Origin of the sequence: Streptomyces sp. NPDC051907 (assembly GCF_040681075.1) — a bacterium.
Taxonomy (GTDB): Bacteria; Actinomycetota; Actinomycetes; order Streptomycetales; family Streptomycetaceae; genus Streptomyces.
Map to the genome: position 1 here is coordinate 1 of NZ_JBFAYB010000063.1, position 51775 is coordinate 51775.

Genomic DNA, 51775 nt, shown 5'->3' on the forward strand with positions numbered 1-51775 from the left:
CGCCGCCGCCGCGAGCGACGCGCGGGCGTGGGGGCCCGGGCGGCGGGGCCCCGGGGGGGGGGGGGGGGGGGCCCCGCGCGGGCGGCCCGGGGCCCCCGGGGGGGCCCCCCCCGGGGCGCCCCACCTCGTGAACTGCTCCGCCGGATCGCCGGTGTACGACCACGGCGTCAGCGCCGCCCGCGTCCCCAGCACCTCGAACAGGTGCCGCGCCTCCTCGGCGAGGCCCGCGTAGCAGGCCGCATGGGTCAGATAGTTGAGCTCGCCGACCTCCTGCGGCGCCGCGGGACCCGGCGGGCGGCCGACGATCCAGCGGTCCCAGGTCCGCCGTACCTCCGTCACCGCCAGCTCGTGGTGCCAGTGCCGGCCGAAGTCCCGCACCGGCGCCCGCCCCAGCGGGCCCTCGGTGGAGTACCGGTACTCCTCCACCCGCGCGATCTGCACCAGCACCGGCATCGGCGACCCGGGCGGCGCCGCGCCCGCCGCGTCGCGCGCGAAGTCGTACATCGTGCCGTGCGTGCCGTGCCAGCGCGCCGAGTAGTAGCGCAGCAGCTGCACATGGCCCTCGATGTTGTACGGGTCGCGCCGGCGCAGCTCGTCCCACCAGCGGCGCAGCTCGCGCCGTGAGATCCCGTCCTCGTACAGCCGGGCCAGCGTCAGCAGCGACACCCACGGCATCGGGTCGCGGGGGCCCGCGTCGGCCGCGCCGAGGCAGAGCAGCACGGTCGCGTCCAGGCGCGCGCGGTCCACGGCCGTGCCGCGGCCTGCCTCGATCGCCTGGTGGAAGACGCGTACGACCTCCGTCGCCGCGCGCAGCGCCGCCGCGTCCGGGCTGGCCGGCTCCGCCGCCCGCCAGTTCTCGGCCGTCGACGAGCCGGCCGCCGCGTGCGAGAGCAGCCGCAGCCGGTGGGTGCGCAGCGCCCAGTCGTCGCCGGTGGCGTGGAGCAGGTCCCGTACGCCCTGCCAGCGGCCGATGACGATGTCGTTCAGCGCGTCGGCGAGCGGCTGGTCCCCGAAGGCGGGGTCGAAGTCGGGGGCGAACCGGCGAGGCGGGCGGGGCACTCGGGGAAGGCGGGGGACGCGGGGAGTGCGGGAGGGGCGTTCGGCGGCCATCCTCTTCTCTCCCGTCCTCAGAAGTCCGTGGCCAGCGCCCGGTCGGCGTAGTCCGGTTTCTCGGAGGCAGAGTTGACGTACCCGCCCTGCGCCTCCATGACGCGCCGGGCGTCCAGCCGGGAGGGACGGTAGTACGAACTGCCCTGCCGCCAGTAGCGGATCATGGGAACGAGTCCCGCGGCGAGCCCGCCGAGTCCGAGCGCGATCGAGGCGCCGCTCAGCTCGCCCAGCGCCTCGATGAAGATCCAGAGCATGAACAGCGCGCCGAGCAGCGGCCAGGCCCCGCCGAGGACGAAGTCGCGCACCGAGGTCAGCAGCGTCTTGCGGTACGCGACGACGGCGGCGATGCCCGCGAGCCCGTAGTACAGCGAGATCTGCAGGCCCATCGCGGCGACGGCGGCGCTCAGGACGGCGCCGACCGAGCCGAGCGCGTGGGAGGCGACGAACATGGCCAGCGCCACCGCGCCGACGACGGCGATGGCGACCCAGGGGGTGTTCCAGCGCCGGTGCACCGTGCCGAGCGCGGCCGGCATCGTGTGGTCGCGGCCCATCGCGAACAGCGAGCGGGTGACCTGGATCAGCGTGGTCTCCAAGGTCGCGACGGTGGACAGCATCACGGCCAGGACCAGCAGCTTCCCGCCCACGCCGGGCCAGACGGCGTCGCCGAGCGCGCTCAGGACGTTCGAGCCGCCCGCCTGGATCTGCTCGGAGCTCAGGACGACGTTGACGGCGATGGTGAAGGCCTCGAAGAGGAGGAAGGCGACCCCGAGCCCGACGAGCGCGGCGAGCCCGGCGGTGCGGCGGCTGTCGCGGGTCTCCTCGCTGAGGTTGCTGGTGACGTCCCAGCCCCAGTAGTAGAAGGTGGCGATCAGCGCGCCGGAGGCGAAGCCGGCCGCTCCGTCGAAGTGGGAGAAGCCCAGCCAGGACCAGTCGAAGGCGGTCCCGGCGCCCGTGTGCGTCAGCGCGGCGATCACGAACGCGACGAGGATCGCCACCTCGACCCCGGTCATCAGCAGCTGCGCGCGCACGGTCAGCCGGGCGCCGCCCGCCACGACCAGCAGCATCGCCAGGAACCAGGCCGCGCCCACGGCGGTGGCCAGGGCGGTGTTCTCGGCGAGCGCCGGGTCGAGGACGGCGAGGGTCATCGCGCCCGCCGGCAGCGAGCCGGCCACCATGAAGATCGTCGCGGAGACGACCAGCGCCCAGCCGGAGAGGAAGCCGAGGAAGGGGTGGAGGGTGCGGCCCACCCAGGAGTAGCTAGCTCCGGCGTTGACGTCGATCCGGCCGAGCCTGCCGAAGGCGAGGACGATGCCGAGCATGGGGATCGCGCTGTAGAGCAGCGCGGCCGGTCCGGCGAGGCCGACGGTCGCGGCGAGTACGGCGGTGGTGGCGGCGATCGAGTACGCGGGGGCGCTGCCCGCGACGGCCATCACGATCGTGTCGAACGTCCCGAGGACATTGGGCCGGAGCCCTCTGCCGGAGCTGCTGCGCATGGAATTTCTCCGAGCCCTGTGCTGACTGCGCTTGTGCTGACTGTCCTGGTGCCGAAGGTCCTTGTGCCGTACGGCATGTGACGAAGTGTCAGATATGACGCGCCCGCCCCGGAGGGAGAGCCTCCGTAATGGGAGAACGTGCGCATCGTAGTCGGATGTGTGCGTGCAGGTGAGGGGGGTGGGGGCGGCCGAGACCGGGGCGATACCCGCGCGATATCCCGAGCGCGCCGGACCCGCGTCGGCATAGAGTCGGTGCATGGCTGCAGAGACGACGGACGCCGGAACGGTACGGGTCGACGCCTGGATCTGGTCCGTACGGCTCACCAAGACCCGCTCCCAGGCCGCGTCGGCCTGCCGGGCAGGTCATGTCCGGGTCAACGGCGAACGCGTCAAGCCGGCCCACGCCCTGCGCACGGGCGACGAGGTGCGCGTCTTCACCTCGGGCCGCGAGCGCCTCGTTGTCGTCTCGAAGATCGTCCGCAAGAGGGTCGGCCCGCCGGTCGCCGTCCAGTGCTACGTGGACAACAGCCCGCCGCCCCCGCCGCGGGAGTTCGTCGCCCCGGCGGCGATCAGGGACCGCGGCGCGGGCCGTCCGACCAAGCGCGACCGCAGGGAGCTGGACCGCCTGCACAGCAGCGGGTACGGCGGGAGCGCGGAGCAAGGGCGCTGACGCCGCGCTGAGCCCTGCCATGAACTCGTTGCAGGCGGGCGCGCCCCTCTCGGCGCTGCCCGTGCCGGCGACCGTCAGGAAGTTCGTCGGGCTCGGCGGAGCGGTCGTGTCGCAGGGCTCTCGTCAGGCCCGCGTCAGCCGTCCGTAGGGCGCCCCGGGGAGGCGATGGCCCGCGCTCCCGTCACCTCCCGGCGCAGCGGGCCCAGCACCCCCTGCTCGTCCCCCTCCAACTCCGCCCGCACCTCCACCAGGACCTCGCTGGAGCGCAGGCCCTCGGCCAGCTCCCTCAGCTGCCGCTCGATCGCGGCCGCCTCGGCCCGCGTCGGAGGCTCCGCGCCGTGGTCGACGCGCACCCGCGCCGCCGTCGTCGCGTCCACGATGCGCTCCACCGCCACGACCAGCGGCCACCAGGCCGCGGCCCGCGCGCCGGTCGGCGGCGGCTCGGTCAGGGCGCGCTGGAACTCCGAGCGCACGGACGACAGGTCCCGGTAGAGGCGGCGCCGGGTGCGCAGCCGTTCCGCGTGGTCGGTCCGGCCTGGCTGCCCCTCCTGGCCTGCCTGCCCCTCCTGGCTCGCCTGGCCGGGCAGGTCGCCGAAGGCGCTCGCCACGTACCGCGCGGCGTCCTCCACCGCGTCCGCCAGCCGGTCGCCGATCCGGGTGTGCCAGCTCTCCGGCCAGAGCAGATAGCCCGCCACCAGCGCGATGGCGCAGCCGACGAGACTGTCCACGAGCCGCGGCAGGACGAGGTCGAAGCCCTGGTGGTTCAGCACGTCGGACAGCAGCAGGATCACGGGCGTGATCGCCGCCGTCTGGAACGCGTACCCCTTCGCCGTGAACGCGGGGATCAGCGCGGCGAGTACCGCCATCACCGGCACGTCCCACCAGCCGCGCGGCACCTGCGAGAGCACCGCGGCGGCGACCAGCAGCCCCGCGGCCGTGCCGAGCGCGCGCAGCACGGCGCGGGAGAAGACCGAGCCGAAGTCTGGCTTCATGACGAAGGTGACGGTCAGCGCGACCCAGTACGAACGCGGCACCACCACCAGCGACACCAGCGCCTGCGCGAGGCCGATGCAGAGCGCGAGCCGCAGTCCGTACCGCCAGGACGGCTCGGAGAGCAGCACATTGCGCGTCGCCCGGCGGACCCGGATGCCCAGGGCGGCGGGCCGGCCCAGCCGGTCGTCCACGTTGTACGGATCGGGGTCGGTCTCGTGCACCACGGCCGCCGCGTTCCGCAGCGCGGCGTTGACGGCCCGGTCGGCGGGGCCCTCCGGCTCGGGCAGCGCGAGCTCGGGCGGCTGGGTGCGGCCCTCGGCGACGGCGTCCGCCAGGTCCCGTACGGCGGCGGCGATCTCGGGCCGCCGGGAGGCCCGGCCGTGCCGGTGGGCCGCGGGGGCGGCCTCGACCAGCGGGATGAGGACGTTGAGCTGGGCGAGCAGCCGCACCATCGGGCCGCGCCGCCCCTGGTCGCGGGCCCTTCGGGCCAGGATCAGGTCGTACGAGGTGTTGAGCGCGTCGGTGACCGTCTGGCGCCGGTCGTCGTACGCGGACGTGCCCGCCGCCGCCAGCAGGTCGGCGACGCTGCGGTACGCCCCGGCGACGGCGGCCCGCTCGGGCTCCCGGCGCCGGAACGGCCAGGCCAGCAGCGACAGCACGAGGACGAACAGCCCGCCCAGCGACAGCAGCAGCGGGGCCTTCCACCACGGCCCGGGCATCTCAAGCCCCGCGCCCACCACGGCGTTGAGCAGGAGCAGCAGCCCGGCCACGGACGCCACCGCGCCGATCGAGGAGATCATCCCGGAGACCAGCGCGACGAGGGTCAGCACGCCGACGGCGGCCCAGCCCTCGCCGTACACCAGGGTGCCGAGCGTGACCCCGATCGCACCGAAGAGCTGCGGGACGGCGATGGTGAAGACCCGCATCCGGTAGGCGTCGGCGGTGTCGCTGATGACGCCCGACAGCGCGCCCATCGACACCAGCGCGCCGTACGCGGGCTGCCCGACGGCCATTCCGACCGCGAGCGGCGCGGCGAGGCCCACGGAGGCCCGGACACAGGCCGCCCACGGCACGGGCGCGGCCTGCGGCCGCAGGCTCTTGAGCAGCCACTCGGGTGGGGACAGGCGTCCTGCTCGGGTCTCCATGCCCCCACACATGCCTTACGGGGGGCGGCCGGGGCAAATCGCGGCGGGTGGCGGGTGGAGGGTGGTTGGTGGTCGGTGGCGGGTAGCGGGTGCCCGGCGGTCGGCGGTCGGCGGCCAGCGGTCGGCGCTTGGCGCCCGGCGGTCACCGGTCGGCGGTCAGGTGCCAGGACCAGCGTCAGTCGCCAGGGCCAGCGGTCGGCGGTCAGCGTTGGCGGTCGGCGCCCGGCACCCGGTGGTCAGCGTCAGCTGCCAGGGCCAGCAGCAGGGGCCAGCTGCCAGGGCCAGCAGTCGACGGTCAGAGGCCAGGGCTAGCAGTCAGGGCCAGCGGTCAGCGGCCAGCGTCAAGCTGCCAGGGCCAGCGGTCGGCGCTTGGCGTCCGGCGGTCAGGGGCCGGCGGGCAGGGCCAGCGTTTGGCGGTCCGCGGTCAGCGTCGGCGGTCGGCGCTTGGCGCCCGGCGGTCAGCGGAAGCAGTCAGGCCCAGCGGCCAGGGCCCGCACCAGGGCCAACGGCCAGCGGTCTGCGCTCGGTACCCGGCGGTCAGCGTCAGCCGCCAGCGCCAGCGTCAGCGGTCGTCGTGCAGTTCCAGCTCGACCAGGAGCGAGCGGTGGTCGGTGTTCTCCAAGTCGAGGAAGCGCGCCTCGACGACCGAGAAGTCCTTGCTGATCAGCACATGGTCGATCTGCGTGCCCAGCGGCCGCGGCATCGACGTCGGCCAGGACGGGGTGCGGGACGCCCCCGCGAGCGCCGCGCTGTCGTGCAGGGACCCCGCCTCCAGGACCCGGCGGAACGCCGCATGGTCCTGGGAGGCGTTGAAGTCGCCGGCGAGCAGGGTCGTCTGGCCCTTCACCCCGGCGGCGTACGCGCGGACCATGCTGAGCTCCCGCCGCCACTTCTTCACCCCGCGCGGGATCGGCGGCAGCGGGTGCGCGAGCTGGAGGTTCACGGTGCGGTCGCCCCCGAGGTCGGCGACCGAGCCCGGCATGGCGAAGGTGGCGGCGATGCCGGGGGCGGGGCGCAGGGGGCGCTTGCTGAGGATGGCCGAGCCGGAGGCGGCGTAGCCCTCGATGACGTTGCGGTACGGATAGTCGGCCCGGGACACCCGCGCGGAGAGCGCCTTCGAGCAGGTGTACTCGCACTCCTGGACGAAGACCAGGTCGGGCTGCTCGCGCTGGAGCACCTCGATCAGGCCCTCGGTCGCCTGGCCGAACTCCACGTTCGAGGTCAGCACCGTGAGCGTGGCGACGACCGGTCCCGGCGGGTCGTCGGCGAGCCCAGTGTCGTACGGCCTGACGAACCAGCCCGTGACCGCGAGCACGACGACCGACCAGACCATGCCCGTGCGCCAGCGGGCGAGGAGGGCGAAGAGCAGGGCCGCCCCGGCGGGCGCGAGGAGCCACGGCAGGAACGCGAGCAGCTGCGGGAGGGGCGTGGAGCCGTCGACGCCCGCCGTGCGACAGCCGACGACCACGGTCGGCACGAGCAGCAGGAGGCCGGCCAGCCAAGCTGCCGTACGGCGGCCTCTGGAAGGGGAGACGGGCGGCTCCTGGGCGTCGGCCGATGCCGCGCCCGACGCCGTGAGGGCGCTGTCCAAACCGGCCTCCGTGCCGCGCTGACGTTGCTCTGGGTGCTGTCCAGAGAGAGGACGTCAGTTTCGGCGACTTTGTTGCTTCTGTCGCGTCAATTGCGGGGCATAGGGGCGCAGACCCGAGATCAACGTCTCCAGGCCGAAGGTGAATTCGGCCTCGTGGTCGATCACCGCCAGGATCGGCGCGACCTTGGCGACCGAGGGGAAGCCGGACCCGGCCAGCTTGGCCTCGAGCTCCCGCGCGTCCGTCTCCTCCTGGCCGGCGAACTCGGACGCGGGGTGGAACTCCCTGAGCAGCGAGCCGACTTGGAAGGCGATGACCAGCCGCAGCACATGCACGGCCGTGGTCTCGTCGAAGCCGTCGTTGAGCAGGACGGACAGGGAGCAGTCGATGGGCGCGAGGATGGTGGGCGAGCTGAGCTGGCGGGTCAGGACGAGTTCGCAGGCGCGCGGGTGGCGCAGCGAGGTCTGGCGGAAGGCGTGCGCGATATTGCGGATGCCCGCCTCCCAGCCGCCGTCGAAACGCCTCGGCAGCGCCATGTCGGCCGTGATGAACTCGGCGACCCCCTCGATGATGTCGGCCTTGCCGCTCACATGGTTGTAGAGGGACATGGCCTGGACGCCGAGGGTCGCGGCGAGCCGGCGCATGGAGAGGGCGTCCGCGCCCTCGTCGTCGATGATCCGCAGAGCCGCGTCGATGATGCGCGCGCGGGAGAGCGGTTCGCGGGCCGGGCCTGTGGGGGGCTGACCTGGAGATGGGTCAGGCATGGGGGCCGCTCCTGGTTTTGTCGAAATCCTTGACGGCTTACAGCGTAAGTGCTTCCCTCTGTCCGTCACTTACGCCGTAAGTACGCTCCCTGTCTTCCTCCGTCTACCGGGGCATATATGTACTCGCCCACTGTCCACCACCTCGACTGCGCCCCGATGCAACCGGTCGGCGGCCCTCCGCTCGTCGCGCACTGCCTGCTGGTGTCGACGGGCAGCTCTCTCGTGCTCGTCGACACGGGTCTGGGCGTCGCGGACGTCATGGACCCGCGCCGGCTCGGCGCGCTGTTCCGCAAGACTGTACGGCCGACGCTGGACCTGTCGTACACGGCGGTGCACCAGATACGGGCGCTGGGCTACGACCCCCGCGATGTGCAGGACATCGTTGTCACCCATCTCGACCTGGACCACGCGGGAGGTCTCGCGGACTTCCCCGACGCGCGGGTCCATGTGATGGCCGACGAGTACCGGGCGGCGATGCGCCGGGAAACCCGGCTGGAGGCGAGCCGCTATGTCACCGCGCAGTGGGCGCACGGGCCGCGCTGGGTCGTCCACGACACGGCGGACTCCGACTGGCACGGCTTCGCGGCGGCGCGGGTGGTGCGCTCGCCGGACATCTTGATGGTGCCGCTGCCGGGGCACACCCGGGGGCACTGCGCGGTGGCCGTGCAGCAGCCGTCGCGGTGGCTGCTGCACGCGGGCGACGCGTACTTCTTCCACGGCGAGATGGATCTGCGCCGGCAACGCTGCCCGCGCGCGCTGACGCTGCATCAGCGCATGGTCGCGGACAACCACGCGGAACGGCTGACCCAGCTGGAACGGCTGCGGGAGCTGCGCAGGGAGGACCCGCGGCTGATCCGGATCTTCTCCTCGCACGACGCGCAGGAGTTCGATCGGCTCAGCGAGGAGGAGCGCATGGGGCGGCGCCGGGGGGCGTTGCGTCGGCCGATCGGGCGGAGCGGATTCTGAGGGGTCGGCTTCTGGGTCTCCGGCACCTGCGGCTCCTGGGGCGCGGGCTCTTGGGGCACCTGGGGCTCCGGCTCCTGGGGCGCGGGCTTCGGAGGCCCCGGCTTCCGTGGCTTTCGCGGCGCCAGTTTCCGCGGCTCCTGCGGCCAGCCCCGCCTTCTGAGGCACCTGCTTCGCGCGGGGCCTGAGGCCACCGGCGTCCGTGGCCTCCGGGGCTCCGGCTTCTGAGGTGCCTGCTCCGCGCGGTGCCTGAGGGCACCGGCCGCTGAGGCGCCAGCCTTCCGTGGTGCCTGAGGCACCCGGCTTCGGAGGCGCCTGCCTCCAGAGCGTTGAGGCGGCCGAGTCGGCCGGGCGGCTCCGGCGGCCTACGCGGCCGACACGGCGCCTGCTTCCCGTGGCTCCCGCGGGCCTGCGCGGTGCCTGCTCCCCCCGCTCCCCCGCCTACGTGGCTTCCGCAGTGGGTGCCGGCGGGGGCTCGGGGTGTCCGCGTGACGCCGAGCGGCGGCCCATCGCCCACGCCGTCAGCGCGATCGCCGCACCCCCGCCCATCAGCACCCACGACGTCGTGACCAGCGTCGCCGTCAGCGCGTCGTACACCGCGCCCGCCGCCGGGCGGTCCACGTCCGGCGGGAGGGCCTCCAGGGCCGGGTCCCGGGAGGTCGCCACCAGGATGCGCAGCAGCAGGCCGCCCACCGCGAACGCGACGCCCAGGCCGAGCACGGCCAGCCCCCGCCGCGGCGGCATCAGCACCGCGCCGAGGGCCAGCAGCAGCGTCGCCGCGGGCAGCCACAGGCCCGCGTTCTTCAGCGTGTGGAAGACGTCCCGGGCGGTGCTGAGCCGGTCCGACTCCAGGATCGTGATCTGCGCGCCCTGCACCGGGATCTGGTCCGCGAACGGCACGCCGTCGTCGTTCAGCTGCTGCTTCACCTGTTCCACGACCGGCGCCAGGTCGATGGCGACCGTGTTGCCGCTGTCCTCGGTCAGGGACTGCTCCACGACCGTGTGCGCGGCCCGGTTGACGGTGTTCCAGGCCGTCTTGAACGAGTCCGTCCCGGTGAAGGACAGCACCGCGTCGTGGACCAGGCTCTGCACGCTGTCCTGGAAGGGACCCACGTCGATCTCCCGCATCACCTCGTCGGTGATGTTCGCGGCGACGGCGTTCTGCACCGCCGGGTCGGAGGCGAGGGGCGCCATGGCCGTGACGTAGCTGTCCGTGTCGCCGAGCTCCAGATTCACCCACGCGGCGAGGGCGCTCAGGGGTGTCAGCACGGCCACGAGGACGATCATGACCGCCGACACCGTGGAGAGGACTCGACGCACTCTCTCAGGGAATGCGGGCCGGGCCGGGGGCGCGAGCGGTGCGCCGCCGACCGGGCGCGGGCCGGACGGGTCGCCGGGGCGGAGACGGGAGGCCGGGGCGGAGACGCCGGGGCGGCGTGGCCTTGGCCTCCGCCGCGGTCCTACCCCCGTCTGACTTGCCAGCCGGCGGGCGCGGGTGTGCCCTGGATGGATACGGGGGTCGAGAGGGAAGGAGCTCTCCGCCATGGCCGCACACGCAGCGGTGCCGGTACGGCGCCATGGTTCTCTCAGCTGGGCGCTGCCCCTCGCCTTGGGCGCGCTCTACGGCTTCTACGCCGGATTCCTCCGCCGCCAGCACGCGGTCCTCGACTGGGGCGACGTGCTGTTCGGCCTAGTCGTCGGCGTGATCATGGCGGGCCTCGTCTACATCCTGGGCCGCTACCAGCATCTGCTGCGGCGCGAGCTGCGCGCCGCGGCGTACGGAGGCCTGTTCGGCGCGGGCATGGGCTTCCTGTACAGCCAGAGCGGGGACAGCATCCTCAAGGGCGTCGGGCTCGGCTTCGCGCTCGGGCTGGCGATGTTCGGCACGTCGTACTACCTGTTCTACATGCGCGAGCCATAGGACTCCGCGAGCGCCGCGCGGCCGCCAGATTCGATCTGGCGGCCGCGCTCCGTCGTCTGGCGCCTCTTGGATGAGGGCGGGAGACCGACGGAGGGAGGCGCCCATGCGGGAGCAGGAGACACCGCCGCTGCGGGTCGCGGTCATCATCGGCAGCACACGCCAGGGGCGCGTCGGCGAGGAGGTCGGGCACTGGTTCATGGAGCGGGCCGCCCACCGCGGCGAGCTGGAGCTCGCCCTCGTCGACCTCGCGGACTTCGACTTCCCCGCCCGCTACCCGGACCGGGCCACCGAGCAGATCCGCCGCTTCGTCGGGCACGTCGGACGGGCGGACGCCTTCGTGATCGTGACCCCGGAGTACAACCGCTCCTTCCCCGCCTCCCTCAAGCAGGCCATCGACTACGCCTACGACGAGTGGCACACCAAGCCGGTCGCCTTCGTCAGCTACGGGCACGGCTCCGGCGGTCTGTACGCGGTGGAGCAGCTGCGCTCGGTCTTCACCGAGCTGCACACGGTGACCCTGCGCAACGGCGTGAGCGTCAACCTCCTCGACGAGACGCTGGAGGACCGGGAGCGGGCCGCGGCCCTGATGCTCGACCAGCTCGGCTGGTGGGGCCTGGCCCTGCGGGAGGCGCGCGCGGCCCGTCCGTACGTCTCCTAGGCGACTAGGCGCCTTCTCGGCCGAAGTTCCCCGGGCACCGATGAGTTCGGGCGCCCGTCCCAGTCACACCCCTAGACGTCCCGACGTCACACAACCAGACCGGCGAGATCCCCGCACGGAAGACCCTGAGAAGGAAACTGACGATGAGCACAGATCTGGCAATCGAGACCACCGGCCTGGTGAAAGTCTTCGGTGAGAACCGGGCCGTCGACGGCGTCGATCTCAGCGTGCCCGCCGGCACGGTCTACGGCGTCCTCGGTCCGAACGGCGCGGGCAAGACCACCACCGTGCGGATGCTGGCCACGCTGCTGCGGCCGGACGGCGGCCAGGCCCGGGTCTTCGGCAAGGACGTGTGCAAGGACGCCGACGCCGTACGCAGCCGGGTCAGCCTGACCGGGCAGTACGCCTCCGTCGACGAGGACCTCACCGGCACCGAGAACCTGGTCCTCCTCGCGCGGCTGCTCGGCCACTCCAAGCCGGCCGCGCGGGAGCGGGCCGCGCAGCTGCTGGAGGCCTTCGGGCTCTCCGAGGCCGCCGCAAAGCAGGTGAAGAACTACTCGGGCGGCATGCGGCGCCGTATCGACATCGCCGCCTCCATCCTCAACACCCCGGACCTGCTCTTCCTCGACGAGCCGACCACCGGCCTCGACCCGCGCAGCCGCAACCAGGTCTGGGAGATCGTGCGCGCGGTCGTCGCCCAGGGCACGACGGTGCTGCTGACCACGCAGTACCTGGACGAGGCCGACCATCTGGCCTCCCGTATCGCCGTGATCGACCACGGCAGGGTGATCGCCGAGGGCACGAAGGGCGAGCTGAAGGCGTCGGTCGGCTCCGGCTCGGTCCATCTGCGGCTGCGCGATCCCGAGCAGCGGCCGGAGGCCGAGCGCGTGCTCGCGGCCGCGCTGGGCGCCGAGGTGCAGCTGGACCCCGATCCCGTAGCCCTCACCGCACGCGTCAACGGCCACGGCGCCGTCGACGGCGCAGCAGAGCAGGGCGCCGCCGAGCAGGCGGGCCGGGCGCTGGCCGAGCTGGCCCGCTCCGGGATCACCGTGGACAACTTCTCGCTGGGCCAGCCCAGCCTGGACGAGGTCTTCCTCGCCCTCACCGACAAGAAGGGGACGGCGGCATGAGCACCGCGACGACGACGAAGGACATCGACCAGCTGGAGCTGGTAGCGCCCAAGGCCGAGGACCTCGCGGCCCTGCTGGTGAGCAAGGAGCGTCCGCCGCGGCCCAGCGCGCTCTCCGCCTCCGTCACCTTCGGCTGGCGCGCGATGCTCAAGATCAAGCATGTGCCGGAGCAGCTCTTCGATGTGACGGCGTTTCCGATCATGATGGTGCTGATGTACACGTACCTCTTCGGAGGGGCGCTGGCCGGCTCGGTCGACGCGTACATCCAGTTCCTGCTGCCGGGCATCCTCACCATGAGCGTCGTGATGATCACGATGTACACCGGGGTGGCGGTCAACACCGACATCGCCAAGGGCGTCTTCGACCGCTTCCGCACACTGCCGATCTGGCGGCCCGCGCCGATGGTCGGCTATCTGCTCGGCGATGTGATCCGCTATGTCATCGCCTCCATCGTGATGCTGGCCGTGGGCATGATCATCGGCTACCGGCCGGACGGCGGCGCGGTCGGCGTGGTGCTCGGGGTCCTGCTGCTGATGGTCTTCTCGTTCTCGTTCTCCTGGATCTGGACGATGTTCGGCCTGCTGCTGCGCACCGAGAAGTCGGTGATGGGCGTCAGCATGATGGTGATCTTCCCGCTGACCTTCCTGAGCAACGTCTTCGTCGACCCGAAGACGATGCCGGGCTGGCTCCAGGCGTTTGTCAACAACAGCCCGGTCACGCATGTCGCCACGGCGGTGCGGGAGTTGATGGCCGGCGAGTGGCCCGCGGCCGACATCGCCTGGTCGCTGGGCTGGTCGGCACTGCTGGTCGTGGTCTTCGGCTCGGTGACGATGAGGCTCTACAACCGCAAGTGAGCGGTACGACGCGAGCGCGATCGCGAGCACGTCGGACGTACGGCGCGTGAGCTGCGGCGAGGGGCGTCCCCCAGGACTCGGGGGCGCCCCTCGCCGTCTACGTTGACCTTCTCCGTTGACCTTCTCCCCGGGGGAGACCCCAGCATCGATCGGGCCGGGCGACGGGCCCGGCACGAGGAGGAGAGCATGGGTCTGCTGACGATCGGCGCGTTCGCCCGCGCCTCCCGGCTGTCCGCGAAGGCACTGCGCCGCTACGACGAGCTGGGGCTGCTGCCGCCGGCCCGCGTCGACTCGTTCACTGGATACCGGTACTACGACGAGACGCAGCTGGAGCGGGCCCGGCTGGTGGCGTGGCTGCGGCGGATCGGGATGCCGCTGGCCCGTATCCGGGACGTCTGCGATCTGTGCGCGTCGGACGCGGACGCGGCCGCCCGGGACATCAGGGCGTACTGGGCGCAGGTGGAGGCGGAGACCTCCGCGCGGCGGGATCTGGCGGCCTTCCTCGTCGACGAGCTGGCAGGGAAGGACACCGACACGATGTCTCCACTCACCACGACCCCGCCCCCGCTGGGACCCCTGGGACCTCTGGGGCCCTTGGGGATCCGCTACGCCGCACGGACGGACCGCGGGCTCGTCCGCGAGAGGGACCAGGACGCCGCGTACGCCGCCTCCCGGCTGCTCGCCGTCGCCGACGGGTTCGGGGACGAGGGCGGCGCCGCGAGCACCGCGGCGATCGAGGCCCTGCGGCCCCTGGAGGCCATGGTGCCGGGCTCCGTACGGGCCGGGGATCTGCTCAACGCCCTCGAGGACGCCGCCCTGCGGGCGAACGACGCGGTGCGCGGCCTCGCCGACTCCGGCACGACCCTGACCGCGATGGTGTGGACCGGCTCCCAGCTGGCGCTCGTCCACATCGGCGACACCCGCGCCTACCTGCTGCGCGGCGGCGAGTTCTGCCAGATCACGCACGACCACACCGTCGTGCAGTCGATGGTCGACGCGGGCAGCCTCAGCCCCGAGGAGGCGGCCTCCCACCCGCAGCGGGCGATGCTGCTACGGGCGCTGGACGGCGGCGACGGGCACGCACGCCCCGAGCTGCGGCTACACGAGGCGCGGGCGGGAGACCGGTATCTCCTGTGCTCCGACGGGCTGTTCGCGGCGGCGCCGGAGGCGGACGTACGCAGGACGGTCGAGGCGGTCGCCGAGCCGGACGACGCGGTGCGCGAGCTGATCGCGCTCGCCCACGGCGCGGGCGGACCCGACAACATCGCGTGCGTCGTCGCGGACGTGGCGGCGCTGTGACGCCGGTCGACTCCGCCGTCCATCTCACCCTCCACCGGCTGCGGGCCCGGCAGTTCGCGGGCGAGGCGGCGGCGCACTGTCTGGCGCGGGCGGCCCGCCCCGGGGCGCGGCGGAGTCAGAGCCGCCAGTCCACCGGACGCGGCGGCCGGTAGGAGCACGCCGAGCCCGTGCCCACCGACTCCCTCAGATGCGCCGCCAGTTCGGGGTGGAGGGCGTCCAGCTTGCGCAGGGTGTCGCGGATCCGGGCGGTGACCGTCTTACGGGCCCGCTCGGCCTCGTCCCCCAGTCTGCGCGTCCGGCCGCCCAGACCTGCGGCGGTGCGCAACTCCTCCAGCAGCGCGCCGCGTTCGCGGTCGAACTCCGCGGCCCGGCGGTCGTCGCCCAGCTCGCTCGCCCGGTCGATCTCCTCGTCCAGACGGGCGAGCCGCCGCCGGTACCGGCTCTTGGCCTCCTCGTCGAGCACCGGGTCCCCGCCGAAGCGGCGCGCGGCGACCACGGCCGCGCCGCCCTCGGGGTCGAGCAGCACCACGGCGGGCAGGTCGTCCCCGGGGTGGGCCAGCAGGGTGTGCAGATCCCGCAGCCCCTTGGCGTCGGGCACGTGCACGGCCCGCCCCTCGAAGGCGAGCGCCCACACGGCGCCGTCCCGGCGGAACTCCGTCGCGAAGCCGTCCGCCGCCGCGGCCCTGCCCTCCGCCGGCACGGTCGAGGCGCCCAGGACCTCCCGTGAAGCGCCGCCCCCGGCCCCGCTCCCGACCCCGCCCGTTCCCGCGGCTCCGCCTATGGGCGCCGTCAGCAGGTGCGTCAGGCCCAGCTCCTGGGCGTCCGCCCGCGCCCGGGCCAGCACCTGAGCAGTCTGCGCCCCGCCCTGATCCCCCTCCGGCACGGCGGCCAGCGCCGCCCTCGCCCGGACCGCCCAGGGTCTCGCGCGCAGCCGGTCCGCCGACTCGTACGCCGCCGTGAACTCCGCCGCCGCCTCCGCCCGCCGCCCCAGCGCCGCGTCCAGCATGCCCAGCCACAGGTCGACGGGACCGCCGATGTCGCAGCCGTACAGCGAGACGACCCACTGCCCGGCGTACGGAGCGAGCTCCTGCCGGGTCTGCTCGATGCGCTCCGCGTCGCCCGAGGCCACGGCGGCCTGCGCCCGCAGCCGCATCCACAGCGGGGCGAACGCCCGGGGGAACGGCTCCGGCTGCGCCTGAAGCTCCTGCGTCAGCCGCAGCGCCCGCGCGCCGTCCCCGCGCTCCGCCGCGGTGACCGCCTCCACCAGCAGCGGGTAGGGATGGCCGACGTCCTCCAGCCCGGCGACCACCGTGTCCGCCTCCTCGAACCGGCCCTGGAGCAGGAACAGCCCCCACTGCATATGGCAGACCATGAAGTCGAACGCCCGGTGCTTGTGCTCCAGCCCGCTCGCCTGCGACAGGAAGTCCTCCGCCTCCCTGAAGCGGCCCTGGAGCGCGGCGACGAGGGACTGGTCGACGGCCATGCCCAGCTCGAACCGGCGCAGGCCCGACTGCTCGGCGAGCTCGACGAAGGCGCGCAGCTGGCCGAGGTAGCGCGGGTCGCCCAGCTCCAGCAGCGTGACCCAGCGCATCGCGGTGGCGTGCAGCTCCATGTCGCGGTTGTCCGTGCGCCGGGCCACCGCGGCCATCTCGTCGGTGAGAGCCAGCCGCTCGTCCGTGGAGCCCAGGCCCCAGATCGCGTCGTGCCGCGCCCACAGCGCGAACGCGAGCGCCTCGTCGTCCGCGCCGCGCCGGGCCAGCGCGGTGGTGCGCACCGCCAGGTCCTGCGCGATCCGCTCGGGGCTCAGCCCGGCCAGCTCCTCCCCGCTGCCGCCGACCAGCGCCCGGTGCGCCTCGCGCAGCAGGGCGGCGCCCTTGTCGCTGCGCTGGGCCCCCATGACGCCGTGCTGGTGCAGGGTGATCGCGACGCGGGCGAGCAGCTCGGGCTCGCGCAGCTCGCGGGCGAGGTCGACCGCCCGGTCGAAGGTGCGCCACGCCTCGTCCTGCTCGGCGTCGTGCCACAGCTCGCCGCCCAGGTCCAGACAGATCAGCGCAGCCCTGCGGGCGTCGTCGCCCACGGCCTCCAGAGCGCGCCGGTAGTGGCCGATCGCCTCCTCGCCGGCGAGCCTGCCGGACGCGTCGCGGGCCGCGGCGACCAGCAGCTCGACCCGGCGCTCGGACGACAGCTCGCCGCCCGCCAGATACGCGTGCCGGGCCAGATCGGCGGGGTAGACCTTCTCGCGCAGCGACGGGACGCCGTCCAGGGCGCGGACGACGTCGGCGTGCCGGCGGCGGGCCTCGGCCTCGTCCAGGGACTCGTACAGCGTCTCGCGGACCAGGTCGTGGGCGAAGGCGAAGCGGCCGCCGGCCTTCGCCGTCACCAGGCGGGCCGCGGCCGCCCGCCCCAGCAGCCGGTCCACCTGCGGCACGGGCGCGGAGTCGGCCGCGGCGAGCACCTGGCGGTGGAACTCCCGGCCCAGCACGGCCGCCGAGACCAGCAGCGCGCCCACCGGCTCGGGCAGCAGGGCGAGCCGTCTTCGCACCGCCTCGCGCACGCCCGGCGCGACGGTGGTGACCGGGCTGCCGCTGCGCCAGATCCGGGCGGTCTGCTCGACGAAGAAGGGGTTGCCGCCGGTGCGCCGGTGGACCTCGTCGACGAGGGCGGACTCCGGCTCGACGCCCGCGGTCAGCGCGATCAGCGCGCCCACCTCGTCCCGCTCCAGCCCGGTCAGGGTCAAGGTGGTCGCGGAGCGCGCGGCCAGCGCCAGGATCAGCTCCTGGAGGGGGTGGCCGGGGGCCTCCACCTCCACGTCGCGGTACGTCCCGATCAGCAGCAGCCGCTCGAACCAGGCGTGCTGGGCCGCGAACTCCAGCAGCTTGAGCGAGGCGGGGTCCGCCCAGTGCAGATCGTCCAGGACGACGACCAGGGGCCGCTGCTGCGAGACGGTGACCAGGGCCGTGGTCACCGCGTCGTACAGGGGGAAGCTCTCGCCGTCGCTCTCGCCCGGCGCCTCTCCGAGCAGCACCGCGAGACGGCCGCCCGCCGCCTTCTCGGCCTCGGCCCACTCGTCCTCGTCCACGCCCCGCCGCAGCCCGCGCACGACCTGCACCCACGGCCAGTAGCCCGGCGCGGTCTCGGAGTCCCAGCAGGACCCGCCGAGCACCAGGGCCCCGCGCCGCCGGGCCTCGTCGGCGGCGTCGGTGACCAGGGTCGTCTTGCCGATCCCGGCCTCGCCGGTGACCAGCAGCAGACCCCCGTGGCTGTCCGTCGCCCGGCCGATCTCCGCGCGGAGGACGCCTGCGGGGTGATCGCGCCCGATGAGTGCAGGGGTCATGCCGCACACGATAGAAGGCCCCGCCGACAACCGGCCCTGACAAGCGGCTTCGCTGTGTCCCGACGAGGCCGCCGCCGCGGTCAGGCGGTGTCGCGGTCAGGCGGTGTCGCGCACCACGACCACCGGGCACGGCGCGTGCTGGGTCAGATGCAGTCCCACCGATCCCAGCAGCGTCGCCCGGAATCCGCTGTAGCCGTGGTTGCCGACGACCAGCAGCGTCGCGCCGTCCGCGGCCCGGTCCATCAGGGCCTGGGCCGCGTTCCCGACCATCACCTTCTGGGCGATGGCGGCCGTCTTCTCCGCCCCGAGGGTCTCCTTGAGGGAGTCCTCCAGCACCTGGCCCGCCATCTTCTCGGGGTCGAAGTCGCTCGGCAGCCCCGGCACCATGGCCGCCCATCCCGCGGCCGGGTACTCCCAGCTGATCACCGCCTCCAGCGGGTCGCCGGTCAGCTCGGACTGCCGTACGGCCCAGCGCAGTGCCTTGAGGGAGGGCTCGGAGCCGTCCACGCCCACCACGATCTTGCCGCTGCCTGCCATGGCCGCCACCTCCGTCCGTATACCAAAAGCCTACGCAAAGTTAGACAAACAGGTCGGAAGGGTCCGTGCTCGGCGAGCCTCCAGTCCCTCAGCGCCTCCCCCTGCGCCTCCGCCGTCTCAGCGCCTCCCCGCGCCCGTCGTCGCCGGGTGCGCCGGCGCCGTCTCGGGGACCCCGGCCGGGCGCAGGCGCGCGAACTCCTTGCGCAGCACCGGCACGACCTCCTCGCCCAGCAGGTCCAGCTGTTCGAGCACCGTCTTCAGCGGCAGCCCGGCGTGGTCCACCAGGAAGAGCTGGCGCTGGTAGTCGCCGAAGGACTCGCGGAAGGTCAGCGTCTTCTCCACGACCTCCTGCGGGGACCCCACGGTCAGCGGGGTCTGCTCGGCGAACTCCTCCAGGGAGGGCCCATGGCCGTAGACGGGAGCGTTGTCGAAGTACGGACGGAACTCGCGCACCGCGTCCTGCGAGTTCCGCCGCATGAAGACGTGCCCGCCGAGCCCGACGATCGCCTGTTCGGGCGTGCCGTGGCCGTGGTGCGCGTAGCGCTCGCGGTAGAGGCCGATGAGCTGCTGGAAGTGCTCCTTGGGCCAGAAGATGTTGTTCGCGAAGAAGCCGTCGCCGTAGTACGCGGCCTGCTCGGCGATCTCGGGGGAGCGGATCGAGCCGTGCCAGACGAACGGCGGCACGCCGTCCAGCGGCCGGGGCGTCGCGGTGAAGCCGTCGAGCGGGGTGCGGAAGCGGCCCTCCCAGTCCACCACGTCCTCGCGCCACAGGCGGTGCAGGAGCGCGTAGTTCTCCATGGCGAGCGGGATGCCCTGGCGGATGTCCTGTCCGAACCACGGGTAGACGGGCGCGGTGTTGCCGCGCCCCAGCATCAGATCGACCCGGCCGTCGGCCAGGTGCTGGAGCATCGCGTAGTCCTCCGCGATCTTCACCGGGTCGTTGGTGGTGATCAGCGTGGTGGAGGTGGAGAGGGTGATCCGCTCGGTGCGGGCGGCTATGTGCCCGAGCAGGGTGGTCGGCGAGGAGGGCACGAACGGCGGGTTGTGGTGCTCGCCGGTCGCGAAGACGTCCAGGCCGACCTCCTCGGCCTTGCGCGCGATGGCGACCATGGCCTTGATCCGCTCGTGCTCGCTCGGCGTGCGGCCGTCGGTCGGGTCGGTCGTGACGTCGCCGACCGTGAAGATGCCGAACTGCATGGGGCTCACCTCTCGGGCCCGGGGCCGGCTCCCGCGCCTGCCGGGCGCTGGGAGCCGAGTCGGTTGCCGATTGTTTGTTGAATACGAAACAACCGTACAACCCTGCCCGTGATCCGCTCATTCCATGGTGAGCCCCCGCCGTCAGTTCGGCCCGGCCGAGTTGGCGAACAGCTGGGTGAAGGCTTCCGCCGACTCCGTGCCCGAGCGCCCATAGGGGGCGTCGAAGTCCCAGACCAGGAAGAGGAGGAAGGCGATCAGAGCGCTGAACAGCCCGGCGAGCAGCAGCTCGCGGAACGAGCGGCCGATCTGCATCGTGAAGATCAGTCCGACCGTGACCAGCGCGCCCGTGATCAGCCCGAACCACACCACACCCGGCAGCGTCTCGCCGACGGACGACGCCCGCGCGTTGCGGGCGTCGTCCGCCACGGCGACCTGGTCGACCAGCGGCTGGTAGGCCTGCGCCTCCAGCTCGTTGGCCGGCGGGCGCTTGGCGATGTCGTCCCGTACGGCGTCGAGCAGATCCCCGCCCTTGCCGGACAGCTCGTTGTGGTCGATCATCCGCGGCCACTCCTCGTTGACCACGTGCGCGACATAGGCGTCGATGTCCGTGCGCAGCTGCTGCTGGACGTCGGCCGGGTAGACGTGCGCGCGCTGGGTGATCTCGTACAGCGCCTGCGCCTCCCGCCGCACCTCGTCCTGCGCCGCGCCGCGGGCCTCCCAGACGCCCGCGATGGCGAGGCCGAGCACGATGGCGTACACGACGCCGACCATCATCGTCATGTACTCGAGGACGTCCGGGGTCTCGGCGACCTCGATGCTGTCGGGGTCCGCTCCGGCGGCGACCCTGGTCTGCCTGCGGTGGTTGAGCACGGCGACGACGAGGACGAAGGCGCAGGCGACGGCCATAGCGACGGCCAGGACCAGCCATTCCGACATGAGGGCTCTCCGAAGGTGCGGTTGATGCGGGGGCGGGGGGTGGTGCGGGGGTGCTGTCGTACGGGTCAGCCGCGGCCGCGCCGGGACGCGGTCGACTGGGAGCGGGGCCGCAGCATCGCGGCCGCCAGCACGGCCGGGGTGGTCGTCACGAGCATGAGAGTGACGAGGGAGGTTCCGCCGCGGGGCTTCCTCGACTGCGCGGGACGGTAGTTGCGCACGCCGAGCACGGCCGACGGCTTGGGGCCGGGCGCGGGCGGGCGCTCGACCGAGGGCTCGGGCGTCGGCTCGGGCGTGGGCGCGGCTGCCACGCGCGTCGGCGCCGGGGGCGCGGGGGGCGCCGGGGCCGGCTCGACAGGGGCCGGGGCCGGGGCCGGGGGCGCGGGGGCCGGCGGTGGCGTCGTCGGCACGGGGCCCGGCGCGCTCGGCCCCGGAGAGCCTGGCGGAGTCGGAGGGGGCGTCGGCGGCGGAGGCGTGGGCGTAGGCGGTGGGGAGGTCGGCGGCGGAGTCGGAGGGGGCGGCGTGGGCGTCGGCGTCGGCGGACAGTCATCGAACGTAACCGTCACCACCACCGACACCGGCATCCGCAGATCTGGCACGCCGTCAGCCGCCACCACGGCGCCGACCCCCTGAGGGGCCAGAATCGCCGCGATCCCCAGTACGCTCAACTTCTCCCATCCGGCCACAAGTGCACGGTATGAGGGATCAGTTGGACTTCGTCACTATGATCACCCGTACGGTGTCACATGGGACAACTGTCGGATTGTCCACCAGGGCGGCGGATTGCCCGTCAGGGCGGCAGCTCCTTCAGAGCGGCGGCTTGTCCGTCAGGGCAGCGGCCGGGTGAGGACGTAGACCGTGCGGAGCACCACCGCCGCCGACAGGACCAGCAGGTGGTAGCCGATCAGCGCGTACAGGCCGAGGCTCTCCGTCACCTCCGGCCCGCCCGCGGTGTCCAGCAGCTGGACGCCGACGACGCCGAAGAAGATGCCGAGGAAGGTCAGCAGCACCCGGCTGAGCAGCTCCCCGGCGAACCGCCGGTCGCGCGGGTCGGCGAGCAGGCGCACGTTCACGCCGATCCGGCCCTCCTCCAGCGCGCTGCCGATCCGGTCCAGCCGGCGCGGCAGCCGGCGCAGCACCGGCAGCAGGGCGACCAGCTCGTCGCGGGCGGCGTCGCGCGCGGTCGTCGGGCCGAGCTGCTCGGCGAGGCGGTCGGAGGCGTACGAGCGGGACGCGGCCAGCATGTCGAACCCGGCCGAGACCCGGTCGAGGGTGCCCTCCAGGGTGCCGAGCGCCCGGAAGACCGCGGCGATCTCCGGCGGCACGGCCAGCCGGAAGTCGGCGACCAGCCGGAACAGATCGGTGAACATCTCCGTGTCGGGGACCGAGCCGTGGCCGAGATGGCGGGCGCTGAACGTGCCGAGCGCCCGCTGCAGCCGCTGCTCGTCGACGTCTTCGGGCCGGTCGGTGATCTCCAGCAGCGCATCGCGCAGAGCGGCCGGGTCGCCCCGGTCCACGGCGACGAAGAGCCCGGCCATGGCGTCGCGCAGACCCGCGTCGATACGGCCCACGGAGCCGAAGTCCAGCAGGGCGGGGGAGCCGTCGGGGCGGAGCAGGATGTTGCCGGGGTGCGGGTCGGCGTGGAAGACGCCGTCGTGGACGATCTGGTTGAGGAGGGCGGTGAACAGGGTCTGGGCGAGCCGTCTGCCGTGCTCCTCGCTCTCGGCCCGCGCCTGGCCCAGCGGCACGCCGTCGATGCGGCTCATCACCAGGACGCGCTCGCTGCACAGCTGCTCGTGCAGCTGAGGCATATGGACGCTGTCGTCCTTGCGGACGGCCGCCGCGTGGCGCACGGCCTTCATATTGCGGGCCTCGACCCGGAAGTCGAGCTCCTCGCGCAGCGCGACCGCGAAGCCCCGGGCCAGCTCGGTCAGTCCGAGGGAGCTGCCCCAGTCGGTGCGGCTCTGCAGGGTGGCGGCGAGCCGGCCGACGATGTCGAGGTCGCGCTCCACCAAGTCCTCGATGCCCGGGCGCTGGACCTTGACGATGACGCGGGCGCCGTCGTGCAGCACGGCGGCGTGCACCTGGGCGATGGAGGCGGCGGCGATCGGCAGGCGGTCGAACTCCGCGAACACCTCCTCGGGCCGTGCGCCCAGCCCGGCCAGCAGCGCGCGCTCCACCTCGGGCCAGGGCGCCGGGGGCACCCGGTCCTGGAGGCTGCTGAGCTCCTCGACATAGGCCGCGGGCAGCAGGTCGCGCCGCGTCGACATCAGCTGGCCGAGCTTGACGAAGGTGGTGCCGCCCGCCTGGAGGGCCTGGCGCAGCTCCTTGGCGAGGAGCTCGTGGCGGGTCTCGTGGGGCCGGCCCCGGCCGCTGAGGTAGGGGCCGAGGCCGTGCCGGCCGGCGATCTTGACGATCTGGGAGTAGCGGCGGACGCGGGCGATCCTGGCGCGCAGCCGGTGCGGCCAGGACAGCGGGCGCAGACCGCCCGGCGGGACCGCCATGTCGACGGCGACCAGGGTGACCATGGAGGCGAGCAGGCCGACGCCGACCATCAGGGAGAACAGCTCTAAGCGCGCTCCCTGGGCCTGGAGCTGCGGGCCGATCAGCGAGCCGGTGACGGAGATCCCGACGAACCCGGCGATCAGGATCCGCAGCGGGCCGGCCTGGGTGCCGAGGAGCCTGCGGGCGAGCAACGGCGGCAGGACGACCACCGCGAATCCGCCGACTGCCGCGCCGATGACCCACATGCCCGTACGCCCCCCGCTGCCTCGGATCGTGACTCCCCTGCCCGTGATCAGGGTTCCCCGTGATCAGGATTCCCCACAGGCGCCTGATCCGCAGGCGAACTCTTATGCACCTTGTTGCATAAACGGCCGGCGGCAGCTACAACAGAAGCGTCGACAGGACCGTCGACCCCCTGCGCGAGGAGGCGCCACCGATGAGCCCGACGTCGTACCCCCATCTGCTGAGCCCCCTCGACCTCGGCTTCACCACGCTCCCCAACCGGGTGCTGATGGGCTCCATGCACGTCGGCCTGGAAGAGGCCCCCAACGGCTTCGAGCGGATGGCCGCCTTCTACGCCGCCCGCGCCCGCGGCGGCGTCGGCCTCATCGTCACCGGCGGCATCGCCCCCAACGACCAGGGCCGCCCCTACGAGGGCGGCGCGAAGCTCACCACCGCCGCCGAGGCCGAGCAGCACCGCGCCGTCACCGACGCCGTGCACGCCGAGGGCGGCCGGATCGCCCTGCAGATCCTGCACTTCGGCCGGTACGCCTACCACGCCGACCTCGTCGCGCCGAGCGCCGTCCAGGCCCCGATCAGCCCCTTCGTACCGCACGCCCTCACCGACGAAGAGGTCGAGCAGACGATCGAGGACTATGTGCGCACCGCCGAGCTGGCGAAGTCCGCCGGGTACGACGGCGTCGAGATCATGGGCTCCGAGGGCTACTTCATCAACGAGTTCATCGTGGCCGCCACGAACCACCGCACCGACCGCTGGGGCGGCTCGTACGAGAACCGCATCCGCCTCCCCCTGGAGATCGTCCGCCGCACCCGCGAGCGCGTCGGCGCCGACTTCATCCTGATCTACCGGCTCTCCATGCTCGACCTCGTCCCCGGCGGCTCCTCCCTCGAAGAGGTCGTCACGCTCGCCAAGGAGATCGAGGCGGCCGGCGCGACGATCATCAACACCGGCATCGGCTGGCACGAGGCCCGTATCCCCACCATCGCCACCTCCGTGCCCCGCGGCGCGTACACCTGGGTGACCAAGAAGCTGATGGGGTCCGTCTCGGTCCCGCTGGTGACCAGCAACCGCATCAACACCCCCGAGGTCGCCGAGGAGCTGCTCGCCGACGGCCGCGCGGACATGGTGTCGATGGCCCGTCCCTTCCTCGCCGACCCCGACTTCGTCGCCAAGGCGCAGGCCGGCCGGCCGGAGGCCATCAACACCTGCATCGGCTGCAACCAGGCCTGCCTGGACCACACCTTCAGCCTCAAGATCACCTCCTGTCTGGTCAACCCGCGCGCCTGCCACGAGACCGAGCTGGTGCTGGCCCCGACCCGGCTGCGCAAGCGCGTCGCGGTGGTCGGCGCCGGCCCCGCCGGGCTCGCCTGCGCCGTCTCGGCCGCCGAGCGCGGCCACCAGGTCACCCTCTTCGACGCGGCCGACGAGATCGGCGGCCAGCTGAACGTGGCCCGGCTGATCCCCGGCAAGGAGGAGTTCAACGAGACCCTGCGCTACTTCCGTACACAGCTGAAGGAGCACGGCGTCGAGCTGCGGCTCGGGGAGCGCGTGAGCGCCCAGACGGTCGGGGCGGGCGCGTACGACGAGATCGTCGTCGCCACCGGCGTCACGCCCAGGACCCCCGAGATCGAGGGCGTCGACCACCCGAGCGTGCTCAGCTACCTCGACGTCCTGCGCGACGGCGCGCACGTCGGCGAGCGGGTCGCGGTGATCGGCGCGGGCGGCATCGGCTTCGACGTGGCGGAGTTCCTCACGGACGGCGGCGACGGGGCGAGCCAGGACGCGGGCACGTACTTCCGGCAGTGGGGCGTCGACATGGACTACAGCGCGCCCGGCGGACTGGCCGCGCCCGTGCGCCCCACGGCGCCGCGCTCGGTCCACCTGCTCCAGCGCAAGGCCAGCAAGGTCGGCGCGGGACTCGGCAAGACGACCGGCTGGATCCACCGCACGGAGCTCAAGCACCGCGGGGTGACGATGACGGCGGGCGTGACGTACGACCGGATCGACGACGCCGGTCTGCACGTCACCGTCGACGGCGCGTCCTCGGTGCTGCCCGTCGACACCGTAGTGCTCTGCACGGGCCAGGAGCCGCGCCGCGACCTGTACGAGGAGCTGCACGCGGCTGGCCTGTCGGTGCACCTGATCGGCGGCGCGGACGTGGCGGCGGAGCTGGACGCCAAGCGCGCGATCGACCAGGGGACCCGGCTCGCGGCCGCGCTGTGACGGCCGGTCCCTAGGATCAGGCCATGTCCCTGCCGCACGCCATCCTCACGGCCCTGCTCGAGAAGCCCTCGTCGGGCCTGGAGCTGACCCGCCGCTTCGACAAGTCGATCGGCTACTTCTGGTCGGCCACCCACCAGCAGATCTACCGCGAGCTGGGGAAGCTGGAGCAGGCGGGGCACATCCGCGAGCTGCCGACGCGGCAGCCGACCCGCGGGCAGAAGAAGGAGTACGAAGTCCTGCCCGCGGGCCGTGAAGAGCTGTCCGCCTGGGTGGCCAAGGCGGAGGACCCCAAGCCGGTACGGGACGCGCTGCTGCTGCGGCTGCGGGCGGCGGGCGTGGTCGGCAGCGCGGGGCTGGCGCAGGAGCTGGAGCGCCATCTGGCGATACACCGACGCCAGTTGGCCCAGTACGAGGCGATCGAGGCGAAGGACTTCCCCCCGGACCGCCAGCGCACCGAGCAGGACAGGCTGCGGCATGTGGTGCTGCGGGGCGGGATCGAGCTGGAGACGTTCTGGACGAAGTGGCTGACGGAGGCGCTGAGAGAGCTGGGCGGGGAGGGGTCGGCTGAGGGGGGACGGTCGGCGTCGGCCGGGCTGGGCTGAGCGGGGCGCGGTCGGCACCGGGGCGGGGTTGAGCGGGGCGCGGTCGGCACCGGGGCTGGGGTTGAGCGGGGCGCCGTCGGCGCCGGGGCTGGGCTGAGCGGGCGGTGCCTCGGGGTGGGTTGGGCTGGCCCTCCGGGGCGGGTCGGCCTGGCGTGGTTGGTCTGTCGGGCCGGGTGTGGGCCGTGTGCCGGGCGTTGGCGCGCCGGCTGCGCTGCCCTCGGCTCACTCCGGCCGAGCTGGCCAGCCGGGCTGAGGCTCCGGCGCGGTCGAGTCGGTTGAGCGGGCGGTGCCTCGGGGTGGGTTGGGCTGGCCCTCCCGGGTGAGTCGGCTGGTCTGTCGGGCCGGGTGCGGGCCCTGTGCCGGGCGTTGGCGCGTCGGCTGCGCTGGCCTCGGCTCGCTCCGGCCGAGCTGGCCAGCCGGGCGGTGGCTCCGGCCGGGTTGAGCTGATCCCTCAGGGCCGCGGCGGCCCGGCGGGGCCGAGTTGCCGGGCCGAACCCGGTCGCGTCGCCCGGCCCCGCGCCGCCGAACCCGGTCGAGCTGCCCGGACCCGTGCCGCCTGACGTGCTGGGCGGGGGCGCCACTCTGGTGGAGCGTTCGACATGCGGCATCTGACGGCCCGTGAGAATCTCGCCGCGTGATGGATTCATTGATCGCCGCGTTCTCCGCGGCCGCGCTCGTCCTGATGGTGCGCTCCGCGCTCGGGCTGACCCGGGCCGGTGGCGCCGATCCGTCGACCGAGGCTCACTCGGTCACCTTGGCGCTCTACGGCTGTCTGGTAGCTCTGGTGACGTTGGCCATGTTCGTCACCCTGACCTGACCGCCGACGTCGGCCCGGCTACTCCTCGTCGGTCTCCGTGGCGATCGTGGGCTCCGGCGTGCCCGCGGTGCTGGTGTCCGGCGAGAACAGGGCCATGCCGACGAGCACGGCGACCACGAAGGCGACCACTCCGCCGATGGCGCTGACGAACCGCGGCCGTCTGCGTACCAGCGTCCGTGCCGAGGACTGCTTCCCCCGCCTGCCCCGCCCCCCGGCGGGCAGGCGGTACACGGTGGCGCTGTCGGCCTCGCGCGCGGGGCCGACGGGACCGACCGGGCTGAGCGGCGGCAGCGGCAGGGCCCCGGACGCGGGCGTGCTTCCCGGCGTGCCCGTGGGAGCGGCCGACTGGACCGGTCCCGGTCCCGGTCTCGCCGGCGGTCGCGTGGCGCCGGGCGGGACGCCGTGCGGGCCCTGCCCGGGCAGCGGCTGCCTGGGCAGGGCCGTCGCCGGACCGCGTACGGGACCGGACTGCGGCGCGACCGCACCCGCACCCGCCCCCGTGCCGCCCGTCCACGCGTCCGTACGGAACCAGGACGCCGCCTGGTCCGCCGTCGGCCGCGCCTCCGGCTGCTTGGCCAGCAGGCTCAGCAGATACGCCTCGAAGGCCGGCGCCACCCCCGCCACCAGCCGGCTCGGCGGCACCGGGGCCGCGTCCACATGCTGGTAGAGCGTGCCCGTGGCCGTGTCGGAGCGGAACGGCGGGCGCCCCACCAGCAGTTGGTAGAGCACGCAGCCCAGGGAGTACATGTCGGAGGCGGGTCCCGCCGGCTGGCCCAGCGCCCGCTCGGGGGCCAGATACAGGCTCGTGCCCACGATCTGACCCGCCGTCGTCAGCGCTCCCGAGGGGTCGTCCACGAAGCGTGCGATGCCGAAGTCGCCTATCTTCACCGCGCCTTCGGCGTCCAGCATCAGATTGCCGGGCTTGATGTCCCGGTGGACGATCCCCTGCCGGTGCGCCGCGGCCAGACCGGCCGCCGCCTGGGCCGCGACCTGCGCGACCCGCTCCGTGCGGAGCCCCTGCGCCTCGGAGGCGAGGACCTGCGCGAGGCTGACGCCTTCGACGAGCTCCATGACCAGGTAGAAACGGTCCTGCCAGGCCCCGAAGTCGAAGACCGCCACCACGTGCGGGTGGCTCAGCCGGGCCGCCGTCTGGGCCTCTAGGCGGAAGCGCGCCGTGGCCGAGGCGTCGACCTCGCTGCCCAGCAGCAGCTTCACGGCGACGGGCCGCCCGAGCACCTGGTCCGCCGCGCGCCAGACCTCGCCCATGCCGCCGCGTCCAATAGGAGTCTCCAGCAGGTACCGATCCGCCACCAGCACCTGCGCACCAACCCCGTTCCCCATGTGCCCCACCCCCGTATGCCGCCGGATCAGGGTACCGGGCAGTTCGAGCGCCCAGGCCGCCGCAGGGCTCGCCGCTCAACTCACCGTGTGCCGAGGTGAGTCGTGAACCAGTCGCGCGCCGAGGACGCGACCTCGTCGAGCGCTCCGGGCTCCTCGAAGAGATGGGTCGCGCCGGGGACGATCTCCAGGCGGTTCTCGCACCGCAGCTCCCGCTGGGCCTGGAGGTTGAGCTCGACGACGGTGGTGTCCCGGCCGCCGACGACGAGGAGCGTCGGCGCTCGTACGTCGCCGAGCCGCGGGCCCGTCAGATCCGGCCGCCCGCCGCGGGAGACGACCGCGCCCACGCCCTCGGGCGCCTCCGCCGCGGCCCGCAGCGCCGCCGCCGCTCCCGTGCTCGCGCCGAAGTAGCCGACCGGCAGCGGCTCGCGCTCGCGCAGCCAGCGGGTGACGCCGACCAGCCGCCTGGCCAGGGTCTCGATGTCGAAGACGTTCGCCCGGTCGGCCTCCTCGGCGGGGGTGAGCAGGTCGAAGAGGAGGGTGCCCAGGCCCGCCTGGTTCAGGGCCGTCGCCACCCGCCGGTTGCGCGGGCTGTGGCGGCTGCTGCCGGAGCCGTGGGCGAACACCACGACGGCCTGCGCGTTCTGAGGCAGTGCCAGATCGCCGGCCAGCCGGACCCCGTCCGCCTCCACGTCCACGGCCTCGACCACATCCTCGGCCACGGCTTCGGACACGGCCACCGGCGCCCGGGCCGCGCCGGCCGCCGGTGCGTTCGCGGCCTGCGCGAGCAGCCGTACGACCTCCTCGTCGGGGGTCTGCGAGAAGTCCTGGTACCACTCGCCCACCGCCGAGAACGCCACCGGCGTCGACAGGCACACCACCTCGTCCGCCTCCGTCCGAAGCCAGGCGACCGCGTCCGGAGGGGCCACCGGAACCGCCAGCACCACCCGCGCGGCGCCCTGCGCCCGGACCACCTCGCACGCCGCCGCGGCCGTCGCCCCCGTCGCGATGCCGTCGTCCACCACGATCACCGTGCGGCCCGCGATCTCGATGCGGCGCCGGTCCGCGCGGAACCGCTTCGCCTGCCGTACGAGCTCGGCCTCCTCCGCGTGCTCGACGGTCTCGACGTCGGAGCGCCGCAGGCGACCGCGCCGCACGATGTCGTCGCTGATCACCCGTACCCCGCCCTCGCCGATCGCGCCGAACCCCAGCTCACGGTGGTAGGGCACGCCCAGCTTGCGGACCACGATCACATCGAGGGGCGCGCCGAGCGCCTGGGCCACCTCGTAGGCCACGGGAACCCCGCCGCGGGGCAGTCCCAGCACGACGGGATCGTCCCCCCGCATCTGCCGCAGGGCCTCGGCCAGCTGTCGGCCGGCGTCCGTGCGATCGCTGAAGAACACAGGAACCACGTCCGCATACGTACGCTTCTGCTCCGAATATCCGAAACAGCCCCTTGTTCCATTATGTCGCACGGCGGGGGCGGCCGACCGCCCGAGCGCTGCCGCGCGGGGATCGATCCTTGCCGCGCAGGGGCGGGTCGTGTTCCATGATCGTATGAAACGCATCCGGGCCGTCCTGATCGACGTCGACGGCGTGCTCGCCGTGTCCTGGAAGCCGCTGCCCGGCACGGTCGCCGCCATGGAGCGCCTGCGGGCCGCGGGACTGCCGCTGGCCCTGGTCACCAACAACACCTCCCGCACCCGCGCCTCGATCGCCGAGAAGCTGTCCGGCGTCGGCTTCCCCGTCGGCGAGGACGACGTCCTCACCGCCCCTGCCGTCACCGCCGCCTATCTGCGCGAGCACTGCCCGGGGGCGCGCTGCGCGCTGCTGAACACCGGAGACGTACGCGAGGACCTGACGGGCGTCACGCTGGTCGCCGTCGACGACGACCCCGACGTGATCGTCCTCGGCGGCGCGGGAGACGCCTTCTCCTACGAGGCGGTCAACGCCGTCTTCCACCAGCTCCAGCGCGGCGCCCGGCTCGTCGCCATGCACCGCAACCTCTACTGGCGTACGGACGCGGGCCTCGACCTCGACACCGGCGCGTACGTCCTGGGCCTCGAACGGGCGGCTAGCACCGAGGTGGAGGTCACCGGCAAGCCCTCCCCGGCGTTCTTCGCCTCGGCCCTCTCCCATCTCGGCGCCTCTCCCGCCGAGGCGCTGATGATCGGCGACGACATCGAGGCGGACGTCCTGGCGGCCCAGCACGCGGGGATCACGGGCGTGCTCGTGAAGACCGGCAAGTACCTCCCGCAGACGCACGAGGCGGCGGACGGCACTCCGGACCATGTTCTCGACTCCTTCGCCGACCTCCCCGAGCTCCTCGGAATCGGCTGACCCGACGACCGCCACGACGACCGCCCCGACGGTCAGCCGAGGCCGGAGACCTTGAAGACCGTCCGCGCCGTCTCGCGCTCGATCCGGGCGCCCAGCCGGCGCAGCGCCGTCGCGCCGCAGCGCAGGGCGCCGCGGTCCAGGCAGCCGCGGACGTCGGTGTCGAGCTGGTGCCACAGCGCCGGGTTGGCCACGAACACGCGGGGGTCGACCTCGACCCGGTCGCCGTCCGCGTCGCGCAGGACCAGGCGCTGGGCGACCCCGTCGGACCAGCGGACGGAGACCAGCCGGTCGGTGCGGACCGTCCGGCGCCGGAGCAGTCCGCGGGAGGCGAGCCAGCCGGGGCCCGCGGAGATCCGCGGGGGCGTCAGCACGGCGAAGAGCAGTGCGCCCAGGCCCGTCCACAGGATCGCGCGCGGCCAGGTGAGCTCCTGGTCGCCCGCGTCGACCGTGAACAGCAGGACGACGAGCAGCGCGGCGCAGCGCACCGCGAAGCGCAGGTCGCCCGTCCAGTCGCCGTCGTGCGCCGTCGCTCCAGGCGGAGTCAGGGCGCGGCCGGGACGGCGACCGTGCACCGCTCGGGTGAGTCGTCCCATGGGAACGACGGTAGGAAGCCGAGCCGCCCAGTGGTGAGGGGCAGACGGGTCGTTGACGCGCGAATGGCTGTTTCTGACGGCTGCTCGACGGACCTTCGAGCGCCGGGCGGGGCGGTACCGGCGCCGGTACCGCCCCGCCCGCCCGTCCGGCGGCGGGATCATGTCTGGACCATCTGGATCAGGTCCGGATCAGGTCTGGATCGGCTGGCTCAGGTGCAGACCAGCCGCGGGTCCGCCCAGTCGGCGTGGTCGTAGCCGACGCCGTCGCCGCCGTCGGAGACCTGGAGCCGGAGCTCCATGCCGCCGGTCAGGTCGGCGGTCAGCGTCCTGGGCGCGTCCGCTCCGGTGAGGCGTCCGCTGTCGGCGACCTTTGTGCCGTCGCGGTAGACCTGGAAGACGACCGACCCCTTGTCCCCGCCCGCCTCGTCGTCGACGCCGACGTCGACGGTGAGCGAGCGGCAGCCGCGTCCCAGGTAGTGCACGACCTCGCTGTCCGCGTGCACGCCCAGTCCCTTGGCGTACGTGGCGCCGCCGATGGCGAGGGTCCGGCCGTCGCCGGCGTCCTGCTCGCCGTTGCTGCGGTCGCGCTCGACCGGTCCCCAGCCGCTGACGGCCGACGCCCACGGCAGGTCGCTGAGCGCGTGCGTGCCGGCCGAGGGGCCGTTGCCGCAGGCCAGCTGGGGGTTCGCCCAGTCGGCGTGGTCGTGGTCGATGCCGTCGCCGCCGTCGGTCACGACCAGCCTCAGCTTCGCGGCGCCCGCGAGGTCCGCGGTCAGCCGCAGGGGCGGATCGCTCGCCGTGCGCAGTCCGCTGTCGGCGACCTTCGTGCCGTCCCGGTAGACCTGGAAGACGACCGACCCGCCCGCGCTCGACTCGTCGTCGACGCCGACGTCGACGCTGAACGACGGGCATGCGCCGCCGAGGTGGTACGCGATGTCGCTGCCCGCGTGCACGCCCAGCCCCTTGGCGTACGTCGTGCCGCCGATCGCGATAGTCCGGCCGTCGCCGGCGCGCTGCTCGCCGTTGCTGCGGTCGCGCTCGACGGGGCCCCAGCCGTTGACCGCCGAGGTCCACGGCAGGTCGCTGAGCCGGCTGACCCCGGTCGGCGGCGGCACCGGCTGGCCCGGCGTCACCCGGTACATCACCGTGCCGTGCGCGGGCACGGAGGCGCTGATGGCGCCGGTCGTCGTCCCGGTCTGCTTGGACCAGAGGTCCTTGAGGGCGTACGAGGACGCGCCGCCGATCCCGATCGCGTCGACGGTCGTCGCGATCGTCTTCGTGGACGCCGTCTCGTTCGTGAGGGTCACCGAACGGCTGCCGTCCGCCAGCGGCTTGGACATCACGACCAGGCCGCCGGAGCTGGAGACCACCGTGCCCTGCTTGCCCAGGGCGTCCTGGTCGACGGCGATGACGTCGGTGTTCTTCAGGATTGCGAGGGTCGCGGGGGAGGCGCTGCGCAGGTCGCTGCCGATGAGCAGGGGCGCGGCCATCTGGGCCCAGAGGCTGAAGTGGGTGCGGTACTCCGTGTCGGTCATCCTGCCGTTGCCGACCTCGAGCATGTCGGGGTCGTTCCAGGCGCCGGGCTTGGCGTAGGGGGCGAGCGGCTGGTTGCGGTGCGCGATGCCGATCATGCTGGACCAGGAGTCGCTGATGTCGCCGGTGGTGCGCCAGGCGTTGCCGAGGGCCGAGGCCCAGTTCCAGGGCTGGTTCTCGCCCCACTCGCAGATGCTGTAGAGGATGGGGCGGCCGGTGGCCTTGAGGGCGTCGGCCATGGCGGTGTAGCGCTGCTTGGCGTCGATGCCCCTGTTGCTGCAGTTGTCGTACTTGAGGTAGTCGACGCCCCAGGACGCCCACAGGTTCGCGTCCTGCTGCTCGTGCCCGAGGCCGCCGGGGAAGCCCTTGGAGTTGCAGGTCTTGGTCCCGGCGCTGGAGTAGATCCCGAACTTGAGCCCCTTGGAGTGCACATAGTCGGCGACGGCCTTGATCCCGTTGGGGAAGCGGACGGGGTCGGGCACCAGGTTCCCGGAGGCGTCGCGGCGGGGCAGGGCCCAGCAGTCGTCGATGTTGACGTAGGTGTAGCCGACGTCCTTGAGGCCCTGGGCGACGAAGGCGTCGGCGATGCCCTTGACCATGGCCTCGTTGAACTCGGCGCGGCAGTGGGTGGCGTTCCAGTTGTTGAATCCCATCGGCGGGGTGAGGGCGAGGCCGTTGTCGACGGCCGGGGCGGCTGGGCTCGGGGCCGCCCCGGCCGTCGGGGCTGCCGCGGCGGCGGTCGTCGCCTCCGCAGCCGCGGCGGGCAGAGCCGAGACGCCGGGCAGGACGAGCGCGGCGCCCACGGCTAAGGCCGTCAAGCAGGTTCTGACCGTGTGTTGTTCGGTGTGCATGTGGGGCTCCATAGGGAGTGAATGGCGCACAAACAAACGAGGTCGAACGAAATTCACCATATCTCAGCGCTGTACCAGGGACATGTCAAGTGTGTGCGCAAGCCGTCCGCCTCTTTGGCTGCGACCGGACGATCGGCCGGCAGCCGCGGCTCGCGCCGTCAGCCGACGTGGACCCGGGGCCGGCGCTCCGGGTCCTTCTCCGCGCGCCGCAGCACCTCCCGGGTCACCGGCGCGACCTCCCCGTCGCCGAACACCAGGAAGCGCAGCAGATGGCCGAAGGGCGCGCCCTCGGTCCAGTTGAAGTAGACGTTCGGGATCTCGCCGGTCCGCTCGCGCAGCGCCATCAGGACGGCCGCGATCGTGTTGGGCACGGTCGCGCCCGACGCGCGCAGGACGCGCACATCGTGCAGCCGCTCCCCGCGCACGGCCAGATCGGCGGTGAACTCCGAGGAGTCCTGGACCGTCACCTCCAGGAACAGCACCGGGCCGCCCTCGGGGATATGGGTCTCCTGGCGCTGGGTGTACTCCTTGTGCCGGTACTCCGCCTCGTTCCGCGCGTGCGGCTCGTTGGCGATGATCCGCAGCGGTCCCTGCGCCGCCGCCTCGTCGATCAGCCGGGCGGCGCTCTCGTCGAAGACGACCTCGGCGGCGCGGAGTTCGAAGGAGCGGTGGACGCGCGAGGCGAAGGACACCGCCAGGATCGCGAAGATGAAGAGCCCGGCGATCTTGATGCCGTCGGGCCGCTCGACGACGTTGGCGACCAGCGTGTACGCGAAGACGGCGGTGATGACGCCGAAGCCGACGCGCGCGCCCCGGTGGCCGGCGTGCCGGGCGGCGACCGTCGATGCGTACGACGCCGAGAGCATCAGGACCAGCACGCCCGTCGCGTACGCGCCGCTCTGCGCGTCGACGCTGGCGTGGAACCAGAGCGTGATGCCGATGGCGACGGCCATGAAGACCAGGACCAGGGGGCGCACGGCCCGCGTCCACTCCGGGGCCATGCCGTAGCGCGGCAGATACCGCGGTACGAGGTTGAGCAGTCCGGCCAGCGCGGACGCGCCCGCGAACCACAGGATGCAGATGGTCGAGACGTCGTACACCGTCCCGAACGCCTCGCCCAGATACTCGTGCGCGAGATAGGCGAGCGCGCGGCCGTTGGCGGCGCCGCCGGCCTTGAACTCGTCCTGCGGGATCAGCAGCGTGGTGGCGAGGCTCGACAGCAGCAGGAAGCAGCTCATGATGAGCGCGGCCGCGGTGAGCAGCTTGCGGGTGTCGCGGATCCGGCCGGCGGGGTTCTCGTACGTGTCGTCGGGGTCGCCGCGCACCTGCGGCATCACGGCCACGCCCGTCTCGAAGCCCGACATCCCGAGGGCGAGCTTGGGGAAGACGACGAGCGCGATGCCGATCATCACGAACGGCGAGGAGTGCTCGGCGGTCATCGCCTCCCACCAGTCGTCGACCACCACCGGCTCGGCGAACACCTCCCAGGCGCAGGCGGCCAGCACGACCAGATTGAGCGCGAGGAAGACGGCGACGAGGACGACCGCGACGCCGATCGCCTCGCGGAAGCCCTTGAGGAAGACCGCCCCGAGGCCGCCGATGAGGACGAGGGTGATCCAGACGTTGCCGCCGTCCGTCCAGGCGGGGGCGAAGGGGTTCTCCACCACATGCGCGGCGGCGTCGGCCGCCGAGAGGGTGATGGTGATGACGAAGTCGGTGGCGGCGAAGCCGAGGAGCACGAGCACCAGCAGCTTCCCCGTCCACCAGGACAGCAGCCGCTCCAGCATGGCGATGGAGCCCTCGCCGTGCGGGGACTCCCTGGCGACGCGCCGGTAGACGGGGAGCGCGCCGCCGAGGGTGAGCGCGAGCAGCACGAGGGTGGCGAGGGGCGAGAGCAGTCCGGCGGCGAGGGCGGCGATGCCGGGCTGGTAGCCGAGGGTGGAGAAGTAGTCGACGCCGGTCAGGCACATCACCCGCCACCAGCGGTGGCCCTTGTGCTCGGCGGGCGGTGTCCCGTGCGGTCCTGGGTGGCGGGCGGTCTGCTCGCTGAGCCCCTCCAGCAGCCACGACCGCCAAGCGCGCTGGGTGGCGGCGGCACGGGTCATACGGCCATCCTCACCCCGGCGCGGGGGCGGGGGCGAGCGCCCAAACCGGTCGTCTCGGCGCCGCGCCGGCTCGCCCGGCGGCCCGTCCGGCCGCTCTGGGACTGGTCTTGACGATCTGTTCGACACCGGGCTGTAATGGGAGCGCGTAGCGTGACGCCGACCAGAGAGCAGTGGGCAGGTCGGCGATCGAGCGAACGCCTTTCACGCAGGGACGATGCCATGAGTACACACTCAGCACACTGCGACTGACCCGACGCGAGCGCTGATCTCTCAGCGCTTCTTCGCGCGCGCCGTCCCTTGCCGTCGTACACCGTTCCGCGCTCCTGTGCGCGTTCTGTCTCCGGACGAGGGATCCCGGCGCCGCGCGCCTTCACGCGTCAGCGCGCCTCGAACTCATCCTCTTTCCCCCTTTCTCAACGTCACGGGAGACCTCTCCGAGCATGCCCATGTCCACATCCATGTCCACATCCACGTCCACGTCCGCTGCCCCGTCCGCCCCGTCCGCCTCCTCCGAAGCTCTCCTCGCACTGACCACCACCGGCGCCGCGTCGGGTGCGGAGCACACCGTCCAGCTCGGCTTTCTGCGCGAGGGCGACCAGCTGGCGGTCGTCGCGCCGGCGGACGGCGACTCGCCCCACCCCGCCTGGTACGACGACCTCCTCGCCCACCCGATGGTCCAAGTGGAGCTCGACGGCGAGTCGTTCGAGGCGATCGCGGTCCCGGTGGAGGGCGCGCGGCGCGACGCGCTGCTCCAGCGGGCGGCGGGTCGGGCGCCCGGCCACGCCGGCCAGGCGCCCCCGGTCGTCGTCCTGGAGCGCGCCGCGCCGCCCGAGGGCGCGCCGGCCCAGGTCGCCAACCTCGCCGAGAAGCTCCTCGAGGTGCACGCCTGGCTGCGCGCCCAGCTCCGCCACATCAGCGCCGAGACCGACGCCCACTTCGCCGCCCAGGCGGCTCGCACGGGCGCGGGCGACCCGCCCCCGCCGGGCCTCGGGTTCCAGATCAGGCAGCACTGCCTGGCGTTCTGCCAGAGCCTGGAGTTCCACCACACGAGCGAGGACGCGCATCTGTTCCCCACGATGGCGGGCCACCACCCGCACCTTCGCGAGGCGTTCGACCGGCTGAGCGCGGAGCACCGCACGGTCTCGCGCATCCAGAACGAGCTGGCCGCCCTGCTGGCCGACATCCGTACGGCGGATCCTCGGCGCTTCCGCGTCGAACTGGACCGGATGACACGGGAGCTGACGGCGCATCTCGACTACGAGGAGGAGATGCTGCTCCCGCCCCTGGCCGAGATCCCGTGGCCGCCGGTCCCCTGACCGGACCCCGGCGGCGCGCGGCCCGCGGGCCGCGCGGCGTCCCCGGCGTTTCTCGTCGCCAGCCCGGGAAATAGGCGGCGGGCGTGCCACCATGGGCCGCGTCCTTTCATATCGGCGAAGAATTGAAAGGGCGCGGCAGCGTGGCCGTCGAAAGCGTGCTGCCAGAGCCCGGCCGCGGAGCCGTCGCGTTATGCGACGGCTCCGCGGCCGGTGCCGATTCGGATACCGGCGCCGATGCTCAGGCCGGCCGGTGCTCATACCAGCCGGTGCTCATGCCGGCCGGTCGTCAAGGGGAAAGAGGCTCCGCGCGGCATTCGCCGGCGAATCCCCGCGAGAGCGTCCCCGCGCGAGCGTTCGTGGCCCCCGCGCGTTCGCGCGTCGCGCCCGGACTACTCGCCGACGCGGACCAGCGCGAGCGTGATGTTGTCCGGGCCGCCGGCCTCTATGGCCGCCTTCCACAGCTCGAACGCCGCCCTGCCGTCGTCGTGCACCCGCAGCAGGCTCTCCAGCTCCTCGTCCGGCACCGGGTCGGTCAGGCCGTCGCTGCAGACGAGGAAGCGGTCTCCGGCCGCCAGCGGGAAGGAGGCGATATGCGGCTCGACGGCGACGAACTCCATGCTGCCGCCGAGCGTCTGGGTGACGGCCGAGGTGGTGCGATGCCCGGGCGCCGGCGGCGGGCTGTCGTCCACGCTCACCTGGCGCAGTCCGTCCTGGCCCGCCGCGTACACCTTGCTGTCGCCGACGTTGAACGTCAGCAGCGAGTCCGACAGGACGACCACGCCGGCGACCGTCGTCCCCATGGCGGTCAGCCCCGGATCGCCGTCGGCGGCCGAGTACACCGTGTGATTGCAGATCTCCAGGGCGTCACGGACGTTCGCCTCGGAGTCCAGGGAGGCGCCGAGCGCGGCGAGCTGGCGCACGACCAGAGAGCTGGCCACCTCGCCCGCCGGCTGCCCGCCCAGGCCGTCGGCGACCGCGACGACGAGCGGCGAGCCCAGCGGGAACATCATGGTCTGCGGGTTCTCCGTCACCGTGCCGCACAGGGACCACGGTCCGACGACGAGGCTGTCCTCGTTGTGGTCGCGGATCCGTCCGACATGGCTCAGGGCGGTCACGGCTACGTACGGCACCGAACTACCCGCCTCTCCGAAACGGACGCCGTCACGGACGTCGATGTGCAAGGTGTGCAAGCGGACGCCGATGCGGAAGCGGAAGGCGCATCTCTCTCACAGTACGCGCCGGGCTCTCGCCGTACGCGCCGGCCGGCCCGCGCGATCCCCGGCGGCTCAGGCGGTCAGCTCCTTGGACAGGGGCGCCGGGAAGCTCACGACGAGACGGTGCTCGGCGAGCCAGCTCTGCAGTCGTGCAGCCTCCGCCTCCACCGTCCGCCGCGCCTCGGCCCCGCGGTCGGCCAGCAGTCGCCATACGACCTCCCCGTCGCGCCGCTGCGCCCAGGCGCCGACGATCTCCCCGTTGAACCAGACCGCGGGCCCGCCGTTGCCCGCCGTGTCGAAGAGCAGCGGGACGAGGGCCGGGTCGAGGTACCAGTCGCGCTGCTTCCAGCCCATGGTGGCCGGGTCGAGGCCGGGCAGCAGCGCCGCCCATGGCTCGTCGGCGGACTCCGGCGGGGCGTCGGCGTCGCCCGGCAGCGTCCAGCCCGCTCCCTCGGCGAGCGCGACCTCCGCGGCCCCCACGCGCTCCAGCGCCGCGCGCACGTCGGCGACGGTCCAGCCCGTCCACCACTTGAGGTCGGTCGTGGTCCCGGGGCCGTAGCAGGCCAGCCAGCTCCGCACGACCTCCGCCTTGGCCTCCGCGACGTCCATAGGCGCCAGCTCGGGCGCGACGCCATAGCGGAACTGGCTGGAGGACCAGCCGCCCAGCGGCCGCCCCCGCCGGATCCGCCCGTCCATGGCGAGCAGCCGCAGCACCCAGCCGCCCACCCGCTGCCGGGACTCGTACGGCTTGCCCGGCGAGATCGTCACGGACTCCCGCAGCACCGGGACCTCGGCGAGCAGGTCCGTCAGCGACGGCTCGCCGAGCCGCCCGACCGCCTCCAGCGCCGCCTCCTCGGCCGCGGCCAGCCAGTCCGCGTCCCAGTCGGGGTCGGCCGCGGTCAACCGCTTGAGGATCGCGGCCCGCTCGCGCGCGGCGACCGCCTGGGCCGTGGAGAAGTGGAAGACGGGCGCGAGCTCGGTCGGCACGGCGAACAGGGTGCGCCGCATGCAGTGCATCCGCAGCAGCGTCCGGTCCTCGTACAGGGCGCGCTCCACGTCCTGGGGCGACGGATCCCGCAGCCGCGCCCGGGCGGAGAGCGTGACGCTCGCCGCGTCGGTGGCGTGCAGCCCGACCAGGGTCCGGGCCACCTCCTCCGTCGTGGCCGCCCGGGCACCGGACGTCAGCAGATGCCGCCGGCCCAGACGGGCGCGCCGCTGCTCTGGGGTGATCCGCATGGCGTCACCCTACGCACGCGCCGATCTTCGCCGCCGCGATTCGCCGGCGCCGGCGCCCGGCCTCTCCACCGCCCGCCCGGACTCTCGTCGGCCCCGCTCGGCAGCATGGCCGGCTCGCGCGGAACTCGCGGCGTCCTCGCGGGAATGTCGCGTAGTAAGAGATGAAATGCCAGGGAATTCAGGGGCATTCATACTGAAGGCGCCGAATCGTCCTTACTATCACGTAGCTAACGATCGGCACCCGTTGCCATCACGTTGTTCGGTCACCTCTTGACGCATTTGTGGGCGCCGAGTTGGCTTCCTGCCACCTCGGCCGTATTTCTCGCGGCCCGCTCCTGGAGGTTGAGTTCTGCCGATGAACGCACATCTGCGTCGTTCCGCCGTCCCCGTCGCCGTCGCCGTACTGGCCGTATCTCTCGCAGGGTGTGGCGGCGAAGAGGGCTCGGGTGTGCGGACGAGCGACGACATAACCGTCGGCCTGCTCCTTCCGGAGAATGACGCGGCTCGCTACGAGAAGTTCGACAAACCGGTCATCGAGGAGAAGATCGCCCAGCTCACGAACGGCAAGGGCCAGGTCGCGTACGCCAACGCGAGACAGGACGCCGCCCTGCAGCTGAAGCAGGTCGACGACATGATCAGAGACAAGGTCGACGTCCTGATCCTGGACCCGGTCGACGCCAAGGCCATCGCCCCGGGCGTGGAGAAGGCCGACAAGGCGGGCATCCCGGTCGTCGCCTTCGACCGGCTCGCCCAGGGCCCGATCGACGCGTACACCTCCTTCGACAACGAGGAGGTCGGCCACGTCCAGGGCAAGGCGCTGCTGGAGGCCCTCGGGGACAGGGCCAAGACCGGTCAGATCGTGATGATGAACGGCGCGCTCACCGACCCGAACGCCGCGCAGTTCAAGCAGGGCGCGCTCGCCGAGCTCAAGGGCAAGGTGACCATCGGCAAGGAGTACGACACCAAGGAGTGGAAGCCGGAGAACGCCACCGCCAACATGCGGGAGGCGATCTCCGCGCTCGGCAAGGACAAGATCGTCGGCGTCTACTCCGCCAACGACGGCATGGCGGGCGGCATCATCACCGCACTGAAGGGCGACGGCTTCTTCCCGATCCCGCCGGTCACCGGCCAGGACGCCGAGCTGGCCGCCGTACAGCGGATCGTCGCGGGCGAGCAGTACATGAGCGTCTACAAGCCGTACGCCCCGGAGGCCAACGCGGCCGCCGAGATGGCGATCCTGCTCGCCCGGGGGATGTCGCTGGACTCCATGGCCCAGGCCGACGTGGACACCCCGACCACCAAGGGCGTCCCCTCCGTGCTCGTCCCGGTGATCTCGCTGACCAAGGAGAACCTCAAGGACACCGTCATCGCGGACGGCGTGTACACGGCCGCGGACATCTGTACGCCGAAGTTCAAGGAAGACTGCGCGGAGCTCGGCCTGAAGTAGGCCCGCTCCAGGTCTGGTCATGAGTCCGCCTCCACGGCAGCGGCCGTGGAGGCGGACTCATGCGTTCCTGCTGGGCGTCTGCGGCTAGCGCGCGACGAACTGCGTCAGGATGCCCTGCACCTCGTAGATGTCGACGCCCTTGGTGAAGGTCTTCTGGACCGGCGTCGGGCTGCCCGAGATCCAGATCTTCAGCTCGGCGTCGAGGTCGAAGGTGCCGGCGGTCTCCACCGCGAAGTGCGTGATGCTCTTGTACGGGATGGAGTGGTACTCCACCTTCTTGCCGGTTATGCCCTGCTTGTCGACGAGCAGCAGCCGGCGGTCGGTGAACAGGATGGTGTCGCGGATCAGCTGGTACGCGGCGTGCACCTGCTCGCCGTGTCCGAGCAGCCGCGCGTAGTCCTGCTGCGCCTGCTGAGGATTGACCGTGTGCGCGTTGCCGAACAATGCCATGAGAGGCCCCCCCACTCATTGAAGTAGCACGATCTTCGCACTGTATACCGGCCATCAAGGGACCTAGCCGGAGGTGTCCGTAAAGCCGGGAATCACGCTCCCTGGTCGTGGCCCGTCCCGCCCGTCCCGCCCGTCCCGCCCGTCCCTCGCGCCTCGTCTGCCCGCCGGGTGCGATCCAGCGGGCAGGAGCCCCTTCGGCGACGGCGTGTTTCAGCCAGGCGGGGGCGGGCCCGCCGGCAGGCGCTCAGCCGAGCCGGCGGACGGGGGCGCCGGCCAGGAACGCCTGGACGTCCTCGACGGCCTGGCCGTAGTACGTCGCGTAGTTGGCCCGGGACACATAGCCGAGGTGCGGCGTCGCCAGCAGGCGGGGCGCGGTGCGCATCGGGTGGTCGGCCGGGAGCGGCTCGACGTCGAACACGTCGACCGCCGCGCCCGCGATCGTGCCCTCGCGCAAGGCGGCGAGGAGGGCGTCCTGTACGACGATCGCGGCTCGGGAGGTGTTGACGAGATAGCTCGTGGGCCGCATACGGGCCAGCTCCGCGGCGCCGAGCAGCCCCCGGGTGCGGTCGCTGAGCGCCAGGTGGACCGAGACGAAGTCGCTGGTCTCCAGCAGTTCTTCCTTCGAGGCGGCGAGGCTCGCGCCCACCTCGTCGGCGCGCTCCCGGGTGAGGTTCTGGCTCCAGGCGACGACGTCCATCCCGAAGGCCAGGCCGACCCGCGCCACCCGGCTGCCGATCTTTCCCAGGCCGAGCAGGCCGAGCCGGCGCCCGTGCAGGTCCGCGCCGAGCGTGGACTGCCAGGGCCCGCCGTCGCGCAGGGCGGCGGACTCGGGCACGATCCCCCGGGCCAGGCCGAGCAGCAGCGCCCAGGTGAGCTCGACGGGCGGGGTGGACGAGCTGGCCGTGCCGCAGACGGTGACGCCGTGGCGCTCGGCGGCGGCGAAGTCGATGACGGAGTTGCGCATGCCGGAGGCGACGAGCAGCTTCAGCAGGGGCAGCCGGGCGAACAGGGTCGCGGGGAAGGGGACGCGTTCGCGCAGGGTCACGACGATGTCGAAGTCGGCGAGCGCGGCGGCGAGTTCGTCCTCGCTCGCGAAGTGCTCGGGGAAGGTCACGACGTCGACCCGGTCGGCCACGGGCGACCAGTCGGCGACGGCGGTCGCGACCGACTGGTAGTCGTCGAGCACGGCGCAGCGAAGTCTCATGTCGGCTCTCTCCTCGGGCGGTTCGGCTTGTTCGGGGACTCGGGGGCTCGGGGGTTAACCCCACCACAGAGATCATGACTGCCGGATGGGCCGGACGAGCCCGCTCGGCGACGCTGATCCCATGACTCCCACAACTCGCCGTTCCCACAAGGCACTTGTCCTGGCGCTCTCCGCCACAGCCGTCGTCACCGCGCTGACCGCGTCCGTCGCCCCGGCGTCCGCCCACGCCGAGCCCGCCCCCTCAGCCGCGTCCGCCGACGCCTCGGCCTCGGAGTCCGCGTCCGTGCCCGCCCTCGCCTGGCGCCCCTGCGCCCAGCCCGGCGGACCGGCCGGCCAGGAGTGCGCCGACCTGCCGGTGCCGCTCGACTACCGCGATCCGCACGGGCGGCAGCTCACCGTCGCCGTCTCCCGCCTGCGCAGCGAGCGCCCCGAGGCGCGGCGCGGGACGCTGCTGGTGATCGCGGGCGGCCCGGGGTCGTCGGGGGTGCAGCGGCTCACGCAGAAGGGGGCAGCGCTCCAGCGCGAGACGGCCGGCGCGTACGACATCGTGGCCCTCGACCCGCGTGGCGTGGGCGGCAGCACGAAGGCGAGCTGCGGGCTCCCGGAGAAGGACCGCTATATGACCACGCTCCGCGCCTGGCCGGGCCCGGACGGCGAGATCGCGCAGAACGTCGCCCGCTCCCGGCGCACCGCCGAGGCCTGCGCCCGCAACGGCGGCGACGTGCTGCGCAGCCTCACCACGGCCAACCAGGTGCGCGACACCGACCGCTTCCGCCAGGCGCTGGGGGAGGAGAAGCTGTCGGCGTGGGGGATCTCGTACGGGACGTACGTGGGGGCGGTGTACGCGCAGAAGTACCCCGAGCGCACCGACCGCTGGGTCCTCGACAGCAGCGGCGACCCGAACCCGGCCCGGGTCGCGCGCGGCTGGCTGGCGAACATGTCGCAGGGGGCGGACGACCGCTTCCCCGAGTTCGCGGACTGGGCGGCGGACCCGGCGCGCGGGGAGCTGCGGCTGGCCCGGCGGGCCTCGGAGGTCAGGCCGTCGTTCATCGCGCTGGCGGCCCGGCTGGACCGCGACCCGAAGCCGACGACCACCGCCGACGTCCCCCTGACCGGCAACGTGCTGCGCCAGGCCCTCCAACTGGCCCTGTACGGCGACGACACGGCCTTCGAAGGAATGGCCCGCCTCGTCAAGGCCGCCCAGGACCCGGCCGCGAAGCCGGCCCTGCCGCCGGCGCTCGCCCAGCCGCTGTCGGACGCCGACGCGGCGGTCTCCCTCGCGGTCGTCTGCAACGATGTGCGCTGGCCGGGGCCGGCCTCCGGGCACGCCCGCGCCGTGGCCGCCGACCGGGCCGCGCACCCGCTCACCGCCGGCATGCCGGCGAACATCACGCCCTGCGCGTTCTGGAAGGACGTCCCGGCGGAGAAGCCCACCCGGATCACGTCCCGGGGCCCGTCCAACGTCCTGATGATCCAGAACCTCCGCGACCCCGCCACCCCGTACTTCGGCGCGCTGAAGATGCGCGAGGCGTTCGGCGACCGCGCCCGTCTGGTCACGGTCGACAGCGGCGGCCACGGCTCGTACCTGGGCACCGGCAACGCCTGCGGCGACCGCACGGTCACCGCGTTCCTCGCCGAGGGGCAGCGGCCGGAGCGGGACGTGCACTGCGCGAGCTGAGCCGGCGGAGGGACGGACGCGGCGCGGCGCAGGCGACGGCTTCAGGGCCTGCCGCGCCGCGTCGCACGCGGCGGGTCCGGGCCGCCCGGCGCGGTGCGACGGCTGGGTCGCATGGGAACACAGGTGCCAGTGTGAGCTGGGCGTTCGATTAATGACGGCCTACAGGCTACTAATCCGGCCAGATGTGTCCGGTCCGCTTGCCTGCCCGCCCCCCGAGGGCAGCATGGTGCTGGCCGCCTCAAGGGCGGTTCGCGCCGAGCGCGAGAGACTCGGGGGTACTCGTGACAGACGCGTGGCCGCGTTCGACCTTCCTCAGCCGGCTGCGGAGCACCACCCTGGCCGACCTCATGAGCCAGGGGACTCCGATGGCGTATCCCGCCCATCGGCAGCTGCTCCAGCAGGGCGACGAGAGCCGGCACGTCCTGCTGCTCACCCAGGGCGTGGTGAAGGTCGTCGCGAGCTCGGAGAGCGGATACGAGATGCTGCTCGCCGTCCGGATAGGAGGCGATCTCGTAGGGGAGATGGCCGCGTTCGAGGAGCGCCCGCGCTCCGGGACGGTGATCGCGTGCAGCGATGTGACCGCGCGCATCATTCAGATGAGCACGCTGGAGACCTTTCTCACGGACCATCCGGACGCCATGAAAGCGATGATGCGCATGCTCTCCGCCCGGCTGCGGTGGGCGAATCGGCGACGTATCGACTTTCGCGCTTACGACGCGCTGACCCGACTCGCCCGATTACTCGCGGAACTGAGCCAGGTGTACGGAATCCCCGTACCCGGCAGCGGGGGAAAGCGCACTGTGCTCGGCGTCATGCTGACCCAGCCGGAACTGGCCTCTTTGGCGGGCCTCGCGCTGGGCACGGCGGAGAAGAGCCCTCGCCACCCTTACCCAGCATGGCCTGGTGGAACGCAGTTACCGGAAGATCACTATCTGTGACGTCCCAAGGCTGTTGGAATTCGCCAAAGTCGTGGATGACAACCCGTACTGATACGGGGTCTGATCTCACCCGTCCTCCTAGCCTCTCGGGCAGCACTTCGCAGGAAGTGCCGTAAGAGAGAGGAATGGCCGGGTGGCCGAGTGGTCCGGGTTCTACCCCTGTACATGCATAGCAATGGACGCAATGTCTTACGGACGCAACAACGACCGTAGGCAGTCCGAGATTCAGCACGACCTGCCGCGTATCACCGCCCGCGCGGCCGCCGGCGCCGGGCTCGACCGGTCGCGTTGGCAGATTCAGCGCAAGGGCGACGAGGAGCTGGCCGTCCTCCCCATGGACGGCACGGAGCCGCGCCTCGTCGACGACTTCATCCGCCACCTGGTATCCGAGCTGGGGCAGTACAACAGCCTGCGCACCCCCGAAGCCCGGATGCGGCTGCGGGCCGCCCTGCACCACGGACCGGTCGAGCTGGCCGACAACGGCTTCGCCGGCTCGACGGTGGTGACCACCGCGCGGCTCCTCAGCTCCCGCCCTCTCTATGACGCGTTGAAGGCGAACGAGAGCGCCGATCTGGCGGTGCTGCTCTCCGACGACGTCTACCGCTCCACGGTGGCCGGCGGCCACACCACCCTGTCCGCCGCGGACTTCCAGCGCGTCGCCGTGCAGGAGAAGGAGTACGAGGCGGGGGCCTGGCTCCGGGTCCCCGGCGTCCTCACGAACGGCTCGCAGTCCGCACCCGCCACGGCGGCCCCGGCGGCGCAGCCGCCGCAGCAGCCTCGGGACTCCGGCGCGGCCGCCGACGGCGCCCCCGCCCGCACCGAGTACCGGGGCGAGCGGATCAACGTCAACAACTTCCACGCCCCTGTGGACGCGCAGCGCGCCGTCTTCGGCTTCGGGGGCGACGGTGGCTGACGACCCCGAGGGCCAGGACCCTCCAGACGGCCCGAGCGAGCCGCCCGTCCCCGGCCCCGAGGAGGAGCAACCCCAACAACCCCAAGCCCAGCAGGACGACCTCGACCAGGACGCGCAGCCCGGCGACGACCCCGACCCGCAGCCGCGCGCCGAGCGCACCGCGCCGGACGAGCAGGAGGAGGACGGCAAGGGGTACGACGATCTGCGCGTCGTCTTCGGCCGGCAAGTCCACAACAACTTCTACGGAACGGTGGACGCGACCGGAGCGGCGTTCGGCATGGGCACGGGTGCCGCCCCCGGCCTCTCGCCCGGCACCGTCGAGCCCGAGGAGGTCGACCGGGCGCTCCGCTGCTATCTGGCGCCGAGGCCCTGCTTCGGGGAGGCGCTGGACAAGCTGCGCGCGGACCACATCGTGGTGCTGACCGGGCCCGGCGACTGCGGGCGCGGAGCGAGCTCGTTCGCGCTGCTCAGGGCGGCGACGGAGGCCGGGGCCGCACTGCGGAGCCTGTCCCCCGCCAACTCGCTGGCAGAACTGGCCGCGTCCAGCGCCCTCAAGCCCGGTCAGGCGTACGTGATCCTCGACTACGTCGGGGAGCGGAACGTCGCCGCGGTGCAGGCGTTCGACATCCGGCGCCTGGGCGAGGAGCTGCGCCGCAAGGGCTCGTACCTGGTGATCACGGCGGGGGAGGACGCCCAGCGGCGACTGGCGCTGAGGGAGTACTGCGTACCGTGGCAGGCCCCCGATCCGCTGGAGCTGCTCGACCACTGCGCGCTGCGCCTGCCGCCCGCCGACATCCCGCCGGGCGCCGTGGCGGAGCTGCGGGAGCGGGTGGCCGAGCTGCGCCGCCCCGCGGACGTCGTCGCCGTGGCAGCGCGCCTGCCCGACGGGGTGGAGGCGGCCCTGAAGACGCTGGGCGACAGCGACCGGGAGCTCGTACGCGGCTGGTTCGCCGCGGAGCCCGGCGCCGGCGACCTGCTGCCGCTCGCCGCGCTCGTGTTCCTCGACGGCGTCCCGGAGCGCACCTTCGAGAAGGCGTCCTTCCTGCTGGGCGCCTACGTCCGCGACTGGGAGCAGAGCGGCGAGCTCCCCGCCGCCGATCCGGACGCCGCGGCGGCGACGGCGCCGCGCCGGGTGACGTTCGAGCAGACCCGGGCGCGGTGGCAGGAGCGGACCGCCGGGCTGGTGCGGACCGAGCGCCGGCCGGGGCCGGGCCAGGACTCCAGCCGCAGCGAGCGGCGCGTCGTCTTCGCCTCGCCCCGCATCCGCGAGCTGGTCGTCGGCGAGCTGCACGATCTGTACGGCTACCAGCTCTGGTACCCGCTGCGGCAGTGGCTGGGCCATCAGGCGCTGGAGGGCGACCTGACCGCGCGCGCCGAGGTGGCCAAGGGCGTCGCCCTGTACGCCCGGCACGCGCTCGCCGAGGTCGACGAGAGCCTGCTCCAGGCCTGGTCCGACGGGCTCACCAACCAGCGGGTGACCGCCGCGCTGGCCCTGCAGTTCATGTGCGAGGACGAGCACCTGGCGCCCCAGGCGCTCAACCTCGCCCTCAGCTGGGCGGTCGACCGGGGACCCGACCGGGCCGTCACGACCGCCATGGCGCTCAGCGGCCGGCTCGGCTGCCTCTACCGGCTCCAGGCCCTCAACTGGGTCTGGTTCCTGACCACGCGCGGCGAGCGGATCGCGTTCGCCGCCCGCCGCTCCCTGGTCCTGCTGCTCCAGACCGCCGAACAGGACGCCGAGCGCGCCCTGTTCACCCTGCGCTATGTGCGCACCCGGATCAAGGACGCCGAACCCCGGTCGAGGGACCTGTCCAACGCGCTGCGGGCGACCGTCCAACTGCTGGAGTCGGAACGGCTGGAGGAGCCCGGCACGGTCGCCGCGGCCCTGCTGCGCGAGACCCCGGGCAGCGCGCGGCAGCTCGGCTCGCTGTGGGCGAGCGTCCTGCACAGCGTCTGCCGCCGCAGGGCGGTCGGCGCCCTGTGCCGGACGCTGGCGGCCCTGCGCGACGACCCCGCGGCGGCGGACGCCGTGCGCGAGCTGGGCGAGGCGATGCGCGCCGAGACGCAGCCCCGGCAGTGGACCGCCCTCCAGCACGACCTGTCCATCGCTCTGAGACATCCCGACTACGCGATCCCCGGCACCCGCCGACTGGCGGACGTGCTCCTCGGATCGATGCGGAGCCGGCCGGCGGCGAGCGGCAGCGGCCGCCCGCCGGCCCGCTCCCGGATACCCGTCCCCGTCGTCTCTTCCGTTCAAGGAGGCCGAAGCAAGTGAACTACCCGGTAATCGACGAGCACGTCCTGGGCGCCGTCGAAGGCGTCTGGTGGTCGCGGCGCCGCAGCCGCGACGACGTGCCCGCGCTGCCGCCCGGCGCGGTCTACGTCTTCCGCGTCGGCGGGAACTACCGCCAGTTCCCCGAAGGCATGGTGTTCGACCCGTCCCACGCCGATGTGATCGACGCGTCCTCGGTCAGCCTGGTGGACACCCGCGCCCGCCTGGTCGAGGTCGAGCGGACCCTCCCGTCGGTCAGCGAGGCCGACAACTTCACCGTCAGGGCGTCCTTCACCTGCCAGGTCACCGACCCCACGCTCATCGCCCGGCAGGGCGTCATCGACGTCACCGTGGCTCTGCGCGCCTATCTGGCGGGCGACCCCGACCTGCCGCGGGTCAGCGCCGGCCACCGGGTCGAGGAGGTCAACGCGGTGCGCCGCGAGGTGACCCACCGGATGACCGCGTACAGCGCGATCGTGCCGCCGCGGGTCGTGGGGATGAGCGTCGAGTTCGTCAGCGCGGAGGTGCACGCCTCGGAGGAGCTGCGCGACTGGGAGCAGAAACTGCGCGACGAGCGCCGCTCGCAGGAGCTCATCCGCGGCCAGCGCGACTTCGAGACGCAGGACGCCCACCGGATCGCCGAGCTGCTCTCCCAGGGGTCGGACTACGCGGACGCCTTCGGCATCGCCAGGAGCCGTATCGACGTGGCCCAGGCGGCGGAGCGGATCCACCGCAGCGCCGACACGGAGTCGGCCCGCCGCGAGCAGGCCGCCGAGGCGGACCGGGCGCACGCACGGGCACGGGAGACCGCGGAGGCGCAGATGCGGCGCGACGTGGTGCTCCAGCTGCTGAGGCAGATGGGCGGCTCCGACACCTACGTCGACTACCACCAGGTGCTCGAGCAGGTGCTGCGGGACACGGGCGGACAGCTCGGGAGCGGCGGCGCGGGGCCGGCCGTCGCGGAGGTGGAGTCCGGGCGGGGACGCCCCGGGCCGGACGATCCCCGGGGGCGGGGCGCCGGCCGCGACGCGCACGACGGCTTTCTGACCGACGAGGACGATCTCCTTGACTGAGCCCTCGACGAACGACGCCGTTGACTCCTCGAACACTGGCGACTCCTCGAACTCTGCCGACTTCTCGAACTCCGGCGACTTCTCGAACTCCGGCGGGGCGGACTCCGGCGGGGCGGACTCCGGTGGGCGTGCGGACTCAGGTCGGCGGCCCGGCTCCGGGCGCCATGGCTCGGGGCGCCATGGCTCGGGCCGTCCCGCCGCCGAGCGTCTCGACGCGGCGCGTCGGCTGCGCACCCTGACCGGCGTCGACGAGACCCTGCTCTCCCGGGTCCCGTACGAACGCAGCAGGTACACGGCGCTCGGCGGCGTGGTCCTCGGCACCGCGGTCGTCGCCGCGTTCTCCATGTGGAACTTCGCCACGCAGGCGCTCGGCAGGGCGTCCGTCCTGGTCGTGGTCCCGACCGTGATCTGGATGCTGTTCGTCCTCAACCTGGACCGCTGGCTGGTCACGCCCCAGCCGAACGCACGGCGCCGCCTCGCCGGGCCGCTCGTCATGCGGCTGGTGATCGCCGTGCTGCTCGGCGCGGTCGTCGCCGAGCCGCTGGTGCTGCGCATCTTCGCGACCGCCGTGGAGGAGCGCATCGCCGACGAGCGGACCGCCACGCTGGACCGGCTCCAGGACGACCTGGTCCGCTGCAACCCCGTGCCGTCGAAGACGGAGACGGCCAAGCCCGAGGACTGCGACGGGCGGGTGCTGTCCTTCGGCGCGTCCCCCGGCAGCCAGACCGTCGAGCTGAAGGCGCTGCGCTCGGACGTCGCGGAGCTTCAGGAGCGGGTGGACCGGGACACCGACCGGCTGGAGGAGATCGGCTCCGAGGTGCGGGACGAGTGCCGCCAGCTGATCCGCATCGCCGGGACCAATCTGTTCCAGCGGAGCAGCGAGTGCCTGCGGCTGCGCGCGAAGGAGAACGCGTACAAGAACGACCACCGCACCGACGAGAACGAGAAGCGGCTGGCCGGCATGAACAAGCGGATCGCCACGATCGAGGGCGCGTTGACGTCCTCGCGCGGCGACTTCGTCAAGGCCCGTGCCGAGGGCATCGACAAGCGCATGGGCGAGGAGCGGGCGAAGCAGAAGGAGATCGGCGTACTGGAGCGGATGCGGGCGCTGCACGAGCTGGCGAGCGGGAACTCCGTCCTGTTCGTCGGCATCTGGCTCGTGCGCGCGCTGTTCGTGCTCCTGGACGCGCTGCCGGTGCTGGTGAAGTTCCTGAGCGGGGAGAGCGCGTACGACCGGATGCTCACCATCGAGAGCAACAGCGCCGTCAAGATCCACGGCGAGGAGGTGCGGCTGGTCGAGCGCCGGGCGATGGCGGACATCGAGATCGCCCAGGACGCCATCGAGCAGGAGGTCAGGCGTAGCCGGGCCGAGTCCGAGGCGGCCCACCGCGAGCACGCGGCGGCGATGAACATCCGGGTGCGGCAGGCGGTGAACGCGCTGGAGGACGAACTGCGGCGCACATCGGACGTCTGAGCCCGACCCGAGAGCAGTACGGCCGCCCCAGGGCCTCGCCCTGGGGCGGACCCATGGGCGTTCACGGCAGGAACGGAAGGAGAGGTCATGTCCAGCACACGCGAGGGAGAGTCGGCGGCGGGCCAGGGCGCGGAACTCGTACGCGTTCTGATCGCCGAGACCCGGGAGGAACTGCTGAAGGCGGACAACAAGGCGGGCCTGATGCTCACCGCGCTGGGGGCGGCGCTGACCGCGCTGCTCGGCGCGATCGGCGCGGGCGGCATCGCCCCCCAGCACTACGGCCCGCTGCCGCAGGCCCTCTTCTGGGCGGGCTGCGCCGCATGGCCGCCGTCCCTGGTCATGCTGGGGCTGGCGGTGGCCCCGCGGGTGGGGAAGCCGCAGGGGCTGCGCGCGCACTACTTCGGGGACGCGACGGCGACCTCGGTCTGCGCGCTGAGCGCGATCGTGCGGCGGACCGATCCGCTGGACCGGGACGTGAGCCAGTTCGCGGTGCTGTCGCGGACGGTGTGGATCAAGTACCGCTGCATACGCCACGGGATGGCGTGGGGCACGGCGTTTGTGATGCTCACGTCTGTGGGACTGCTGACGGGGGCGTTGGCCTGACCTGATGGGTGCGCTGGCCTGGTACGCGGCTGGCGGCCTGGCGACCCGCGGCTGGCGGCCTGGCGACCCGCGGCAGGCGGCCGGCGACCTGGCGGCCGGCGGCCCGGCGATCCGGAGGCTGGCGACCCGCGGCCGGCGAACTGGCGGCTGGCGATCAGCGACCCGGCGACCGGCGATCCGCGACCGGCGGCCCGGCGACCGGCGCCCCGTAGATCCTCG

General features: G+C 73.0%; 41 protein-coding genes and 2 pseudogenes. 21 read left to right on the forward strand and 22 right to left on the reverse strand.

Annotated features, from left to right (window positions below):
• Positions 1–114: 114 nt before the first annotated feature.
• Positions 115–1110: pseudogene (locus AB0M39_RS27685) on the reverse strand (hypothetical protein); the annotation flags it as partial.
• A gap of 17 nt (positions 1111–1127) precedes the next feature.
• Complete coding sequence (locus AB0M39_RS27690) at positions 1128–2603, reverse strand: APC family permease (RefSeq protein ID WP_365368633.1); 1476 nt, start codon at positions 2601–2603, stop codon at positions 1128–1130.
• Positions 2604–2859: 256 nt separating this feature from the next.
• Between AB0M39_RS27690 and AB0M39_RS27695 the strand changes: the two genes are divergently transcribed.
• Complete coding sequence (locus tag AB0M39_RS27695) at positions 2860–3273, forward strand: RNA-binding S4 domain-containing protein (protein ID WP_365368634.1); 414 nt, start codon at positions 2860–2862, stop codon at positions 3271–3273.
• A 19-nt stretch (positions 3274–3292) separates the two neighbouring features.
• Positions 3293–3421, forward strand: coding sequence for a hypothetical protein (locus tag AB0M39_RS27700; RefSeq protein ID WP_365368635.1), 129 nt, complete (start codon positions 3293–3295; stop codon positions 3419–3421).
• On the opposite strand, the gene AB0M39_RS27705 is transcribed toward AB0M39_RS27700, so the two are convergent.
• From AB0M39_RS27705 to AB0M39_RS27715, 3 genes are all read right to left on the reverse strand, one after another.
• Positions 3408–5411 carry an FUSC family protein gene (locus AB0M39_RS27705; protein ID WP_365368636.1) on the reverse strand — a complete coding sequence of 668 codons (2004 nt, stop codon included), beginning with the start codon at positions 5409–5411 and terminating at the stop codon, positions 3408–3410. The two genes, AB0M39_RS27700 and AB0M39_RS27705, sit on opposite strands and share 14 nt — an antisense overlap.
• A gap of 562 nt (positions 5412–5973) precedes the next feature.
• The gene (locus tag AB0M39_RS27710; RefSeq protein WP_365368637.1) at positions 5974–7002 is read right to left on the reverse strand and encodes an endonuclease/exonuclease/phosphatase family protein; all 1029 of its coding nucleotides are present in this window, start codon (positions 7000–7002) and stop codon (positions 5974–5976) included.
• A 54-nt stretch (positions 7003–7056) separates the two neighbouring features.
• Positions 7057–7764, reverse strand: coding sequence for a TetR/AcrR family transcriptional regulator C-terminal domain-containing protein (locus AB0M39_RS27715; RefSeq protein WP_365368638.1), 708 nt, complete (start codon positions 7762–7764; stop codon positions 7057–7059).
• A gap of 117 nt (positions 7765–7881) precedes the next feature.
• Here AB0M39_RS27715 and AB0M39_RS27720 point away from each other — a divergent pair, with 117 nt between their 5' ends.
• Complete coding sequence (locus AB0M39_RS27720) at positions 7882–8730, forward strand: MBL fold metallo-hydrolase (RefSeq protein ID WP_365368639.1); 849 nt, start codon at positions 7882–7884, stop codon at positions 8728–8730.
• Between the two features lie 438 nt (positions 8731–9168).
• Here AB0M39_RS27720 and AB0M39_RS27725 read toward each other — a convergent pair whose 3' ends face one another.
• Complete coding sequence (locus AB0M39_RS27725; protein ID WP_365368640.1) at positions 9169–10047, reverse strand: hypothetical protein; 879 nt, start codon at positions 10045–10047, stop codon at positions 9169–9171.
• 223 nt (positions 10048–10270) lie between these two features.
• On the opposite strand from AB0M39_RS27725, the gene AB0M39_RS27730 reads away from it, so the two are divergent.
• From AB0M39_RS27730 to AB0M39_RS27750, 5 genes are all read left to right on the forward strand, one after another.
• Positions 10271–10648 (forward strand): hypothetical protein, encoded by a 378-nt coding sequence (locus AB0M39_RS27730; RefSeq protein ID WP_365368641.1) that lies wholly within the window; start codon positions 10271–10273, stop codon positions 10646–10648.
• Between the two features lie 103 nt (positions 10649–10751).
• Positions 10752–11306 carry an NAD(P)H-dependent oxidoreductase gene (locus tag AB0M39_RS27735; protein ID WP_365368642.1) on the forward strand — a complete coding sequence of 185 codons (555 nt, stop codon included), beginning with the start codon at positions 10752–10754 and terminating at the stop codon, positions 11304–11306.
• A 143-nt stretch (positions 11307–11449) separates the two neighbouring features.
• On the forward strand, positions 11450–12436 hold the full coding sequence (locus tag AB0M39_RS27740; protein ID WP_365368643.1) for an ATP-binding cassette domain-containing protein: 987 nt from the start codon (positions 11450–11452) through the stop codon (positions 12434–12436).
• The gene (locus tag AB0M39_RS27745; protein ID WP_365368644.1) at positions 12433–13290 is read left to right on the forward strand and encodes an ABC transporter permease; all 858 of its coding nucleotides are present in this window, start codon (positions 12433–12435) and stop codon (positions 13288–13290) included. Before AB0M39_RS27740 ends, AB0M39_RS27745 begins: the two co-directional genes overlap by 4 nt.
• A 186-nt stretch (positions 13291–13476) precedes the next feature.
• A complete protein-coding gene (locus tag AB0M39_RS27750; protein ID WP_365368645.1) occupies positions 13477–14589 on the forward strand; it encodes a MerR family transcriptional regulator in 1113 nt (370 codons plus the stop codon).
• 115 nt (positions 14590–14704) lie between these two features.
• On the opposite strand, the gene AB0M39_RS27755 is transcribed toward AB0M39_RS27750, so the two are convergent.
• From AB0M39_RS27755 to AB0M39_RS27780, 6 genes are all read right to left on the reverse strand, one after another.
• Positions 14705–17923: an AAA family ATPase gene (locus AB0M39_RS27755; protein ID WP_365368646.1), complete on the reverse strand. Its 3219-nt coding sequence runs from the start codon at positions 17921–17923 to the stop codon at positions 14705–14707.
• A gap of 96 nt (positions 17924–18019) precedes the next feature.
• Positions 18020–18460 carry a universal stress protein gene (locus tag AB0M39_RS27760; protein ID WP_365368647.1) on the reverse strand — a complete coding sequence of 147 codons (441 nt, stop codon included), beginning with the start codon at positions 18458–18460 and terminating at the stop codon, positions 18020–18022.
• Positions 18461–18577: 117 nt separating this feature from the next.
• Entirely contained in the window at positions 18578–19657 is a 1080-nt protein-coding gene (locus AB0M39_RS27765; protein WP_365368648.1) for an LLM class flavin-dependent oxidoreductase, read from the reverse strand.
• 141 nt (positions 19658–19798) lie between these two features.
• The gene (locus AB0M39_RS27770) at positions 19799–20593 is read right to left on the reverse strand and encodes a hypothetical protein (RefSeq protein WP_365368649.1); all 795 of its coding nucleotides are present in this window, start codon (positions 20591–20593) and stop codon (positions 19799–19801) included.
• 65 nt (positions 20594–20658) lie between these two features.
• Positions 20659–20901, reverse strand: coding sequence for a hypothetical protein (locus tag AB0M39_RS27775; protein WP_365368650.1), 243 nt, complete (start codon positions 20899–20901; stop codon positions 20659–20661).
• 516 nt (positions 20902–21417) lie between these two features.
• Positions 21418–23340, reverse strand: a complete 1923-nt coding sequence (locus tag AB0M39_RS27780; RefSeq protein WP_365368651.1) for an AarF/UbiB family protein — start codon at positions 23338–23340, stop codon at positions 21418–21420.
• Positions 23341–23531: 191 nt separating this feature from the next.
• On the opposite strand from AB0M39_RS27780, the gene AB0M39_RS27785 reads away from it, so the two are divergent.
• The 3 genes from AB0M39_RS27785 to AB0M39_RS27795 all read left to right on the forward strand — a co-directional run bounded on the left by AB0M39_RS27785 (position 23532) and on the right by AB0M39_RS27795 (position 26978).
• The gene (locus AB0M39_RS27785) at positions 23532–25559 is read left to right on the forward strand and encodes an NADPH-dependent 2,4-dienoyl-CoA reductase (RefSeq protein WP_365368653.1); all 2028 of its coding nucleotides are present in this window, start codon (positions 23532–23534) and stop codon (positions 25557–25559) included.
• Positions 25560–25582: 23 nt separating this feature from the next.
• Positions 25583–26161, forward strand: coding sequence for a PadR family transcriptional regulator (locus tag AB0M39_RS27790; RefSeq protein ID WP_365368654.1), 579 nt, complete (start codon positions 25583–25585; stop codon positions 26159–26161).
• Positions 26162–26798: 637 nt separating this feature from the next.
• Positions 26799–26978: a hypothetical protein gene (locus AB0M39_RS27795; RefSeq protein WP_365368672.1), complete on the forward strand. Its 180-nt coding sequence runs from the start codon at positions 26799–26801 to the stop codon at positions 26976–26978.
• An 18-nt stretch (positions 26979–26996) separates the two neighbouring features.
• Here AB0M39_RS27795 and AB0M39_RS27800 read toward each other — a convergent pair whose 3' ends face one another.
• Together AB0M39_RS27800 and AB0M39_RS27805 are read right to left on the reverse strand one after the other, a co-directional pair.
• Positions 26997–28319: a protein kinase gene (locus AB0M39_RS27800; RefSeq protein WP_365368655.1), complete on the reverse strand. Its 1323-nt coding sequence runs from the start codon at positions 28317–28319 to the stop codon at positions 26997–26999.
• 80 nt (positions 28320–28399) lie between these two features.
• The gene (locus tag AB0M39_RS27805) at positions 28400–29719 is read right to left on the reverse strand and encodes an alpha/beta family hydrolase (RefSeq protein WP_365368673.1); all 1320 of its coding nucleotides are present in this window, start codon (positions 29717–29719) and stop codon (positions 28400–28402) included.
• A 115-nt stretch (positions 29720–29834) separates the two neighbouring features.
• Here AB0M39_RS27805 and AB0M39_RS27810 point away from each other — a divergent pair, with 115 nt between their 5' ends.
• Positions 29835–30656, forward strand: a complete 822-nt coding sequence (locus AB0M39_RS27810; protein WP_365368674.1) for a TIGR01458 family HAD-type hydrolase — start codon at positions 29835–29837, stop codon at positions 30654–30656.
• 32 nt (positions 30657–30688) lie between these two features.
• Here the strand turns inward: AB0M39_RS27810 and AB0M39_RS27815 are convergent, their stop codons facing one another.
• From AB0M39_RS27815 to AB0M39_RS27830, 4 genes and pseudogenes are all read right to left on the reverse strand, one after another.
• Positions 30689–31249, reverse strand: a complete 561-nt coding sequence (locus tag AB0M39_RS27815; RefSeq protein WP_365368656.1) for a hypothetical protein — start codon at positions 31247–31249, stop codon at positions 30689–30691.
• A gap of 209 nt (positions 31250–31458) precedes the next feature.
• Complete coding sequence (locus tag AB0M39_RS27820; protein ID WP_365368675.1) at positions 31459–31926, reverse strand: NPCBM/NEW2 domain-containing protein; 468 nt, start codon at positions 31924–31926, stop codon at positions 31459–31461.
• A pseudogene (locus AB0M39_RS27825) lies at positions 31918–33633 on the reverse strand (NPCBM/NEW2 domain-containing protein); the annotation flags it as partial. The pseudogene AB0M39_RS27825 and the gene AB0M39_RS27820, both read right to left, overlap by 9 nt.
• Before the next feature lie 158 nt (positions 33634–33791).
• Positions 33792–35738 (reverse strand): amino acid transporter, encoded by a 1947-nt coding sequence (locus AB0M39_RS27830; RefSeq protein WP_365368657.1) that lies wholly within the window; start codon positions 35736–35738, stop codon positions 33792–33794.
• Between the two features lie 458 nt (positions 35739–36196).
• On the opposite strand from AB0M39_RS27830, the gene AB0M39_RS27835 reads away from it, so the two are divergent.
• On the forward strand, positions 36197–37054 hold the full coding sequence (locus tag AB0M39_RS27835) for a nitroreductase/quinone reductase family protein (RefSeq protein WP_365368658.1): 858 nt from the start codon (positions 36197–36199) through the stop codon (positions 37052–37054).
• A gap of 389 nt (positions 37055–37443) precedes the next feature.
• Here AB0M39_RS27835 and AB0M39_RS27840 read toward each other — a convergent pair whose 3' ends face one another.
• Together AB0M39_RS27840 and AB0M39_RS27845 are read right to left on the reverse strand one after the other, a co-directional pair.
• Positions 37444–38184, reverse strand: coding sequence for a protein phosphatase 2C domain-containing protein (locus AB0M39_RS27840; protein WP_365368659.1), 741 nt, complete (start codon positions 38182–38184; stop codon positions 37444–37446).
• Between the two features lie 156 nt (positions 38185–38340).
• Complete coding sequence (locus tag AB0M39_RS27845; RefSeq protein WP_365368660.1) at positions 38341–39504, reverse strand: winged helix DNA-binding domain-containing protein; 1164 nt, start codon at positions 39502–39504, stop codon at positions 38341–38343.
• 355 nt (positions 39505–39859) lie between these two features.
• On the opposite strand from AB0M39_RS27845, the gene AB0M39_RS27850 reads away from it, so the two are divergent.
• On the forward strand, positions 39860–40951 hold the full coding sequence (locus tag AB0M39_RS27850; protein ID WP_365368661.1) for a substrate-binding domain-containing protein: 1092 nt from the start codon (positions 39860–39862) through the stop codon (positions 40949–40951).
• An 84-nt stretch (positions 40952–41035) separates the two neighbouring features.
• On the opposite strand, the gene AB0M39_RS27855 is transcribed toward AB0M39_RS27850, so the two are convergent.
• Together AB0M39_RS27855 and AB0M39_RS27860 are read right to left on the reverse strand one after the other, a co-directional pair.
• Positions 41036–41401, reverse strand: a complete 366-nt coding sequence (locus AB0M39_RS27855; protein WP_365368662.1) for a PH domain-containing protein — start codon at positions 41399–41401, stop codon at positions 41036–41038.
• A gap of 244 nt (positions 41402–41645) precedes the next feature.
• Complete coding sequence (locus AB0M39_RS27860; protein ID WP_365368663.1) at positions 41646–42605, reverse strand: D-2-hydroxyacid dehydrogenase family protein; 960 nt, start codon at positions 42603–42605, stop codon at positions 41646–41648.
• 121 nt (positions 42606–42726) lie between these two features.
• Here AB0M39_RS27860 and AB0M39_RS27865 point away from each other — a divergent pair, with 121 nt between their 5' ends.
• From AB0M39_RS27865 to AB0M39_RS27895, 7 genes are all read left to right on the forward strand, one after another.
• Positions 42727–44283: an alpha/beta hydrolase gene (locus AB0M39_RS27865; protein ID WP_365368664.1), complete on the forward strand. Its 1557-nt coding sequence runs from the start codon at positions 42727–42729 to the stop codon at positions 44281–44283.
• Positions 44284–44648: 365 nt separating this feature from the next.
• Positions 44649–45221, forward strand: coding sequence for a Crp/Fnr family transcriptional regulator (locus tag AB0M39_RS27870; RefSeq protein WP_365368665.1), 573 nt, complete (start codon positions 44649–44651; stop codon positions 45219–45221).
• 175 nt (positions 45222–45396) lie between these two features.
• Entirely contained in the window at positions 45397–46134 is a 738-nt protein-coding gene (locus AB0M39_RS27875; protein WP_365368666.1) for a hypothetical protein, read from the forward strand.
• Positions 46127–48409, forward strand: a complete 2283-nt coding sequence (locus AB0M39_RS27880; RefSeq protein ID WP_365368667.1) for a hypothetical protein — start codon at positions 46127–46129, stop codon at positions 48407–48409. Before AB0M39_RS27875 ends, AB0M39_RS27880 begins: the two co-directional genes overlap by 8 nt.
• A complete protein-coding gene (locus AB0M39_RS27885) occupies positions 48406–49479 on the forward strand; it encodes a hypothetical protein (RefSeq protein WP_365368668.1) in 1074 nt (357 codons plus the stop codon). The genes AB0M39_RS27880 and AB0M39_RS27885 overlap by 4 nt, the downstream gene beginning before the upstream one ends.
• Positions 49472–50953 carry a DUF4407 domain-containing protein gene (locus tag AB0M39_RS27890; RefSeq protein WP_365368669.1) on the forward strand — a complete coding sequence of 494 codons (1482 nt, stop codon included), beginning with the start codon at positions 49472–49474 and terminating at the stop codon, positions 50951–50953. Before AB0M39_RS27885 ends, AB0M39_RS27890 begins: the two co-directional genes overlap by 8 nt.
• An 87-nt stretch (positions 50954–51040) precedes the next feature.
• Positions 51041–51556, forward strand: coding sequence for a Pycsar system effector family protein (locus tag AB0M39_RS27895; protein WP_365368671.1), 516 nt, complete (start codon positions 51041–51043; stop codon positions 51554–51556).
• Positions 51557–51775 lie beyond the last annotated feature (219 nt).

Excerpts from the sequence above, each read along its gene's own strand:
- AB0M39_RS27705 (WP_365368636.1), bottom strand. The coding sequence starts at position 5,411 with ATGGAGACCCGAGCAGGACGCCTGTCCCCACCCGAGTGGCTGCTCAAG.
- AB0M39_RS27690 (WP_365368633.1), bottom strand. The coding sequence starts at position 2,603 with ATGCGCAGCAGCTCCGGCAGAGGGCTCCGGCCCAATGTCCTCGGGACG.
- AB0M39_RS27740 (WP_365368643.1), top strand. The coding sequence starts at position 11,450 with ATGAGCACAGATCTGGCAATCGAGACCACCGGCCTGGTGAAAGTCTTC.
- AB0M39_RS27765 (WP_365368648.1), bottom strand. The coding sequence starts at position 19,657 with ATGCAGTTCGGCATCTTCACGGTCGGCGACGTCACGACCGACCCGACC.
- AB0M39_RS27895 (WP_365368671.1), top strand. The coding sequence starts at position 51,041 with ATGTCCAGCACACGCGAGGGAGAGTCGGCGGCGGGCCAGGGCGCGGAA.
- AB0M39_RS27800 (WP_365368655.1), bottom strand. The coding sequence starts at position 28,319 with ATGGGGAACGGGGTTGGTGCGCAGGTGCTGGTGGCGGATCGGTACCTG.
- AB0M39_RS27865 (WP_365368664.1), top strand. The coding sequence starts at position 42,727 with ATGACTCCCACAACTCGCCGTTCCCACAAGGCACTTGTCCTGGCGCTC.
- AB0M39_RS27815 (WP_365368656.1), bottom strand. The coding sequence starts at position 31,249 with ATGGGACGACTCACCCGAGCGGTGCACGGTCGCCGTCCCGGCCGCGCC.
- AB0M39_RS27735 (WP_365368642.1), top strand. The coding sequence starts at position 10,752 with ATGCGGGAGCAGGAGACACCGCCGCTGCGGGTCGCGGTCATCATCGGC.
- AB0M39_RS27700 (WP_365368635.1), top strand. The coding sequence starts at position 3,293 with ATGAACTCGTTGCAGGCGGGCGCGCCCCTCTCGGCGCTGCCCGTGCCG.
- AB0M39_RS27870 (WP_365368665.1), top strand. The coding sequence starts at position 44,649 with ATGGCGTATCCCGCCCATCGGCAGCTGCTCCAGCAGGGCGACGAGAGC.
- AB0M39_RS27760 (WP_365368647.1), bottom strand. The coding sequence starts at position 18,460 with ATGGCAGGCAGCGGCAAGATCGTGGTGGGCGTGGACGGCTCCGAGCCC.
- AB0M39_RS27855 (WP_365368662.1), bottom strand. The coding sequence starts at position 41,401 with ATGGCATTGTTCGGCAACGCGCACACGGTCAATCCTCAGCAGGCGCAG.
- AB0M39_RS27780 (WP_365368651.1), bottom strand. The coding sequence starts at position 23,340 with ATGTGGGTCATCGGCGCGGCAGTCGGCGGATTCGCGGTGGTCGTCCTG.
- AB0M39_RS27770 (WP_365368649.1), bottom strand. The coding sequence starts at position 20,593 with ATGTCGGAATGGCTGGTCCTGGCCGTCGCTATGGCCGTCGCCTGCGCC.
- AB0M39_RS27875 (WP_365368666.1), top strand. The coding sequence starts at position 45,397 with ATGGACGCAATGTCTTACGGACGCAACAACGACCGTAGGCAGTCCGAG.
- AB0M39_RS27790 (WP_365368654.1), top strand. The coding sequence starts at position 25,583 with ATGTCCCTGCCGCACGCCATCCTCACGGCCCTGCTCGAGAAGCCCTCG.
- AB0M39_RS27715 (WP_365368638.1), bottom strand. The coding sequence starts at position 7,764 with ATGCCTGACCCATCTCCAGGTCAGCCCCCCACAGGCCCGGCCCGCGAA.
- AB0M39_RS27730 (WP_365368641.1), top strand. The coding sequence starts at position 10,271 with ATGGCCGCACACGCAGCGGTGCCGGTACGGCGCCATGGTTCTCTCAGC.
- AB0M39_RS27795 (WP_365368672.1), top strand. The coding sequence starts at position 26,799 with ATGGATTCATTGATCGCCGCGTTCTCCGCGGCCGCGCTCGTCCTGATG.
- AB0M39_RS27745 (WP_365368644.1), top strand. The coding sequence starts at position 12,433 with ATGAGCACCGCGACGACGACGAAGGACATCGACCAGCTGGAGCTGGTA.
- AB0M39_RS27860 (WP_365368663.1), bottom strand. The coding sequence starts at position 42,605 with ATGAGACTTCGCTGCGCCGTGCTCGACGACTACCAGTCGGTCGCGACC.
- AB0M39_RS27835 (WP_365368658.1), top strand. The coding sequence starts at position 36,197 with ATGTCCACATCCACGTCCACGTCCGCTGCCCCGTCCGCCCCGTCCGCC.
- AB0M39_RS27785 (WP_365368653.1), top strand. The coding sequence starts at position 23,532 with ATGAGCCCGACGTCGTACCCCCATCTGCTGAGCCCCCTCGACCTCGGC.
- AB0M39_RS27695 (WP_365368634.1), top strand. The coding sequence starts at position 2,860 with ATGGCTGCAGAGACGACGGACGCCGGAACGGTACGGGTCGACGCCTGG.
- AB0M39_RS27720 (WP_365368639.1), top strand. The coding sequence starts at position 7,882 with ATGTACTCGCCCACTGTCCACCACCTCGACTGCGCCCCGATGCAACCG.
- AB0M39_RS27750 (WP_365368645.1), top strand. The coding sequence starts at position 13,477 with ATGGGTCTGCTGACGATCGGCGCGTTCGCCCGCGCCTCCCGGCTGTCC.
- AB0M39_RS27830 (WP_365368657.1), bottom strand. The coding sequence starts at position 35,738 with ATGACCCGTGCCGCCGCCACCCAGCGCGCTTGGCGGTCGTGGCTGCTG.
- AB0M39_RS27845 (WP_365368660.1), bottom strand. The coding sequence starts at position 39,504 with ATGCGGATCACCCCAGAGCAGCGGCGCGCCCGTCTGGGCCGGCGGCAT.
- AB0M39_RS27850 (WP_365368661.1), top strand. The coding sequence starts at position 39,860 with ATGAACGCACATCTGCGTCGTTCCGCCGTCCCCGTCGCCGTCGCCGTA.
- AB0M39_RS27755 (WP_365368646.1), bottom strand. The coding sequence starts at position 17,923 with ATGACCCCTGCACTCATCGGGCGCGATCACCCCGCAGGCGTCCTCCGC.